The following is a 53,882-nucleotide window of genomic DNA, read 5'->3' as shown; positions in this document are numbered from 1 at the left end:
CGCGCAACACTGCGCAAGCAGATGTTAGGCAATTCTGTCCTCAGCCTAAAAAAATTCTTGCGAAGGCGTGTCAAAACGCTTATGTGCGCTCTTGCCCAATTTCGCACGTGCCTGTGGTCGTGTGTCAGTCGGTAGGTATCCGGACAAGAGGCCGGACAGCCGCCAAGGGGTGAAGAAGCCGAGGGGCTCTTCGGACGTGCAGAAGTCGAAGGACCGAAGGTCGCGAGATCTTGAAGTCTGAAGGCTGACAGCAAACCCGGAGCGTCCAGCATCTCTCTCAAAGAGATGCCTTGTCGAAGGTGACTTTGCTCTTTGCAACCGTGACTGGCAGCCGGAGGCGAACCGGCGCACCCCGCTCTCAACGGGGGACGCGACTTAAAGCAACGACGGATCGGGCTTTTTTGGTCTCTACCGGCATTCCACCGCCGGCGCGGGCTACTGAAAAGGCTTGTCCTTCATTGCCAGGTGAGCGGGCGGGAAACTCTCCCAACCAATCCACGGCAGCACAGTCTGGTTTGAGTCTTTTGGCTTCAGCGCGCCTCCATCGCGCGATGTGGCCGAAGCACTCTTATCCGACGTCACGTTGATGCGGATCCCGTCGCTGGGACCGTTGGAGAGTGCCATGACCGAACGTATCCAGGAGTTCCTGCGCAACCGCCGCAAGGAAGGTCTCGACACCGAGCCGTGCCTCGTCGTCGACCTCGAAGTCGTGCGCGACAATTATCAGAGCTTCGCCAAGGCGCTGCCCGACAGCCGCGTGTTCTACGCCGTCAAGGCGAACCCGGCGCCGGAAGTGCTCTCCCTGCTGGCCTCCATGGGCTCCTGCTTCGACACCGCGACCGTCGCCGAGATCGAGATGGCGCTGGCTGCCGGCGCGACGCCCGACCGCATTTCCTTCGGCAACACGATCAAGAAGGAGCGCGACATCGCGCGCGCCTTCGCGCTCGGCATTCGCCTGTTCGCGGTCGACTGCGTCGCCGAGGTCGAGAAGGTCGCCCGTGCCGCTCCCGGCGCCAAGGTGTTCTGCCGCATCCTCTATGACTGCGCCGGCGCCGAATGGCCGCTGTCGCGCAAGTTCGGCTGCGACCCGGAAATGGCCGTCGAGGTGCTCGACGTCGCCAAGCGTCTGGGCCTGGAGCCGTGCGGCATCTCCTTCCATGTCGGCTCGCAGCAGCGCAAGGTGAAAGCGTGGGACCGTGCGCTGGCGATGGCCTCGCAGGTGTTCCGCGACTGCGCCGAGCGCGGCATCAACCTGACCATGGTCAACATGGGCGGCGGCTTCCCGACCAAGTACCTGAAGGACGTGCCGCCGGTCGTGACCTACGGCCGCTCGATCTTCCGCGCGCTGCGCAAGCACTTCGGCAACCAGATTCCGGAGACCATCATCGAGCCGGGCCGCGGCATGGTGGGCAACGCCGGCATCATCGAATCCGAGGTCGTGCTCATCTCGAAGAAGAGCGACGAGGACGAGGTGCGCTGGGTGTACCTGGACATCGGCAAGTTCGGCGGTCTCGCCGAGACCATGGACGAGTCGATCCGCTACGCCATCCGCACCCCGCATGACGGCGCGGACATGACCCCGTGCGTGCTCGCAGGCCCGACCTGCGACAGCGCCGACGTGCTGTACGAGAAGAGCCCGTATCCGCTCCCCGTCACGCTCGAGATCGGCGACAAGCTGCTGATCGAAGGCACCGGGGCCTATACGTCGACCTACTCGGCGGTGGCATTCAACGGCATCCCGCCGCTGAAGACGTATCACATCTAAGCGCCTCTCTTCTCCGAGGCCTGACGAACCCGGGAGCCGGCTTGCCGGCTCCTCCCTGACATTTCGATCTGACGACGCCTTGAACAGGCGTGCCGCGCGCACGTCGATTCAAGCGGGGACTGACGCGCCATGACTGCTTTTCGGAAGCCACAGATCGCCCTCACCTCGAAAGCCGCTCCGTTCGCGATCCGAGCGGAGCGTGCTGCCGACGTCGCGATGCGTGAAGCGTTGCTGGATGCCTGTTTTGGCGAAAACCGCCATGACCGCACCTGCCAGCGCCTGCGCGACGGACGCGCACCTGCCGCCGGCCTCGCGCTGTCGGCTGTGCGCGAGGGGACACTCGTGGGAACCGTGCGGCTGTGGAACGTCAGCGCCGGAGGCAGGCCCGCGCTGGTCCTCGGACCGCTCGCAGTGGACCCTGCCTGCCGCGAGCTCGGGATCGGCGCCGCGCTGATGCAACAAGCGCTGGCCGCCGCCCGGGCGCGCGGGCATGACGCCGTGATCCTGCTCGGCGATGCGCCCTATTACGCCCGCTTCGGCTTCTCGGCCGAGAAGACCGGCGCGCTGCTGCTGCCCGGCCCGTTCGAGCGCGACCGCCTGCTGGCGATCGAATTCCAGGGAGGTAGCCTCGATGGCGCCGCCGGGATGATCGTTCCGACCGGCGCGGCCTTAGCCAAACGGAGGTCGGTTCGCGCCCTCCAGGCGCGCGCGGCCTAAGGGATAGCCATGATGGCGACGACGCAAGCCGCGCACCGCGGCCATGCCCGGCCGCGCCTGATCTGAGCTCGTTGCTTTGGGGTTGCGTGAGCCCCGGAAACGCCCTTTAAACCCACGAAATTCCCCTTTCAGTCGAGGCCGAACCCATGTCCCGCCGCCTGATTTCCACCGGCTCCCCCCTCGAGAAGAGCGTCGGCTACAGCCGCGCCGTGATCGACGGCGACTTCGCCTTCGTGGCGGGAACCACCGGCTACGACTACACCACGATGACGATGCCCGATGATGTCACGAGCCAGTCACGCAACTGCTTCAAGACCATCGAAGCCGCCCTGAAGGAGGGTGGATTCGAGATGGCCGACATCGTCCGTGCAACCTATTACGTCACCGACGCCAGCACCATCGATGCCCACTTCGCCGTCTGCGGCGAGGTTCTCGGTGACATCAGGCCGGCTGCGACGCTGCTCGTCGTCTCCGCCCTCGCCAAGCCCGAGATGAAGGTCGAGATCGAAGTCACCGCCAAGCGCCGCAGCACCTGAAAAGCGGCGCAGCACTTGAAAGGCGCCGCAGCGCCTGATCCACCCACCAATCGTCCGTCAGCACGTTCCGGAGAAACCATCCCATGAGCCCTCCCTCGCAGATCTACGCAAAGATCACTGGTCCCATCGTCATGGTCGGCTTCGGCTCCATCGGCAAAGGGACCTTGCCGCTGATCGAGCGGCATCTCGACTATGACAAGTCGCGCGTCACAGTGATCGATCCCAGGGACGAAGGCCGCAGGGCGCATTGCGAGAAGCACAATGTCCGCTTCATCCAGAAGGCCGTGACCCGGGACAATTACCGCGAACTGCTGACCCCGCTGCTCACCGAAGGCGGCGGCCAGGGCTTTTGCGTCAATCTCTCGGTCGATACCGGCTCGACCGACATCATGGAGCTCTGCAACGAGGTCGGCGCGCTCTATATCGACACCGTCAACGAGCCCTGGCTCGGCTTCTATTTCGACGCCTCGAAGGGCCCGGAAGCACGATCCAACTACGCGCTGCGCGAAGTGACGCTGGCCGCCAAGCGGGCGCGCCCGGCGGGCTCGACCACCGCCGTGTCGTGCTGCGGCGCCAATCCCGGCATGGTCTCCTTCTTCGTCAAGCAGGCGCTGCTCAACGTCGCCGCCGACCTGAAGCTCAATGCGCCCAAGCCGAAGACCAAGGCCGAATGGGCCGACCTGATGCGGCAGGCCGGCATCAAGGGCATTCATATCGCCGAGCGCGACACCCAGCGCGCCAAGAAGCCGAAGGAGCCCGACGTCTTCGTCAACACCTGGTCGGTGGAAGGTTTTCTGTCGGAAGGCATGCAGCCGTCGGAGCTCGGCTGGGGCACCCATGAGAAATGGATGCCCGAGAATGCGCATACCCATGAAGCCGGCTGCGGCGCGGCCATCTATCTGATGCAGCCCGGCGCCAACACGCGCGTACGCACCTGGTGCCCGACGCGCGGCGCGCAATACGGCTTCCTCGTCACCCACAACGAGTCGATCTCGATCGCCGATTATTTCACGGTGCGCGACGCCTCGGGCAAGGCGATCTACCGGCCGACCTGCCACTACGCCTATCATCCGGCCGACGACGCCGTGCTGTCGCTGCACGAGCTGTTCGGCCGCGCCGGCAAGATGCAGGAGAAGCACCACATCCTCGAAGAGGACGAGATCGTCGACGGCATCGATGAACTCGGCGTGCTGCTGTTCGGCCACGACAACAATGCCTACTGGTACGGCTCGCAGCTCTCGATCGAAGAGACCCGCGCGCTCGCGCCCTATCAGAATGCCACGGCCCTGCAGGTCACCTCCGCCGTGCTCGGCGGCATGGTGTGGGCGCTGGAGAACCCCAGGGAAGGCATCGTCGAGGCCGACGAGATGGACTTCGATCGCCTGCTGGAAATCCAGCTGCCCTATCTCGGCCCGGTGAAAGGTTTCTACACCGACTGGACGCCGCTCACCGATCGTCCCGGCCTGTTCCCGGAAGATATCGACACCAGCGATCCCTGGCAGTTCAAGAACATCTTGGTGCGGTGATTGCGCCCGACCACGGACCGACCAAAATGCCCGGCCTCAAGCCGGGCATTTTTGTTTCGCGAACCGCCTTTTGCGCCTTACTTCGCCAAATAGTCGAACGCGACGCTGCCGAGCCCGAGCGTCAGGTCGGCCTTGTAGTGCAGCGCCGAGATCACCTCGCGGACCGGCAGGCGGGCGACGTCACACAGCGCGTGGGGAAACAGGCCGAGCGCGGCGGGGCCGGTCCAGGCTTCCTTCAACGTGATGTCCTCGAGATGGAAGCGCACCAGCTCGCAGATCCGAGGGCTACCATCGACATGCGGGATGATCTTCAGGATGAAGTTCGGTGCCTTCATCGGCTGCAGCACCGCATCAAGGTCGACCTTGCGGTGCTTGTAGCCCATGGTCGCGGAGGCACAGAGCACCGAGCCATAATGCAGTGAGCCGACCAGCACGTCGCTCTCGACCTCGATCTTGGGCCGCGCCAGCTTCTTCGGAAAGCCCCACAGCTCGCGGCCGCCGGCGATCGGACCTTCGTCGTCGAGATACATCGCGTGAGTGTAGGCGCCGAGCTCACCCTTGAAGCGGACCGGGATTACCTGCCCGGTCTCGGTGTAATCGCCAAAACCGGTCGAGTCGGGCATGCGGATGAATTCGTATTTCACCACCGGCTCGGCCACCTCGAGCGGCTCCGGCACGATGGCGGCAAGGGCTTCGGGATCGGTCCTGTAGGTGATGATGAAATATTCGCGATTGAAGAAGCGATATGGTCCCGGCGGAAATGACGGGTTGGTGAGCGGCATCGAATAGGCGGTGCGGCGGACGTCTTCGATCTTCATGGAAGGCCCCATCTGTCCTAGGTCGGACAGATTATGGAGCGGGCCGCTGGCCGATGCGAGACGGTATAATCGGCACCTGCCGTCAAAAGCGCGTCACAATGAGCGGGTCCTCGGGCCTACTTTTCTTTGATCGGAGGCGCGACCTTCTCGGCCGGGGCCGGCGGCAATGCAGGCTTGGTCGCCGCGCCCTGCGTCTGCGGGTCGGGCCGCGCTGGCTCCGGGGCCGGCGTGGTCGGCCGGTCGCCGCCGGGTTTTGCCTCTGCGGGCGTCTTGTCCTGATCATTGGACGGCGTGCCCTGGAGGGGCTGGGTTGCCTGCGCTAATTCGGTCCTGCTCTCGGCACGGATTTGCGCCAGCGACATCACGGACACCACGACGCCTGCTGCGAACAGCGAACAGGCAATCATCAGGTCGAGCTTCAGGTTGCGCTTGTCGTTCTGGCCGGGCATGTCGATCACCGCCTTTATCCGGGGGATCAACGAAACTGGGGCGCGCCGGTTCCGGGGCCGAGCAGGCGGGAACCCGCGCCAGCCCAAACGCCGCGCTTACTCCGTCGTGCTGACTTCCCAGGTGGCGTGGCGGACACCGGGCAAATGCTGAAGATCGGTCGCGACCGCGTTCAGCTCGTTCGGATCCACCGCCGTCGCGACCAGCTTCGCGACGATCTCCAGCAGGTCGTCGTCGCCGATCTCGACCACCTCGATATCGGCCACCGAATATTTCGCGGCCTCGAGCTTGTCGACGAGGCGGTCGCGCATATCGGGGAGTGCGTCGGAGGTGACCGCGAGCTTGAAGTAATAGGTCGCCTCCAGCGCCTTCTCGTTCAGCGGAATGCGGTTGATGGCATTGACCAGCGGCCGCAGCATCGTGTTGCCGGCGATCACGAACACCGTGAGCGCCGCCGCCTGCGCGACCATATCGGCCCCGGCGCAGGAACCGACCGCGGCCGAGGACCACAGCGTCGCGGCGGTGTTGAGGCCTCGCACGTCCATGCCCTGCTTCATGATGACGCCGGCGCCCAGGAAGCCGATGCCGGAGACGACATAGGCAATCACCCTGACAGCGCCATCGGCGCCGTCCAGATGCATGGCGAGATCGACGAAGGCCGCAGCGCCGACCGCAACCAGCACGTTGGTACGGAGGCCGGCGGTGCGCTGGCGATATTGCCGCTCGGCGCCGATCAGCGTGCCCAGCACGAAGGCCGTGAACAGGCTGACCAGCGTGTCGAGAAAGTCAGCAAGCTGGAAGGTCGTGAGAAAGCGCATGAATGTCGGCCGCCGTAGGGTGGGCAAAGCGAAGCGTGCCCACGGCTTTTGTTAAAGGAGAAAGACCGTGGGCACGGCGCAAGAGCGCCTTTGCCCACCCTACGGCCTGACGGATGACCGTTTAAAGCTCCAGCAGCCCGCCGTCCCCATTTTCGTCGGCGAAGGCCAGCAGTGTGCCCTTGGCATTCCAGGCGAGCCCGGCGACCGGCGGCGTGCCATTGCGGCGGACCAGGATCTCCGCGCCGTCCTCCAGCCGCACCATCAGCACGGTGCCGTCGCTGTAGCCGCAGGCCAGAATGTCGTTCTTCGGGTGGCAGGCGACCACGGCGACGCGCGCCTGCAGCGGAGCCAGCATCGCGGGCTCCTTGCCCATCGGACCGTCCTTGCTGCCGAACGGCCAGATGATGACGGTGTCCGCGCCCGAGGTCGCCAGCCCCTTGCCGCCCGCGCTCCAGGACATCGAGCGGACGCGGCCAGGATAGCCGGTCATGCGCATGTGCCTGTTGTCGGCGAGACGCCAGCCATGCAGCGCCGCCTCATGCATGCTCGTGACCAGGAACTTGTTGTCCGGGCTGAAGGTGACGCCGAGATGGGAGCCGGCCCAAGGCAGGAATTCGGCCGAGCCTTCCATGTTGGGAAACCACAGCGTCGCGCCGTTGTAATGCGCGATCGCGAGCCGCAGGCCCTTCGGGGCGAACGCAAGGCCGCCGACGGTCGAGGGCACATCGAGCGACTTCTCCTCGTTCTTGCCGCTCTTGACGGTCGCGGTCTTGCCGGCCGACCAGGCGTAGGCGCCGTCGGGATGCAGCGCCACAGCATCGATCCAGCGTCGCTTCGGATCGGTGGCGAGCAGTGTCACCTCGCCATTGGCATCGAGCGCGACGACCTTGCCGTCGTCGCCGCCCATGATGAGGCGCTTGCCGTCGGAGGCGGTCGAGAGGATGCCGCCGCTGTGTACGGCGACCTTGCCGATCTCGCCCTTGGCGTCAACGAGCGCTACGTTCTCCTCGCCGCCGACGAAGGCGGCGCGAGGCCCGAGGAAATGCACCGAGGTCACGCCCATACCAATGGTCACAGGCTTGACGCGGTCGGTGACGGAGACGATCGAGGCGGAATCGGGAGGGGGCGTAAACTCTTTCATCACGAGACGATGCAGCTCTCAAAACCCTTGCGGATCGCCTCTTCGGGCAATTCGCGGCCGATGAAGACGAGGCGACTCTCGCGCTTCTCGCCGTCCTTCCACTTCCGCTGGTGGTCGCCCTCCAGCATCATGTGGACGCCCTGGAAGACGTAGCGGTCGTCGTCGTCGTGGAAGGCGAGGATGCCCTTGGAACGCAGGATCTTGCCGCCCTCGACCTGCACCAGGTTCTGCAGCCAGGGCATGAACACGTTTGGATCGAGCGGCTTGTCGGTCTTGAGCGACAGCGATTGCATGTCCTCGTCGTGATAGTGCTTCAGGCCGTGGCCGTGATCATGATGGTGATGATCGTGGTCGTGATGGTGGTGATGATCATGGTCGTGGTCGTGATCATCGGCCTCCAGGAACGAGGGCTCGATGTCGAGGATGCGGTCGAGGTCGAACGCGCCGCGGTCGAGCACGTCGGCCAGCGCCACCGAGCAGCGCTCGGTGCGATGCAGCTTCGCATAGGGGTTGATGCCGCGGATGCGGGCCTCGACCTCCGCCAATTCGCCCTTGGTGACGAGATCGGTCTTGTTCAGCACGATGACGTCGGCGAAAGCGATCTGGTTCTTGGCCTCGGGCGCGTCCTTGAGCCGGTCGGACAGCCATTTGGCGTCGGCGACCGTGACCACCGCATCGAGCCGGGCGTTCTTCTGCACGTCCTCGTCGACGAAGAAGGTCTGGGCGACAGGCGCCGGATCGGCAAGCCCTGTCGTCTCGACGATGATGGCGTCGAACTTGCCCTTGCGCTTCATCAACCCGTCCATGATGCGGACGAGGTCGCCGCGCACGGTGCAGCAGATGCAGCCATTGTTCATCTCGAACACTTCCTCATCGGCGCCGATGATGAGGTCGTTGTCGATCCCGATCTCGCCGAATTCGTTGACGATGACGGCGTATTTCTTGCCGTGGTTTTCCGACAGGATGCGGTTCAAAAGCGTGGTCTTGCCGGCCCCGAGATAGCCGGTCAGCACGGTCACGGGAATCTTCTGGGAGGTCGCTTCAGACATAACAACTCCGGACTATCGGGCTTTCGCGCGACGCCAGGCGGGGTGGCCCCTGCCTCATTGGTCAAGCGCGCTGGTCAGGGCCTTTATATTGTGCCTGACCATGTCAATGTAAGTGGGTGCAGGCCCCTTTTCGCCGGTCAAACTGTCCGAAATCAGGGTCCCGCCGACCTTGGCCCCTGTCTCGGCCGCGATCCGCCGGATCAGGCGATCGTCGCTGATATTTTCCAGGAAAACGGCGGGGATTTTCTGGGCCTTGATCTGGCCGATGATGGCAGCGATGTCCCGCGCGCTGGGCTCGGTCTCGGTGGAAACCCCAAGCGGCGCGATGAACTGGATGCCGTATTCGGCGCCGAAATAGCCGAAGGCGTCATGGGTGGAGATCACCTTGCGCCGCTCGGCCGGAATTTTGCCGATGGCCTCGCGGACCTCGCGGTCCAGCGCGTCGAGCTTGTCCAGATAGGCCTTTTCCTGGGTGCGGAAGAATTCCGCGTCGTCAGGGTCGGCGGCGGTGAGCGCTTTGGCGATGTCGGCGACGTAGATCCTGGCATTCGGCACCGACTGCCAGGCATGGGGATCGAGCGCCGCGCCCAGCTTCAACGGCGAGATACCTGCGCTTGCGGTGACCAGTTGCGCCTTGCTGCCGGAGGATTGAACGAGGCGCGGCAGCCAGCCCTCGAGGCCAAGCCCGTTAACGATGACGAGCCTCGCCTCGGCGATGCGCTTCGCATCGCCTGGCGCGGGCGTATAGACATGCACGTCGCTGTCGGGGCCGACCAGCGTAGTCAGGTTGATCCGGTCACCTCCGACGTTGCGGACGAAGTCGGCCAGGATCGAGAAGCTCGCGACGACGTTAAACCGTTCCGCGGCGTGCAGCGGCGAGACCATCAGAAGCGAGGCAAGGAGCAGCAGGAAGCGCACCGTCACGCCTCCAGATGCCGGCCGGGAAACATCTGCCTGACGACACCGCCGACGCGGCCGAACAGCACAGAGACGATGTAGAGCACCGTCGCCACCAGAATGATCGCAGGACCCGACGGCACGCGGGTCTGGAACGACAGCACGAGGCCGGCATAGCCTGCCACAGCCGCCGCGACGACCGCGATACAGATCATCGCGGTGAGATCGCGCGTCCAGAACCGCGCGATCCCCGCCGGCAGGATCATCAAACCGACCGCCAGCAACGTGCCGAGGGCCTGGAAGCCGTTGACGAGGTTGACGACGACGAGCGCGAGGAAGGCAAGATGCGCTGGCCCTCCGGCGCGGCTGACGGTGCGCAAAAACAGCGGATCGACGCTCTCGATCACCAGCGGGCGGTAGATCACGGCGAGCACGAGCAGCGTCACGGTGGCGTTGAAGGCGACCACCAGCAGCGTCTGGTCGTCCATCGCGAGGATGTTGCCGAACAAGACGTGCAGCAGGTCGATATTGGTGCCCTTGATCGAGACGATGGTGACGCCGAGCGCCAGCGAGGCCAGATAGAAGGTCGCGAGCGAAGCGTCCTCCTTCAGCCCGGTCGAGCGCGCGACGACGCCGGCGAGGATCGCGACCGCAAAACCCGCGATCAGGCCACCTGCCGTCATCGCGAACAGATTGAGGCCGGAAAGCAGGAAACCGATTGCGGCACCGGGCAGGATCGCATGCGCCATGGCATCGCCGACCAGACTCATCCGCCGCAGCATCAGGAACACGCCGATCGGCGCGCCCGCCAGCGACAGCGCGATCACGGCCGCGAGCGCCCGCCGCATGAACTCGAATTCGGTGAACGGACCGATCAGCGCGTCATAGACCATGTGCGATCACGCCGCTCGCGAACTGACGCCATCAGCCGCGCAGGCAGCGGCGGTGTCGTCGAAGGCCTCGCACATCCGCATCGCGACCATCAGGTTCTCGGGCGTCAGCACCTCCGCCGTCGGTCCCCACGCCACGGGGCCGCGCGCCAGAATCAGCGTCTCGCTGAAATGGGTGCGCACCATCTCCATGTCGTGGAGCGCGGCGAGCACGGTGCGGCCCTCGCCGTGCCAGTGTTTCACCAACGCGAGCAAATCGACCGTGGTCTTGCTGTCGATGGCGTTGAAGGGCTCGTCGAGCACGATCAGGCGCGCATCCTGAAGCAGCACGCGCGCGAACAGCACGCGCTGCATCTGCCCGCCGGAGAGCGTGCCGATGGGCCGGTTCTCGAATCCGTTGAGACCGACGGACGCAATCGCGCGCAGGATCTTCTCGCGCGCGGCCTTGCCGATGCCGCCGAACAGGGAGGTCGCCCGCCACAGGCCGGTTCCGACGAAATCGAACACCGAGATCGGGAAGGTGCGGTCGATGTCCGCGCTCTGCGGCAGATAGGCGATATCACGGGCGTCTAACCCGCCGAGATGGATGCTGCCGTCGAGCGGCTTGAGGATACCGACGATGCCGCGCAGCAAGGTCGACTTGCCAGCGCCGTTAGGGCCGATCACCGCGACCAGTGCGCCTGGCGCGACCTCGCCATTGAGATGGTGGACGGCCGGATGGCGGTCATAGCCGAGCGTGACGTTGCGGAACGCGAGCTGGGCCATGGTCACCTCATCGCCAGCCAGACGACGCCCCAGAGCGCGGCGCAGACCGCCGATGCGGCTGCGAGCCGGCCGGCCATGGTCATGCGCAGGATCGACCAGGGCGCGTCCTGGGCCGGATGCGGCGAGGCTGCGTCGTGGACATGGGCGTGAACGTGGTCGTGGCCGTGCGCATGCCCGTGGTCATGGGAGGGACCATGGGCGTGGTCGTGATGATGGGCGTGGGAGGCTGCGGGAACCATGCGGGGACGTTATAATATAACATTACGTCTGTCCACGCCGTGGGTCAGGGTTTGCCGATCACCATCGCGATGGCGGCCGCGACGAACGGGAATGGGACCGAAACGGCACAGCGGAACCAGACGAAACGGGCAGGCATGAATGGGATTTCCCACAAAATCACCCGTTGGAAGGCAAACAGAGCCCAGGCGACGACGTAGGCAACCACCTGAGGCACCCCGCCGCCCGACTTCAGCGCCACCGTGCCGATGGAAAAACCGATCACCGGCCCCCCAGGCGTGGCGGCGCCGGCGACCACGGCAGCCGCAACCCCGAGCCAGCCGCTGTCGGGGCCGAGCCAGCCTGATATGACCTCCTGCGGGATGATGGCGGCGATGTAGCCGGAGCCGATCACGCCGAGCGCAATGCGCGGCACGATGTTGATGAAATCCATCGTACCTTCGCGCAGCGAGGCCCTGAACACCGGCGGGCCGCGGCGAAAGGCGATCAGGCCGACGCCGAACACCGAGCCCCACAGCAGGATGTCGATGAGGAGCGCTGCGCTCAATTCTCGTCGTCCTTTGCGGGCGGCTTCGGATAGAGCCGGACATAGACAAAGCGGCCGAGCGCGCCTGCGAGCACCGGCAGCGGCAGTGAGATCACGATCCGCCACAGCGTGAAATCGGTGCCCATGATCGGGATCTCCCAGGCAACCGCGCGGCCGTAGCCGATCAGCGTCCAACTCACGACCATGGCGATGGTGGCGCCGAAATCGGCGCCGACCGCGAGCAGCGCGCTCGCCACCGGATAGGCGGTGAAGGGACCGCCGGGCAGGATCGCGCCGAAGGCGGTGCCGATCAGAAGGCCCATCAGGCCGGAGCTCGGCCCGAGCGAGCGGGAGACCTTTTCGTGCGGCAGGATCTCCGAAATGAAGGCCCCTAACAGGCAGCCCGCCAGCACGCGCGGCAGGATACCTCCGAACAACGAGAGATCGTGGGTGAGGATATCGAGGACGCCGTCGGTGCCGTCACGCCGCCAGACCAGAGCCACGCTCACGGCCACCAGTGCTGCGATGATGATGGTCGACCAGCCGATCGGCTTGCGCGCACGCCCCGGCCGCGGCTCGGAGTCCGCGTCTTCAGTGGGCACAGAACTTTTCGAAGGAGGCTCTGACAACGGGCAGGATCGACCGGATGGGATGCCCATCCTGATTAAGGGCGACGCTACGGCGATGCAAACGGAACGATGACAGACCCGTGCGCGCACCACGCAGAGCAATTCCGCACAGCAAAAAGGCGGCCGCGCGAGCGACCGCCTTCTCGGCATTCCGGGGCGCGCGAAGCGCGAACCCGGAGACCCTTACACCTTGTCGAACAGAGACTCGACGTATTCCCAGTTCACGAGGTTCTCGACGAACGCCTTGAGATAATCGGGACGGCGGTTGCGATAGTCGATGTAGTAGGAGTGCTCCCAGACGTCGACGCCGAGGATCGGGGTGGCACCGTGCACCAGCGGATTCTCGCCGTTCGGGGTCTTGGAGATCTCGAGCTTGCCGTTCTTGACCTGGAGCCAGGCCCAGCCCGAGCCGAACTGGCCGACGCCAGCCGCCTGGAAGTCGGTCTTGAACTTCTCGAAGCCGCCGAGGTCCTCGTTGATCTTCTTCTCGAGCTTGCCGGGCAGCTTGGTGCCGCCGCCATTGGGCTTCATCCAGCTCCAGAAGTGGATGTGGTTGTAGTGCTGGCCGGCGTTGTTGAACACGGCCGGATTCTTGCCGAACGAGCCCTTGACGATCTCCTCAAGGGACTTGCCTTCCCATTCGGTGCCCTTGAGCGCGTTGTTGCCGTTGGTGACGTAAGCCTGATGATGCTTGTCGTGGTGGAATTCCAGCGTCTCCTTCGACATGAACTGGCCGAGGGCGTCATAGGCGTAAGGGAGTGGGGGCAGCGTGAATGTCATGGGTTCTTGTCCGCAACTGGTGGGGAACGTGTTGTAACGATCACCCCTTATAGAAGGTTCCGGCGCCGTTAAATACCTCTGAATTTGCGAAAACGCGTGATGCGACCGATTGGCCGGATTGCACAAAATCGACGCGAGCGACCGTAAAATATCATTGCCTTTGAGGCGCTTATGGCAGAACGAACGCACCACGACGCGGAGATGCAGAAGAGAGGACGATGAGCATCGAGATCGACATTTTGAACGGCGACGCCGCGTGGAAGATCGCTGAACCGCTGCATCAGGCGGTCTGGGGTCCGCAACAGGTCGCGGACAAGCCCTGGAGAGACGTCAAATGGGCCAATGCCGATTTGCGCGTGCTGATCGAGGCGCCCGAGGACGGCCTCGTCTGCCATGTCGGCATCTACTTCCGCACCATCACCTGGAACGGACAGAAGGTACATGTCGGCGGCATCGGCGGCGTCTGCACGCGTGCGGATCGCCGTAACAGGGGCTATGCGACGATGGCGATCGACGCGGCGGTGCATACCATGCGTGCCAACGAGGCGGTTCGTTTTGCGCTGCTGTTCTGCGAGCCGCACAATGTCGCGTTCTACCAGGCCCGCAGCTGGCTGCCCTTCGAGGGCGAGGTCTATTGCGAGCAGCCGGAGGGACGAATCCGCTTCGACTACATGGCGCCCTATGTCTTCAACATCGTCCGCGCACCGACCCTCGGCACCATCGATCTTTGCGGCCTGCCCTGGTGAGAATTTCGCCGGGGCAAATGAGCGCAGGAATTTGCTGCCATCAGGCGTTGCACGATCCTGATTTGCTGCTATGGAGACGCCTCCATTTTCGAGGTTCCGCCCATGTCTCGCAGCTTTGCCGTTCTCACCGTCCTCCTGGCTGCCCTGTCGGGCGCGACGAGCGCGCAGGCGCAGAGCGCCGAGGTGGGCGGGACCTGGCTCACCCAGGCGGGGGACGCCCGCGTGAAGGTCAGCAAATGCGGCGGCGGCATCTGCGGCGTCATCGTCTGGCTGAAGGAGCCCTACGATACCGCAACGGGCAAGCCGGCGACCGACAGCAAGAATCCCAATCCCGCGCTCGCCAAGAGATCGATGATCGGATTGCCGCTGTTCTCCGGCATGCAGCCATCGGGGCCGAACAAATGGTCGGGCCAGATCTACAATGCCGACGACGGCAACACCTATGCGAGCAGCGTCACCGTGGCAGGCCCAGAGACGTTGCGGGTAGAAGGCTGCGTCGGTGCGCTCTGCGGCGGCGAGACCTGGACGCGGGCAGGCCGCTAACTCGCGGCCGCTGCCATCGCCTTCAACGCCGTTGCCGCCGAGGCGTAGCCGCCCCGTGCGCCATCGATGAAGTGCACGTGGTCGCTGCGCAGCGCCGAAGGCGTGAAGCAGGTCATCATCGCGGCATCCTGCGGATAAAGGCCGTAGCGCACGACGCCGTCGCGCGCGGCGCCGGCAAGACGATCGCTCAGGGTGCGCTCGAGCTCCGGTGTACAGTCGAGGATCATGCGCAGGCCGTCATCATATTTGCGGAAGTCGGAATTCTCGACCACTTGGCGCTTGTAGACTTTCGGCAGGAAGCCGCCGACCTCGATGTCGAAACGCATGAGCACATAGGCGAAAAACGTGAAAGCGAGCAGGCTGGCGCGGCGCTTGAGCAAGGAGCCGCCACGGATCGCCCGCGCCTCGTAGTCTAATCCCTGCGGCGGCCATTTCAGCGGCGGCCCCTGCGGCGGCACCGGACGGCCCGAATCCGGGCTGCGCTCGACCAGATGGATGATGTCCTCGATCACCTTGCGGAACGCGAACGGATCGGCGCCAGTAGCCGGTATCACCAGCACCGACAGGATCAGCCCGCGCGAGGCCGGCATCACCTCGAAACGGCACGACAGCCCGGAAAGATCGGGCTGCGTTCCTGCGGGCGCTTCCGCAATCGCGAACTCCCCACGCTTCATCGCGGCATCGGCGAAGGCGAGCCCGCCGCCGGAGAACATCGCATAGGACAGATTGGCCGACGGACCGAAGCGCGCCACCCGCACGTCGAGACCCTGGGCACGGATCGCGCGCAGCGGCACCAGCGCGATGCGCATTTTCAGATCGAGATCTTCCCGGACCCAGGTCGCCGTCGCGGCCAAGGCTTCGCGCGCCGCTTCGAGATCACCGGGCGCGACCGCAAAGCTCGCGCCATCGCCGCCGAACACGAAGGGAAATTCGCGCCCCTCCAGCGCATTCGTCACCGCCGCGATCACGGCGGCCCCGGCCATGTTGACCGCCTTGTAGCGCTGCGCGGCGATGGCCTTGGTGGAATCGACGATGTCGGCGACGCCGATGCACCAGTCGTCGGGCAGCGGCGAATACAGCGCAGGATCCATCAGGCTGGTGAAGCCGCGGAAGACGGGGATGCTCCCGTAAAAGGATTCGCCTGAGATCATCGCCTGGTGCCGGATGGTTGGAAAGCGCGTCCGAACGAGATACGTGGCAGGATCGACCGGGGTTCGTCTGATCGTCTCCCGTCCGGATTCGATCATTGGCCGAAATGGCGCCGGACAACAAGATCGCGCCGTGCCGCAATGCCGCAGGTCGTCATTGATCAGCATCAAACAGCCGGCCGGCCATCGCGCCTACGCTTCGACGACCTCAAAGCGGCACGGGATATCAGGGGTGTCTGACTTCGGCAGCAAGGATTCCGACCGTCCGGTTCGTCGACGTACCGGCCTTGACATCATCAGTGCCGTCAAGATGCCGGAGGGGCTGACTGCGGCCGTGGACGCCTGGGCCGAGGCCCGGCAACTATCGCGCGCGGATGCGATCTGCAAGCTGGTCGAGTTCGGTCTCAAGATCGCTCCGGCGGCGCCCGTGTCGCCGCACGTTGCGGTCTCATCGGACGCCGCCAGGATCGAAGAAATTGCCGTGCACGAGATCGAGGGGCTGCTCGATCCCGCCCTCCCCGAGGACGAACGCGAACGCCGCATTCGCCGCCTGACCGAGGGACCGCCGGAATTCTCGCACGAGCGGATTGATCTGCCGAAACCCCAGACCTAGGCATCAACGCGCGCTAATGCAGCTTCTCGTCCTGGCGCTTGCGCAAGGCGGGTGATGGCGCATCGTGACAGCCGATCAGCCGCACGAATTGCTGCGGATACATTTCGTGGCCGTGGCTGCCCGAGTTTTGGTGCGACATCGGCAGGCAACGGACATCGTTCAGTTTTGCGGGCGAAGGCTCCGCAGCTGTCCGGCCGTGACTCGCGACGGTCATGTGAGGATTGGCCATAGACTGCTCCTTATCGTTTAGGGCAGTTCGATTGACGTAACTCAATCGATGATAGACCATCTTACGACCAAATCCGGCTCGATGTCATTGTGGCGGATCAATCCGATTGCGGCGGCAGAGTTCTGCTTTAAGCCGTGTTCCCCGCGTCAACGGTAAACACGGTGCCGGTGACATTGCGGCCGCCCTCGCCGAGCAGATATTCCACCATGCGCGCGACGTCGTCGGTCTCCGGCAAGCGGCGCAGCGCGCTGCGCCCGGCGATGCGTTTGCGGCCGTCCTCGGAGAGATTATGCGTCAGCTCGGTATCGATGAAGCCGGGCGCGATCGCGTTCACGGTGATCCCGAGCTTGCCAACCTCGCGCGCCAGCGAGCGGGTGAAGCCGGTGGCGGCGGCCTTGGTCGCGCCATAAACCGAGAGGCCGTTATAGCCCGTGGTCGCGATGATCGAGGAGATGTTGATGATGCGGCCGGCGCCGTCAGCCATCATCTGGCGCGCGACATATTTGGTGAGGATGATCGGCGACAGCACGTTGAGCTGCACCAGCGCCTCGATCTCGGAATTGTGCATGGTGGCGAGCAGGCCTTCGGTGCCGAGGCCTGCATTGTTGACGAGACCATAGATCGGGCCAAACTCGTCGCGCACGAGCTTTGCGAAAGCCGGGATCGCATCGATCGCGGCGAGGTCGCAGGAGCGGAAATGCAGGCGCCCCTCGGCCTCGGCGATCGCGGCCTTGAGCTCGTCGCTCTCGCGCCGCGCCGCTGCAATCACGTTGTAGCCGGTGCCGACGAGACGCTTGCCGATCGCAAGGCCAATGCCCCGACTGCCGCCGGTGACGAGAATATTATGCATCGGTGCGCGCCAGTTTTCCGGCTGGGGTGACGTCGAGCGCCTCGACGAAGCGGATCACCGCCGGCACCTTGTGCGAAGCGAGCTGCGCGCGGCACTGATCCAGGATCTGGTCGCGGATCTCTTTCGCCCGCGCCGGGTCCGTGCCCTCGGCGAGGATCACGTCGGCGACGACGATGCCGCCGGTGATCGGGCTGCGCCGCGACTTCGCCCGCGACATCCGCACCGCGGGGTGACGGTTGATCGCCGCTTCGATCTCCTCGGGATGAACCTTCAGCCCGCCAATGTTGATGATGCCGCCGCGGCGGCCGACGAAATAGTAACGGTCGCCGCGCAATTCGACGATGTCGCCGCTGTCAACGAAGCCATCGCCATCGGTGAGCGCTGCCGCATTGCGGCCGATATAGGCGTGCGCGGTGCGGGTCGAGCGGATGCGCAGCGAGCCGTCGACGACCTTCATCTCGACGCCATTGCGGTTGCCGAGATAGTTGGCCGGGAAACCTTCAAGCCCGTCATTGACGGCGAAGCCGACGCCGGCCTCGGTCGAGGCGTAGGCATGGCCGACGGAGGAATTGGGGAATGCCGCCTTCAGGCCATCGAGCACGGCCTGATCGGCGATCTCGCCGGAGAGGCGGACATAGCGTGGGGCGAACTGCGCAGCCGAACCGCTCATCAGAAGCTTGCGCCAATGCGAGGGCGTGCCGGAGATGTGGGAGACACCGCGTGCGTTCAGCCGCGCCACGTGGTCGGCAAGCGCCTCGTGCGGGTCCGACAAAACCATCGAACCGCCGGAAAGGATGGCGCGGAGGAAGATCTGCAAGCCGCCATAGCGGCGGATGTCATAGAACGTGGCCCAGACCGGCACGGGTCCCTTGGCAGGGCCTTCGGCGACGATCGCGCCGGTGAGCGCTTCCAGCGTATGTCCAACGATCTTCGGCACGCCGGATGTGCCCGAGGTCAGCATCAGCCATTCGGTGGCGCGTTCGGTACTGGCCGGCGTGGTGGCTTGAAGCGGCAATTGAGCGGCGACGACGAGCGGCACGCCGGAGTCAGCCCAACCATCGGGCTCGTCGGTGACGATGGCATCGATCCCGGCATCAGCGATCAGCGCGTCCAGATGCGCCGGGTTCAGGTCCGGCGGGCACAGCAGCATACGGCGGGCGATGCCGTCGAGCTCGATCATCGCAAGCCCGGACCGGAGTTGATCCGACAGCTTCAGCAAGACGGCGCAGCCGGACAGCTCGCGCAGGCGGCCGCCCAGCACGGTCTGCGACAGGATGTCGGTCAGCGACACCACATGGCGCGCATCCGACAGCGTGCGGCCTCTCAGCTCCGCGCCGAGATGGTCGCGAAGCGCAAAGATCTCACGCGGGGACATTTTCGTAGGCCCGCACGAAATCGCCCACGGTGGCGGGAAACGCTGCGTCCTCGGAAATGGTGAAGGGGTCGACGCCGGTCTCGTCCTCGAGGCGCGCGACCAGGATCGCGAAGGCCAGCGAGTCGAAACCCGTCTCATGCAGGGACAGATCGTCCGAGAGCGCGGGAAGCGTGACGTGCTGCTCCTTGGCGATCTGCTGAATCGCCTCGATGACCTTGGATCTTACCGACATGGCTGTTCGCCTCTTGCTTAGTTAATCGATCGTGTTCGTTGCGGCGGCTCTTGATGACCGCCTCCCCGTACCCGTATGTTTACCGGACAGAAGTAAATGGCCTCTTGGACAATTCAGATAAAATTGCACCTATCTGCCGATTTCGCTGCGGCTACAGCCTGATCGTACCGTCCACGATTTGCGCAAAATTTTCGGAATCGAGCGCAACATAGGCCCCGGATTTCGGATCGAGCAGAAACATCGGATCCGTCACCGCGCCCGGGTCAAAACCTTCGCGTGCCAGTTCGCCCTTCTTCTGCTTGAAGGTCTCGGTCGCATCGAGCTCGCGCGAGATTCGGATGAAGACGGGGCGGGCGTAGGCCGGCAGGCGCTGTGCCAGATGCGCGGGCAAAGCCCCGATCTCGAAGCCCTCGTTCACGACGATCGCGCTCATGCCGGCGCGGCCGTCGGCCCCCGGGATGCTGACGCCATAGGTGGTGGCATCGACCACGCCGGTGAAATCGCGCACGGCGTCGTTGACCTCTGACGTCGCGACGTTCTCGCCCTTCCAGCGGAAGGTGTCGCCGATGCGGTCGACGAAATGGAAGAAGCCCTTGTCGTCGAGGCGCATCAGATCGCCGGTGCGGAACCAGGCATCGCCCTTGGCGAAGACGTCGCGCAGGATCTTCTTCTCGGTCTCGCCGGCGTCGGTATAACCCTCGAAGCGGCCGCCGCCGTCATCCGCCTTGCCGATGCGCCCGATGGCTTCGCCTGCCTCGCCGCGGGCGCAGGCAATGCAAAAGCCCTCGTCGTTGCGCAGCGGCGCGCCGCTGTCGGGATCGAGCTTGACGAGGCCGGCCGGAAAGCGATGCGCCAGCAGCGGCGGAACGCGACCGATTGCCCCCGGTTGCCCCTCGACGTTGAACAGCGAGAAATTGCCTTCGGTCGCGGCATAGAATTCGAGGATGCGGGGAATGGCGAAGCGGCCCTGGAAATCCTCCCAGATGTCGCCGCGCAGGCCATTGCCGCAGGCGAGCCGCAGGTGATGGCGGTTTTCATATTCCGACGGCGGTGCCTTGAGCAGATAGCGGCAAAGCTCGCCGATATACTGGAACAGCGTGCAATCGTGGCGCACGATGTCGGACCAGAAGTTCGAGGCCGAGAATTTTTCCGCGATCACCACCGCCCCGCCGGCGGCGAGCATGCTGCACGGCGCGACGACGCCGCCGACCGAGTGAAACAGCGGCAGGCAGTCATAGAGCCGGTCCTGCGGCGTCGCACCGGTGAGGCCGGCGAACCAGAATCCCCAGTTGAGGATGCGGCGGTGGCTGATGCTGGCGGCCTTCGGCAGCCCTGTCGTGCCCGAGGTGTAGATCAGCAGGGCGCGGTCGTCGATGGTGACGTCGCCGTGCTCCTCCGGCGATAACGGCTCATCATCAAGCGCGGCGAGCGCAACATCGATCGCGCGCTCGCTGCAGGCATCGCCATGAATCCAGACCCTGGCCTCGGTCTTCAGATGCGCCGTTGCGCTCTCCAGCGTTTCCGCCAGCTCATGCGCAACGATGATATGCGAGGGCCTGGCGACGTCGATGCAATGTGCGAGGGACTTCCCGACAAGCCTGGTGTTGATCAGCGCCGCCACGCCGCCGACGCGGCTGATGCCGAGCCAGGCTGCGACATAATCGACGCCGTTCGGCATGATCAGGCCGACGGTATCGCCCTTCGCGACGCCGACCGAAAGCGCCCAGCGCGCGTAGCGATTGATGCGTTTCGACAGGCCGTCATAGTCGAGCGTCGTGTCGTCCGTGACCAGCGCGACGCGGTCGGGCTGGCGCCGCGCCCAATCGTCGACCACGTCGGCGAACAGCCGGCCCGGCAACGTCTCGATCCGCGCGGTCAGCTCGATCGCCTTCAACCAGATCTTCGAGGCCGAGGGGGCGCGCGCGGCTTTGGAGTGCTCGATGACGCCGGTGGTCATGCCGTTTCTTCTTTCGGGCGGTATCTGCTTATTGCGGCAGCTTAACCTGCGTGCCCTGCCCAGGTGTTAAGAGACAAGGTAAAACTCGGTTAGCTCGCGGTTAACTGCAATCATCCTTTACCAAGCCGATCGGAACGAGGTGCGGCCTCGCATGATTCTTGCGATAGCAGTTCCAGTCATTCGAGCGCGCTAGACGAGTCCTCTCGCTCCTCGAGCGATGAACTGGAGGCCACGATGATCACCAGGCGACATTTGCTTCAGACCGTTGCATGCGCCGGAGCCACGCTGGCGGCGCCGCGCGCCTTCGCGGTCGGCAATCCGTCCTATCCGTCGCGCAGCGTGAAATGGGTGGTACCCTACGCACCGGGCGGGGCCACCGACGTACTGTCGCGGCTGATCTGCCAGCGCCTGTCAGAACGCCTCGGGCAGAGCTTCGTGGTCGAGAACAAGCCCGGCGCCGGCAGCAATATCGGCACCCAGGCCGTGATCGCCTCTGCACCTGACGGTTACACGCTGCTGCTGACCTCGACCGCGAATGCGATCAACGCTTCCTTCGATCCGGCACTGCCATACGACTTCGCCAAGGGCATCACACCGGTTGCCGGCGTCGCACGCATTCCGCTGGTGCTGGTGATCAACAACGATCTGCCGGTGAAGAGCGTCGCGGACTTCATCGCTTACGCCAAGGCCAGTTCCGGCAAGATGTCGATCGCCTCCTCCGGTATCGGCACCTCGCTGCATCTCTCCGGCGAGCTGTTCAAGTCGATGGCCGGCGTGCAATTCACCCATGTGCCATATCGCGGCTCGGCGCCGGGCCTGACCGACGTGATGAGCGGCCAGATCCACGGCATGTTCGACAACGTCACCTCGTCCTTCGAACTGGTGCGTGCCGGCAAGCTGCGCGCGCTCGGCGTCACCACGCGCGAGCGATCGGAGATCCTGCCCGACGTCCCGCCGATCGCGGAGACACTGCCCGGCTACGAGACGTCCTCCTTCTACGGCGTCGGGGCGCCCTACGACACACCGCGCGAGATCGTCGATCTGCTCAATCGCGAGATCGACACGGCGCTGTCCGATCCCGCGATCAAGGCTCGCATCGCCGAGCTCGGCGCGATCCCGCTGCACGGCAATGCAGACGAATTCGGCCGCATGCTCACCGCCGAGACCGAACGCTGGCGCAAGGTGGTCGAGCTGTCGGGCATCAAGAAGGAATAGCGGCTCGCTCGTGCCTGCAAAGCCGGGCATTGCCCGACGCTAGCGATTTTGGCCGTGGCGCAAGCGCCGCGTTGCGCTGGCAACGTAGTATGGATTGGGATCGCAGCTCGCAGCCTGGCCGGCAGCGGTCGCGCGGCACTGCGGCAGCGACGTGAAGGAGCAGTCATACCAGTCGCCGCCACCGCCGCTCGCGCCGGAATAGACGTGCATGCAGACGGGAAAACTGGGATCGAAGGTCTGGGCCTGCGACGGCGCCGCCGCAAGCCATGCACCGACCGTCATGACGCAGCCAAGCGAGCGGCGCATCCCGATGTTGTCCGCCGCAAGCCTCATCGCAGCCTCAGTACACCCTCTTGTGACGCTTGCGCGGCGGGGGCGGCGGCTCGTCGAAAGCGAAGTAGGGATTGACGTCGCAGCTGGCGGCGAGGCCCGACGCCGAGGCACGGCATTGCGGCAGCGAGGTGAAGGAGCAGTCGAAATAATCGCCGCCACCGCCCCGGCCGCCGGTCGTGAACACGTGCATGCACACCGGGTAGCGCGGATCATAGGTCTGCGCGCTGGCATCTGCCGCCATGAACATCGTGGCAATAGCGGTGAGGGTCAGGAGAGACAGGCGCATCGGAGATTTCCTCAAATCGGTGGCGTCGGCGGATCAGGCGCCGACGGCCTCCTATGACACAACACCTCGCCGGAGGCGACTGTTCCTGGGGACAATGACGGCAAGGTGAGCGCGGCCTGCGCGCTACCCGCCGAGCCCCTGCAGCACCAGCCGGTTCAGCCTTGCCGCGAACGCAGCCGGATCCTCCGGCAGCTCGCCATCCAGGATCTGCGCCTGTTCAAGCAAGAGAAGGCTGAGATCGTCGACGGTCTTCGAGCCGGCCTGCGCTTTGGTGATCGCGGTCACCATCGGGTGGCGGAGATTGATCTCCAGGATCGGCTTGGTGCGCATGCCGCGGTTCTGCTGCGCCAGGATGCGCTCGAGCTCGCGGCTCGGGCCCTGGCTGTCGGCAACGAGGCAGGATGCCGAGCTGGTCAGCCGGGTCGAGGCCTTGACGTCGCTGACGCGCTCGCCGAGCGCCGCCTTGATCACGGCGATGGTGGCGGCCTCGTCCGCCGAGGGCTCGTCCTTCTTCGCCTCGTCCTTGTCGTCGACGCGCGGAATCAGGTCGAGATTGAGGTCGCCCTGGCTCAGCGACTTCAGCGGCTTGCCCTCGAACTCCGTCGGCATCGAGGTCCAGAACGCATCGACCGGATCGGACAGCAGCAACACCTCGATGCCGCGTGCGGTCGCCGCTTCCAGCCGCGGACTGGATTTCAGCCGTTCGATGCTATCGCCGACGAGATAGTAGATCTCGGTCTGGTTCGGCTTGAAATCGGCGACGACATCCTTGAGCGCGCGCTTCTCGCCTGACGTGGTGGTGAAGCGCGACAGCGCGAGCAGCTTTTCGCGACGCTCGAAATCCTCGTAGATGCCCTCTTTCAGCACCGCGCCGAAGCCGTCCCAGATCTTTGCAAAGTTGTCCGCGTCCTTCTCGGCGAGGCTCTCGAGCTCGTTGACGACGCGGGTCGCCACCGCCTTGCGGATCTGCGCCAGCTGCGGATTGTTCTGGAGCATCTCGCGGGAGATGTTGAGCGGAAGATCCTCGCTGTCGACGACACCGCGGATGAAGCGCAGGTACCCCGGCAGCAGGTCGGCATCATCAGTGATGAAGACGCGGCGAACGTAGAGCTTGACGCGGCCCTTGCGGTTCGGCTCGAACAGGTCGAACGGCTTGGTCGAGGGCGCAAACAGCAGCACCGCGTAGGAGTAACGCCCCTCGGCGCGGTAGTGCAACGTCATCGCGGGATCGTCGAAGGCGGACGCGATCTGCTGATAGGCCTTCTTGTAGTCTTCCGTCGTCAGCTCGGATTTCGGGCGCTGCCACAGCGCGCTCGCCGAGTTGATCTGGCGCGGCTCGCCTTGTTCCGGCACCAGCTCGATGGGAAACAGGATGTTGTCGGAATAGGCGCTGACGATGCGCTCGATCTCGTATGTTTCGAGATATTTCTTCGCGTCGTCCTTCAGGTGCAGGACGATCTCGGTGCCGCGCTGAACCCGCGACGCCTCCTCGTCGCTGGCGCGCGCGATCTCGAAGCCGGAGCCGCCCGACGACGTCCAGGTCCAGACGTCGCTTTCGCCGGCGCGGCGGCTGATGACGACGATCTTCTCGGCGACCATGAAGGCGGAATAGAAGCCGACGCCGAACTGGCCGATCAGGCCGAGACCGTCCTTGGCCTCTTTCAGCTTCGACACGAAGGCCTTGGTGCCGGAGCGGGCGATGGTGCCGAGATGGTCGATCAGCTCCTGCCGCTCCATGCCGATGCCGTTGTCGGCGATCGTGAGCGTCGTGGCGGTCTTGTTCGGGATGATGCGGATCTTGAGCGCGTCCCCCTCGCCCAGCAGGCCCGGATTGGCGATCGCCTCATAGCGCAGCTTGTCGCAGGCATCCGAGGCGTTGGAGACGAGCTCGCGCAGGAAAATGTCGGTCTCCGAATAGACGGAATGCACCATCAGGTGCAGCAGCTCGGAAACCTCGGCCTGGAAAGGCTGCGTATGCGTAGCCGTATCGGACGTCGTCATGCGTTTACCCGGTCAATCAGAGATGGAGAAAGCCCGGATATAGCGCGGTGGGATTTGGGATCAAGTGGACGCGCAAGGCCGCCCTCCGAGAGGAGGACGTTTTTGCGTGAGGGCGGGGTCGATCAGGTCACGCAGCGGCCCGGCTGCAGCAGTTTGGCGACCTCGGTCAGGGAGCTGACCATCGCCTCGCAAGCGATGGTCGGCTTGCGGCCGGGCTTCAACATCGTGGGCACCGGCTTGGCGTTGCCGGTCTCGATCACCGCGGGGACTCTCAACAGAACGGACGTATCGGGCAGGTCGTTCAGCCGCATCGAGACGGTGCGGGTGGGAACCGCCGCCGGTTTCAAGTCGGCAAGCCGGTCGGACTTGCCAGTGCGGTTGACATTATGGCTGATAGGGTTGCGACCCGAGATCTGGCCCGGCTGGTCAACCACCGCCTCCCAGCGGTCCGCCAGATCGTGCCCGGAAGCCAGCTGCACGGCGCCGACCTGCACGGCACCTAGTGTCGCGGCGATGGCGACGGCACCAAGAAATACCTTTTGAATATGTGGCATGGCTGTCGATCCCTCGCCCCATGGCGATCGCGGGAACAACGCGAGGGAAGGACGGGAGTTTCCGACATGTTAAGATCACTTAACCGTGTGCGAAAACGTAGCCTGGCCACCGAAATATTTTGCAATCGGCTGGAACGACTCTGGCGCCCGGGAGTCGTCTCAACAGCCGGCTATTCCCCCCTGCCCCATAAGCCGGCGACGTAGGGCGCGACTGTGGTGATGCCAGTCGCGCCTTACTTTTGTCTGGGGTTCACTTCCCGCAAGACTATTTCGGCTTCCCCGCCAGCCAGGCACGCCCCTCGCCATAGAGCTTCTCGACCTCGGGGCCGGTCAGGCCGGGCATGTCACGCTTGACCTTGTAGCCGATCAGCTCCTGCATGTAGGCGAGATGGCGGTAGCCTTCGGGGAGCGCGGCGAGCGCCTGCTGGTCGAGGCGAAGCGTGGCGGCGGGATCGACCGGGTCGATCCGGTCCTTCTCGTAGATCGGCTGGCGGCGGACGATGCCCCATTGGCCCCTCCGCTTCTCCAGGAAATCGTAGAAGCGGCCGGTGCAGACGACGTCGCAGAGCACGTCGTGCACCAGGGCCCGCTGCGAGATCGTCATCTTGGTCTGCGCGATCGCCCGCTCACCTGAAAGGTCGATGCTCGTGCCACCGAGGAAATGCAGGATGCGTACGCCCCTGGCAAAGCCTTCCTGGCTGACGCGCATGAACTCCCGCGCCGGCCCCTGAAACCAGGTGGCCGACATCCAGCCCTCTTCGTGCCAGACGGTGGCAAACCGCTCCCAGTCACCGGCGTCGCGCCACACCGCCCAGTTCTCGACGAGATCGCGGATGGCGAGGCGGTCGAGCAGCTGCTGGTCCATGCGAAGTCTCCGGGGGGGTTGAAGCGACGATGGATAGATGTCATCGCGGCGAAATATCAACGAGGCAATGAGGTTGCCGTCAAGCACGTCATGGCCTCACGGTCATTCGACTTGCGCACAACGGCAGGAGCGCAAAACGAGCATCGATCCTTGTAATCAACCGTGCCGCGATTATTATCCTTACCAATGCAAATGAGATTCTTCTTTTTGGCCGCGCTTGGATTGCTGGTGGCTTATCCCACGCATGCAGAGCCTGATACGCTAGACCGGCAAGCGAACTCCGTTGAAATATGGAAGAGGCGGCTTAGTCTCCAATTGGCAAGCAAAAAGACCTTTCCTAGCAACGCGCCGGCCGAGGGCGGTACGGCTAGGGTGGTATTCGTGCTCGACCGGACCGGCAATCTCGTTTCCAGTGCGCTGGTTGAAAGTACAGGCTCTAGCGAGCTCGATGCTGCCGCCTTGGCAATGGTCGAAGCCGCCGCTCCATTTCCGGAGCCGCCCGCTGATATTGAAGAGGACAACCTTCGATTCACGGTCCCGGTGATCTTCCATGCAAAAAGGGAAATGCCCTGGAGGAACCCGCTTCCCGCAGAAGCGGCTGCCGATGAGGCCAAAGTCAATGCCAAGCTTCACAGCATCTGCCGTGGCTGTTGAGATCTCCTCACCGATGCGCGCGAAGCAACGCATGCGAATGAAACTCCTCTTGTCAGTCGTCCTTCTCGGATTGTTGGCAGGTCGCCCCACGCTCGCGCAAACAGACTTGCAGATCGAACGCGCGATCGCTTGGAAGGCTGCGTTGGCGAAGCACATTGCCGGTAACAAGCTGCTTCCAGTCGAAGCCCGGGAGCAGTCTGGCAACGCCAAGATGTCGTTCGTCATCAACAGATCCGGCAAGCTGATGTCGCGGACACTGATTGCGAGCACCGGATCTAGGCAGTTGGATGCTGCTTTGCTGGCAGTCTTCGATCGTGCCCAACCCTTTCCGGAGCCGCCGTCAGAACTAACGGAGGACGAGTTCTCTTTTATTGCGCCGCTTGTCTTCAGCGGCCGCCATTTCGATCTCGTGCCTTACGGGTTGGCGGCAAGCGTGCCGACGCCCGCCTTCGCGGTCTCTGACGCCATGGACGCATGGCGCAAGGCAGTTACCGAGCATGTCTGGCGCAACAGATCGTTTCCGCCCGAGGCCATGGGTCAAAGGGCCGATGCCGGTGTCACATTCGTAGTTGACCGCTCCGGAAAACTGGTCTCGACCGCATTGGTTGAAAGCACCGGCTTTGCGCCGCTGGACGCCGCAGCCCTCGCCATGGTCGAGCGTTCCGTGCCGTTCCCGAAGCCACCCGCCGAGGCGAAGGACGACCTGCAGAGCGTGACGGTCCTTATGACTTTTGACGGGACACGGTTGAATCTGGGACCGTCGCCGGAGCGGGAAAAACTGCTCCAATCCTGGATCGAGGACCAGGCCAAGCTGAACGCGAAATCGTCTGGGCCGAGCGACGCCAAGCTCAATTCCATGCTTCGCAGCATCTGCCGCGGCTGCTGAATTTAATGTTGGCAGCAAAACGGCGCGCCCTGCGACGCGCCGTCTCCTTATTGACGAAAGCTCCTTAAGCCGCCGGCGCCTTCGGCGTGCGGTTGCGCGAGTTGCGCTGGAAGAACAGGGCCTGGCTCGCCACCGCCGAGACCATCGCGGGCTGGAACGGTTTTGAGATCAGGAAGGCCGGCTCCGGGCGCTCGCCGGTGAGGAAGCGCTCGGGATAGGCGGTGATGAACACCACCGGGACCTCGAAGGTGCGGAGCAGCTCGTTGACCGCATCCAGGCCCGACGAGCCGTCGGCGAGCTGGATGTCGGCGAGGATGAGGCCCGGCCGCTTGTTCTTGGCCAGCGCCACCGCATCGGCATGGGTGCGCGCCACGCCCACGACATTGTGGCCGAGATTCTTCACCAGGCTTTCGAGGTCCATGGCGATGAAGGTCTCGTCCTCGATGATCAGGACGTCGGTTGCGATCTCCGCCGCCATCTCGCGGCCGGCGGTATCGGCCAGCCGCCGCGTCTCGGCGACGTCGGTCGAGAGGATATAGGCGACTTCCTCTTCCGAGAACCCTTCGAGCGAGAGCAGCAGGAAGGCCTGCCGCGGCAGCGGCGTGATGTTGGACAACCGCCGCTCCGGCGGCATCGGCAGCGTCGCCACCTCGGAATCGTCATTCACGGAGACGGAATTCCAGATCTGGGTGAACAGCCGAAACAAGCCGGCCCGCGGTCCATGGCTCTCGTCGAGCACACTGGGATCCCCGAGCATGGCTTCCAACATGGCTGCGACATAGGCGTCGCCGGAGGCCTGGCTGCCCGTCAGGGCGCGCGCGTACCGGCGCAACAACGGCAAGTGTTCAGCTACAAGCTGTGAACGGGACATCCCCACTCCATCGATCTTCGGGCCGGCCTAGCAAACGCGGGGGGCCCGGGTTCCCCTGCTGGGCTGTTTACGCCTCAGGCCAACAAAAGTTCCGCTAGCGGCGGAACTTTTTATCGAACCTGGAATTGTGCCTATCCAGGGAACGGCTCCCGGTTGAGAAAATTTCTCTATTTTGCAGTCACTTAACTCGGGGAAACGTGGAACAGGTCATGAAAGATCTCAAGTCTCAAGCCAGCAAAAGCACGACCCCCGGCAAGGGAGGCCTGACTCCGGAGATTCAGTCCCGGATAGGGCATCAGCTGCGCGCCATGTACGACGACGTCGTGCGGCAAGGGGTTCCGGACCGGTTCGCGGAGCTCATCAAAAAGCTTGATGCGCCGGGAGGTGGATCTCAGAACGAGAATGGGGCTGGGGGCTCCAACGACAACAATGGGAGGGATTAATGCCTCTCACAAATTCCCTGCGTGACGACATCCTTGCGGCTGTGCCGAGCCTTCGCGCGTTTGCGATATCGCTCAGCGGCAATGCGGACCGCGCCGACGATTTGGTGCAAGAAACGCTGCTCCGTGCCCTCGCCAACATCGACTCGTTCCAGCCCGGCTCCAATCTGCCGGCATGGCTGTTCACGATCCTTCGCAACCTGTTCCGCTCCGACTATCGCAAGCGGCGGCGCGAGGTCGAGGACGCCGAGGGCAACTATGCCAAGACGCTGAAGACGCAGCCCTCGCAGAACGCCCATCTCGAATTCGAGGAATTCCGCACCGCGCTCGACAAGCTTCCGCAGGACCAGCGCGAAGCCTTGATCCTGGTCGGTGCCTCCGGCTTCTCCTATGAGGACGCGGCCTCGATCTGCGGCTGTGCGGTCGGCACCATCAAGAGCCGCGTCAACCGCGCACGCTCGAAGCTCGCCGCGCTGCTCTATGTCGACGGCGCCGAGGACTTCGGGCCCGACGAGACCGTGCGCGCCGTGATCGGCGGCAGCGGCGGCTAGCGCGTCAATCGACCCCGAACGATGTGAAGGCGGCCGTTCGCGCGGCCGCCATTTCACGTGCGCTATTTCTCCACGAACGTCACGGTATCAGCGACTGATGCGCGCGAGGTTCGGTAGCTGTTGACCTTGTGCGCGGCGTCGGCATAGCCGAACGAGATACCGCAGACGACACGGCGATCGTCAGGCAAGTTGAAGTGGCGCCGGATCAGGCCGGAATGGCGCGCCAGCGCGGCCTGCGGGATCGTGCCGAGCCCGAGCGCCTGGGCGGCCAGCATGAAATTCGAGACGTAAGCACCGCAATCGATCGCACCATAGATGCCGAGCGGCTCATGGGTGTGAATGATCGCAACATGCGGCGCGCCGAAGAAATTATAGTTCTCCAGGGCCTGCTTGGCGTAGGCGGCCTTGTCGCCGCGGGCAATACCGAGCGTGTTGTAGAGCTGGAAGCCGCTCTCGCGGCGGCGTTCGAGATAGACCCCGACATATTCGCGCGGCGGCGTGAAATCATAGTCGTCACCGAGGCCGCCCGAGGCCTCCTTGTAGATCAGCTGGCGGAAACGCTCCTTGGCCTCGCCGCTGGCGATAATGACCTGCCAGGGCTGGCTGTTGCACCAGGACGCTGTGCGCTGCGCCGTGGTCAGCACATGCTCGATGGAGGCACGGTCGACCTCCTTCGGTAGGAAGGCGCGGACGGAATAGCGCTCGTTGAGCAGCTCTTCGAGCACGCCGATGCGATTGGCTTGGTTGACTTGTGCGTCCATGAACTCGCTCACCCTTCGTAGGGTGGGTTAGCCGAAGGCGTAACCCACCACTTTCTGCCTCCGCGGAAGCTAAAGAGGTGGGTTACGCTAACCCACCCGACGATTCCGCGGTTGAAGTCGTCACCGCCCCTTGGTCGGGATCTTGTTGTACGGCACGTCCTTGTCGACCCTGATGTCGCCCGGCAATCCCAGCACGCGTTCGGCGATGATGTTACGCAGAATCTCGTCGGTGCCGCCAGCGATGCGCATCGAGGGTGACGACAGCAGCATCTGCTGGAACTGGCCGTGCACCGTCTCCTCGTCGCTGCCTGTGAGGACGCCGGCTGCGCCCTGGAGATCCATGGCGTAGGTCGCGATGTCCTGGAGCATCATGCCCGAGACCAGCTTGCCGATCGAATTCTCCGGTCCCGGCCGCTCCCCCTTCGACAGCGCCGAGATCGCGCGGTAGCTGGTGTATTTCAGTCCGCTCGACTTCACGGCCCAGCTCGCAAGTTTCGAGCGCACCGCGGGATCGTCGATGGCGAGCCCGTCCTCCAGCATCAGGTTCGAGCAGAACTCGAACATTTCAGGGACGCCGGTCGCGAGCCGCGCGCCGATCGACATGCGCTCGTTCATCAGCGTCGTCAGCGACACGCTCCAGCCCTCGCCGACGGCACCGAGCCGCTGGCTGTCGGGGATCACGACGTCAGTGAAATAGACCTCGTTGAACTCCTGCATGCCATTGGCCTGCTTGATCGGCCGCACCTCGACGCCTGGGCTCTTCATGTCCAGGAAGAACATGGTGAGACCCTTGTGCTTGGGCACATTTGGATCGGTCCGCGCGATCAACAGGCCATAGTCGGAATAATGCGCGCCCGACGTCCAGATCTTCTGGCCGTTGACGACCCAGGCGTCGCCCTTCTTCTCCGCGCGCGTGCGCAGGCCCGCGACGTCGGAGCCGGCCGACGGCTCGGAGAACAGCTGACACCAGATCTCTTCGCCCGCTGCGAGCTTCGGCAAATAGCGACGTTTCGCATCTTCGCTGCCCCAGGCCATCACGGTCGGGCCGCACATGCCCTCGCCGATCTGGAACGGCTGCGTCAGCTTGCCGTAGACGCCCTCTTCCTGCTGCCAGATCACGCGCTCGATCGGCGTGGCGCCGCGACCGCCATATTCCTTCGGCCAGTGCAGGCAGGCCCAGTTGCCCTCGAACTTCTTCTTCTGCCAAGCCTTGCCGACATCGACCATGTCGTGCTTCGCAAGCCTGATGCGGCCGAGCGAGGATTTCGACAGCTCCTGCTCGAATTCCTTCGGCGCATTGGCGGCGATCCATTTGCGCGCGGTGTCGCGGAATGCGGCTTCCTGCGGGGTGTCGTCGAAATTCATGGCCGGACCTCTCAATCCTTGCGCGATGCGTAGGGTGGGCAAAGCGAAGCGTGCCCACCACTTTCCCTCGATAGAATTCGTGGGCACGGCGCGTACCGCGCCTTTGCCCACCCTACGATTCTAACCTCTTCCCCTGGTCGGGATCTTGTTGAACGGCACGTCCTTGTCGACCCTGATGTCGCCGGGCAGGCCCAGCACCCGCTCGGCGATGATGTTGCGCATGATCTCGTCGGTGCCGCCTTCGACCCGGGTGCCGGGCGCACGCAGCAGCATGGCCTGGAAACGGCCAGCGAGCTCGGCATCCTCGCCACTCACCACGCCAGTCGCGCCCTGCAAGTCCAGCGCGTAGGTGGCGACATCCTGGATCATCGAGCCCGCCACCAGCTTGCCGATGGAGTTTTCCGGTCCCGGCCGCTCACCCCTCGACAACGCCGAGATCGCGCGCATGCTGGTGTATTTCAACCCGCTCGCCTTCACGGCCCAGTTGGCCAGCTTCGAGCGCACCGCGCGATCCTCGATCGCCGGACCATCATCGAGCATCAGACCGGAGCAATATTCGAACAGCTCCGGAAATCCGGTCGAGACGGCCGCGCCGATGGCGCTGCGCTCGTTCATCAGCGTGGTCAGCGAGACGTTCCAGCCGTCGCCGACTTCGCCGAGACGCTGATGGTCGGGAATGCGGACATTGGTGAAATAGACCTCGTTGAAGTCGGAGGCACCGCTTGCCTGCTTGATCGGCCGCACCTCGACGCCCTCGCTCTTCATGTCCAGGAAGAACATGGTGAGGCCCTTGTGCTTGGGCACGGTTGGATCGGTGCGGGTCAGCAAGATGCCGTAGTCCGAATAATGCGCGCCCGAGGTCCAGATCTTCTGGCCGTTGATCACCCAATCATCGCCATCCTTCTCCGCGCGCGTGCGCAAGCCTGCAACGTCGGAGCCGCCCGCAGGCTCGGAGAAGAGCTGGCACCAGACTTTCTCGCCGGACGCGAGCGGCGGCAGATAGCTGCGCTTATGCTCCTCGCGCGCGAACGCCATCATGGTCGGCCCGCACATGCCGTGGCCGATGATGAACACGCGGGAGAGCTGGCCGAACGGCCCCTCCTCCTGCTGCCAGATCACGCGCTCGATCGGCGAGGCGCCGCGCCCGCCATATTCCTTCGGCCAGTGCAGGCAGGCCCAGCCGGCATCGGCCTTCTTCTTCTGCCAGGCTTTTGCGACCTCGAGAATGTCAGCGTTCTTGAGCACGGTGCGGCCCAGCGAGGATTTGCGCAGCTCGTCCTCGTACTGTTTCGGCGCGTTCGCAGCGATCCAGGCGCGCGCGGCGGCACGGAATTCGGCCTCTTGCGGGGTGTCGTCGAAGTTCATGATCGTGCCCTCGCTCACGCCGCGTTCTTCTTGCGCATGCGGTCGATCAGCTGGTCTTCCCAATAGGTGAGGCTGCCGAGCCCGAGCGCCATGGCGTTGGCGCGGCGATAGTACATGTGGCAGTCGAACTCCCAGGTGAAACCCATGCCGCCGTGAACCTGGATGTTGTTCTTGGCGCAGTGCTGGAACGCCTGCGTCGCGCTGATGCGGGCGGCGGCGGCGGCTTCCGGCAGCTCGGCGGCGTTGGTCGAGAGCGCCCAGGCGCCGTAATAGCTGTTGGAGCGCGCCAGCGTCGCCGAGACATACATGTCGGCCAGCATGTGCTTGATCGCCTGGAACGAGCCGATCTGGCGGCCGAAGGCGATGCGGTCGAGCGCGTAGTCGCGGCCCATCTCCAGCGCGCGGTCGGCGCCGCCGACCTGCTCAAAGGCACACAGTACCGCGGCGCGGTCGAGCACCTGAGTGAGGATGCTCCAGCCTTCGCCGGCAGCACCGAGCGGCTCCGCCTTGCAATCTTTGAACGTGATCTCGGCCTGCCCACGGGTCGGATCGAGGTTGGTGAGGCCCTTCACCTCGACGCCGCCTGCCTTGAGATCAACCAGGAACAGCGAGATGTCGCCGTCGCGTCCGCTCGATCCGGTGCGCGCCGCGACCACCGCGAAGTCTGCGATCGCGCCGTCGGCGACCGGCTTCTTCGCACCGTTGAGGACACCGTTCGCAGCCGTCAGCTTGACGTTCTTCGGCGCAGGATTTCCCTTGCCCTCGAACAGCGCCAACGTGCCGATCGCATCGCCCGACGCAATCGCGGGCAGCCACTTCTTCTTTTGCGCCTCGCTGCCCGCGATCAGCAATGCTTCGGCGGCCAGGTATACGGTCGAGGAGAACGGCACCGGTGCAATGGCGCGCCCCATCTCCTCCGCAATCACGCAGAGCTCGAGATGACCCGCGCCCGCACCACCGAATTCCTCGGGGATCGCAACGCCGAGAAATCCCATCTCGGCGAGGCCTTTCCAGAGCTCCTTGTCGTAGGGCGCCTTGCCGTCAAGCACGATTCGCACCGCCTTGGGCGAGCATTTTTCTGCGAGGAATTTGCGCGCCTGGTCGCGAAGCTGTTTCTGGTCGTCAGAGAAATCGAAGTTCATGCCGCGTACCCGTGTTGATGATGTCGATTACTTCAGAACGATGACGTCTTGATCCGGCTTGTCCGCATAGAGCCGCTCGACCAGCACTGCGCGGCGCTCCAGGCCGGCGCGCTGGTTGATGTAGCCCTTGTCGGTGAGCTCGTTGCCGTCGATCGAGGGCGGCTCGGCCATCAGCATGGCCCGCGCGATGATGCGGCTGCTGGCGCCTTCACATTCCCTATTATGCGTCTCAAGCCCGCGCCTGAAACAGGCGATCACCTCGGGATGCTTCACCGCATCATCGAAGCTCAGATCAGAATTGCCGACGAGCTGGCGGCAGGCATGCAGGTTCGGCCAGGCGAGCAGGCCGATGAAGGCGCGATCCTGCCCCGCAACCAGCGCATCATGCACGACCGGCGTCGCCGCCGCGATGGCATCGGTCCGGAGTGAACCGACATGGACGAAAGTGCCGGTGGTGAGCTTGAAATCCTCGACGACACGCCCGGCGAAGATGATGCCCTTCACCGGATCGGCGTCGTCGACGAAGATGCCGGCATCGCCGATGCAGTAGAAACCTTCCTCGTCGAACATCTTCTTCGTCAGCTCGGGCTGGCCAAAATAGCCGGGCGTGACGTTGACACCGCGCAGGCGCAGTTCGTATTTCGAGCCGCACGGCACCATCTTCAATTCGACGCCGGGGAACGGCAGGCCGATCAGGCCGACGCGCTCGGTGTCCCAATAGGTGCCAGTCGAGGTCGGCGCGGTCTCGGTCGAACCCCAGCCGGTGTAGAAGACGATGCGCTCGCCGGTGGTCTTCACGGCGAGGGTTTGCATGCGTTCGTAGAGATCATCCGGCAACCGCGCCCCGCCATAGGCCATGATCGAGAGGTTCTTGAAGAAGGAGCGGCACAGTGCGTCGTCCTTCTCCATGGCCGCCGCGAGCGCGGCATAGCCGGCCGGAACGTTGGCATAATAGGTCGGCGAGATCTCGCGCAGATTCTTGATGGTCTCGTCGAGCTGGCCCGGCATCGGCCGACCGTCGTCGATATAGAGCGTGCCGCCCTCGACCAGGACCGGATGGAATGCAGCATTGCCGCCCATGGTGTGGTTCCAGGGCATCCAGTCCAGCACCACCGGCAGCGGGCCGCCGGGCGTGCGCGGCCGCACCTGCATCATCATCGCCGCATTGGCGCACATCATGCGTTGCGTGTTGATCACCGCCTTGGGCATGCCGGTCGAGCCCGAGGTGAACAACAGCTTGCCGACAGTGTCGGGCGTGATTGTTGCAATCGACGCCTCGACATCGGCCGTCACCGGCGTTGCCGCCAACTCGGCGAAGCTGACGCTCTTGACGCCCTCGCAGGGCCGCAGAACATGAACCACGGTGACACCGGTGAGATCGAGCGCTTTCAACGCCTTCTCGAAGGTCGGGCCGTCCTGCACCATCACCACAGCCGGCTTGATCAGATCGAACAAATATTTCAGCTTGACGTGATCGTGGCTCATCAACGAGTAGGCCGGCGACACCGGCGCGGCAGGAACGCGCGCCTGCATCGCGGCCTGCGTCATCAACGCGTGCTCGATCGAATTGCCGGAGAGGATCGCGACGGGACGCCCCTCGAGCTTCAGATTCAATAACGCCTGCGTCAGCGCATCCACGGCGCGTTTGGCTTCACCATAGGAGACCTTGCGCCATTCGCGGTTTGGTCCGCCGCGCTGCGCGAGCCAGATGCGCTCGGACGCTTCCTTCGCCCACCTCGCCAGCGACGCCGGAAGATGCTTCTCGTAAGGCTGCAGCGGAATGCGCGACTTCAGCACCACCGTGCCGTCGGCGCGGCGCTCGACGTCGATGTCTCGCTTCAGCCACTCGACCTTGCGAAAGGCGGGCTTTGACATCACCGCCGCCGCGCTTCCACTCATTTTGCGTCTCCCGGAATTATCGTCCTTGGCGGATCTTCGTTCTCAGCGCTTGATATAGACAGGCTTTCGCTTCTCAAGGAAGGCCCTGATGCCTTCCGAAAATTCCTCGGAGCGGCTGCACAGGACCTGGTTGCGATCCTCCATCGCGATCGCGGCTTCCAGCGATCCCGCATCGACGCTCATGTTGAGACATTCCTTTGATAGGCGCAGCCCGACCGGCGAAGCCGTCATCATCGCGTCGACGTAAGGCTCGGCGGCCTCATCGAGCTTGTCCTCGTCGACGACCTCGGAGACGAGTCCCACCGCCAGCGCACGCTCGGCACCGATGAAACGTCCAGTCAGAATTAACTCTGACGCCACCGAGACACCAACGAGCCGCGGCAGAAAGTAACTGGTGCCGATGTCGCAGCCGCCGAGCCCGAGCTTGATGAAAGCGCAGTTCATCCGCGCCGACTTCGTCGCGATGCGAATGTCGGAAGCCAACGCCAGCGCAAAACCACCGCCGGCCGCTGCGCCCTGCACCAGCGAGATGATCGGCTGCGGACAGCGCCGCATCAGCATCACGATGTCGGCGATGCGCCGTTGCGAATCCAGCGACGCCGTGACATCAGGCGGCTCCTGCTGCCCGGCGCGGCGCGCCATCGCGGCCTTGAGATCGAGGCCTGCGCAGAAATTCTTGCCGGCGCCGCGCAGCACGACGACCCGCGTGTCGCGGTTGCGTTGCAGGCCCTGGAAGTAGACGTTGAGCGCATCGATCAGCGCGGGATCGAGCGCGTTGAGGCTATCAGGCCGATTGAGCGTCACCCGATCGACGCCGTCATCATGCTCGATCAGCAGCGGTTGGGACATGCGCGACTTTCCTTCATCCGCAACGATGGTGCCGATTGCTGTGCCCTCTCCCCTTGTGGGAGAGGGCATGAACGCGCTAACCGCGCATTCGCTCGGGTGAGGGGTCTGCCTCTGCAGATGAAATCGCGGAAAGAACCCCTATCCGGCGCTTCGCGCCACCTTCTCCCACAAGGGGAGAAGGGAAGAGAACCACTACCGCGGCGCCATGCGGATGGCACCGTCGAGGCGGATGGTTTCGCCATTCAGCATCGCGTTCTCGACGATGTGCACGGCGAGTGCGCCATATTCCTTGGCATCGCCGAGGCGCGAGGGATGCGGCACCTGCGCCCCCAGGCTCTTGCGGGCTTCCTCGTTGAGGCCCATCAGCAGCGGCGTGAAGAACAGGCCGGGCGCGATGGTGTTGACGCGGATCTTCTGGCTGGCGAGGTCGCGCGCCGCAGGCAAGGTCAAACCGACAACACCGCCCTTCGACGCCGAATAGGCGATCTGGCCGATCTGACCCTCGTAAGCCGCCACCGAAGCGGTGTTGATGATGACGCCGCGCTCTTCACCGACAGGCTCGATGGTGACGAGGTGCTCGGCGAACAGGCGCAGGCAGTTGAAGGTGCCGATCAGATTGACGTTGATGATGCGGGAGAACTTTTCCAGCGGATAGACGCCGTCGCGGCCGACGATGCGCTGCGAGCCGCCGATGCCGGCGCAGTTCATCAGCACGCGTGCAACGCCATGCGCGGCTTCGGCCTTGGCGATCGCGGCCTTGATCTGCTCCTCGCTGGTGACGTCGGCGTGAAGCGCGATGCCTTTCACCTCGGCGGCGACCTTTTCGGCGTTGTCCTTGTTCTGGTCGATGACGCCGATCTTGGCGCCCTTGGCGGCCATGGCTCGCGCGGTCGCTTCACCAAGCCCCGAGCCACCACCGGTGATGAGAACGGCTACGTCTTTCAATTCCATGACAGGCTACCTTTCCTTGGGCGTTTCTTCTCTAGACTTGTGAGTCCTGGCCGGATTATCCGGCCGCGGCAGCTTCCCCGGCTTGCGTGAGGATGCCGCCGCAGATCAGCGTTTCCATGTGCTTGATGTATTGCCGGCAGACGTCGTCGGTGACCGGGCCGACGCCGGTCGCGCGAGACATCGCGTGCCGGCCGAAGAACAGATGATCGCAGGCGCCGATCAGGCTGGTGTAAAACAGCACCGGATCGGTCTGGCGGAACTCGCCGCGGCTGACGCCTTCCTCGAGCAGCCGGCGATGAAAGTCGAACAGCGGCGCGACGAAGAATTTTGAGACTTCGTCGGCGGACTCAGCCACGCTCTCGTGCAGCAGATAGTGGATCAGCCGGTTCATGTAGGGGAACCGGTGATAGGCGCGGATGATGCCGGCGATGTGCAGCTTCAGCTTCGCCGTCGCCGTGATCGGCTGCGCCAAGAGATATTCGAGATTGGACATCTCGGTCGCGGCATCGCGCGCGAGCAGCGCCAGCAGCAGGCCGTCCTTGTTGCCGAAATGATATTTGACCAGCGCGGCATTGGCGCCCGACTTCTGCGCGATGTCCGAGAGCGAGATCTCGATCGAGGAGCGTTCGATCATCAGCTCGCTGGCGGCCACGAGCAATTTCTCTGCCGTGGAATTTTTCCCGCTGGGGAGCCGGCTCGGTACGCTGGTATTCACGGAGATCCCTTGCTCTCGCCGCTTGAGGCGGGCCGCAGATAAGCCCAAGCAGCGCCTTCCCACAAGAGTTAATTGATCGATTGACTAAACGATAGTCTGCCCCTTAAAACAGCGACAACTCAATTCAGAACAATCATGGGAGAGACCGAAATGGCCGAGGCTTACATCGTCGCCGCAGCGCGTACCGCCGGCGGGCGCAAGGGGGGCCGCCTCGCCGGCTGGCATCCGGCCGATCTCGCCGCGAAAGTGCTGGACGAGCTGGTCGACCGCACCAAGGTCGATCCCGCCCTGGTCGAGGACGTGATCATGGGCTGCGTGATGCAGGTCGGGGAGCAGTCCAACAACGTCGCGCGCAACGCGATCATGGCCTCGAAACTGCCGGAGAGCGTGCCGGGCACCTCGATCGACCGGCAGTGCGGTTCCTCGCAGCAGGCGCTGCACTTCGCGGCGCAAGCCGTGATGTCCGGCACCATGGACGTGGTGATCGCCGCCGGCGTGGAATCGATGACGCGCGTGCCGATGGGCCTGTCGTCGCAGTTGCCGGCCAAGAACGGCTTTGGCAATTACAAGAGCCCGGGCATCGAGAAGAAGTATCCGAACATCGTGTTCAGCCAGTTCACCGGCGCCGAGATGATGGCCGAGAAGTACGGCCTGTCGAAGGACGACCTCGACGAATATTCTTTCCAGAGCCATCAGCGCGCGATCGCAGCGACGCAAGCTGGTCACTTCAAGAAGGAAATCGTGCCGCTGGAGATCACCCGCGCGGATGGCTCTAAGGACACCCATCACATCGACGAGGGCATCCGCTTCGATGTCACCCTCGACGGCATCAAGGGCGTCAAGCTGATCGCCGAGAACGGCAAGCTCACCGCGGCCAGCGCCAGCCAGATCTGCGACGGCGCCTCGGGCGTCATGGTGGTGAGCGAGCGCGGCCTGAAACAGCTCGGCGCCACGCCGCTGGCGCGCATTCATCATATGACCATGACCGGCGGCGATCCGGTCATCATGCTTGACGCGCCCTTGCACGCCACGAAGAAGGCGCTGGAAAAGGCCGGCATGACGATCGACGATATCGACCTGTTCGAGGTCAACGAGGCCTTCGCCTCGGTGCCAGCAGGCTGGCTGAAGACCACCGGTGCTGATCCCGCCCGCCTGAACGTCAATGGCGGTGCCATTGCGCTCGGCCATCCGCTCGGCGGCTCCGGCACCAAGCTGATGACGACGTTGGTCCACGCCCTGCACCAGCGCGGCAAGCGCTACGGCCTTCAGACCATGTGCGAAGGCGGCGGCATGGCCAACGTGACGATTGTGGAGCGGTTGTAAGGCCGAGACTTCGCCACACGAACGATGTCGTCCCGGCGGAGGCCGGGACCCATAACCACTGGACTTCGTGGTTAGGGCGAACTGGAGCGCCATCGCGTTTCAACAATCTGCATCGGTGGTTATGGATCCCGGCCTTTGCCGGGATGACACCGTTTCTGTTGCGAGATTTCCGACATGTCTCACCCCTCCATCCACGCCCGCACCACGCCCGACAAGATCGCCTACCAGATGGCCGGCACCGGTAAGGCGATCACCTATCGCGAGCTAGACGAACTCTCGAACCAGGGCGCGCAACTCTTTCGCTCGCTGGGGCTGAAGGCCGGCGACCACATCGCACTGCTGATGGAAAACCGCCTCGCCTTCATGGAGATCTGCTGGGCGGCGCAACGCAGCGGGCTCTATTACACCGCGATCAGCCGCTATCTGAAGCAGGACGAGATCGACTACATCATCGCCGATTGCGGCGCCAAGGTCGTGATCACCACGCCGAAATGCGCCGACCAGGTCAAGGGCCTGATCGAGGGTACGCCGGGCGAGCCGATCTTCTACATGATGGACGAGCCGCTACCCGGCTTCCGCTCTTACGACAAGGAAGCAGCCGCGCAACCGATCACGCCGATCGCAGACGAGGTCGCCGGCTACGACATGCTGTATTCGTCCGGCACGACCGGACGGCCGAAAGGCGTCAAGAAGGCGTTTGAAGGCAAGGCGATCGACACGCCGAATCCGCTGCTGAAGGTGCTCTGCGCCGACATGTGCGGCATGAATGCCGAAAGCATCTATCTCTCGCCCGCGCCGCTCTATCACGCGGCTCCCTTGCGCTTCAACATGATGGCGATCGTGCTCGGCGGCACCTCCATCATCATGGAGCATTTCGACGCCGAGGATTTTCTCGGGCTGGTCGAGAGATACAAGGTCACGCAATCCCAGCTCGTGCCGACCATGTTCGTGCGTATGCTGAAGCTGCCAGACGATGTCCGCGCAAAGTACAACGTCTCGACGCTGAAGGGCGCGATCCACGCCGCGGCGCCCTGCCCGATCGACGTCAAGGCCAGGATGATCGAATGGTGGGGGCCGATCCTGATCGAGTATTACGCGGGTTCGGAAGGTAACGGCGTCACCGTGTGCAGCTCGCAGCAATGGCTGGAGCATCGCGGCAGCGTCGGCCGCGCCGTGGTCGGCAAGATCAAAATTCTGGACGAGAACGACGAGGAGCAGCCGACAGGCGAGATCGGCACGGTCTACTTTGCCGACGCGCCCGCTTTCACCTATCACAACGACCCTGAGAAGACGAAGAAGGCCTACAACGCCAGGGGCTGGTCGACGCTCGGCGACGTCGGCTATCTCGACAAGGATGGCTTCCTCTATCTCACCGACCGCAAGTCCTACATGATCATCTCCGGCGGCGTGAACATCTATCCGCAGGAGACCGAGGACTTGCTGATCACTCACCCCGAGGTCGCCGACGTCGCGGTGTTCGGCGTGCCGAACGAGGAGATGGGCGAAGAGGTCAAGGCCGTGGTGCAGCCGCACGACATGACGCGCGCTGGCAAGGCGCTGGAGGCCGAGCTGATCGCCTATTGCAAGACACGTCTGTCGGCCATCAAGTGCCCGCGCTCAATCGATTTCGAAGCCGAGCTGCCGCGTACGCCGACGGGCAAGCTGGTGAAGCGGCATCTGCGCGACAGATATTGGCCGAAAACGACGGCAAAGATTTGAGCCTCAATCGAACAAGCTCGGCGTGTGGTTCACCAGCGCGCCTTCGATCTCCAGCATCTTCAGCTTGGTCACCACGCCGCCATTGGCCGAGAAGCCGCCGGGCTTGTTGCCGGCCGCGAGCACGCGATGGCAGGGCACGACGATCGGGCACGGGTTGCGGCCGAGGGCCTGGCCGACATCGCGCGACAGCTGAACGCCGCCGAGCTGCTTGGCGATGTCGCCGTAGGTGATGGTCTTGCCAGGCGGGATCGCACGGGCAATCCCGTAGACGCCGCGGTTGAACTCGGGCACGCCGTCGAGATCGAGCGCGATGTCGGTGAGGTCATCAGGCTCGCCCGCGAGCAGCTTGGTCATGCGGTCGATCGCGTGCTGCACCTCAGGCGTCGGCTCGGCCTCGGTGGCGTCGGCATGGCGCTGGCTGATGCGGGTGCGGATCTTCTGCTCGCCGCCCATCGGGAGCTGCGTGCCGTTGATGCCGCGCGGGCCCCAGGCGATCGCGCAGAGGCCGATCCTGGTGTCGAACAGGGCAAAATGCTGGTCGGTCATGGCGTGGTTCCTGAGCTTGCGTCCTTCTCGCATGCCCCCATTGTGCTCTCGGCCTAAATCTAGGCTTGGAAATAGTTGCGATCCACCCGGTTTCCGGGAATCTTGCACAGGAGTTCCGCCCGCTAGCGAGTCCAGAATGCAAAGCCTCTACGTCTTTGGTTATGACATGCCCTATCTCGACGTGGGCGATGACAGAGACAGGCCACCGCTGGTCTGCGTGCACGGCTCGCTCTCGGATTTCCGTGTCTGGGGCTGCGTGCTCGGGCCGCTGACGCAGCGGCACCGGATGATCGTCCCCTCCTTGCGGCACTTCTTCCCGGCGAAGTGGGACGGCGTTGGCGATACCTATTCGATCGCGCAGCATGTCAGTGACGTCATCGCCTTTGTCGAGAAGCTGGACCTCGGCCCCGTCGACCTGATGGGCCATTCCCGCGGCGGGCACATCTGCTTTCGCGTGGCGCAGCAGCGGCCCGATCTGTTGCGCCGGCTGGTGCTGGCCGAGCCCGGGGGCGAGCTCGATGCGAGCCTCGATCCGGACTATGTCGGCGGCCCCTCGCCGCTGCTGGCGCGATTTACGGCTTCGGCAGAAAAGATCGCGGCGGGCGATGTTGACGGCGGCCTTGCCGTGTTCGTCGACACGCTGGAAGGCGCCGGCACCTGGCCGCGGCTGCCGGCGATGGTGAAGCAGAATTTGCGTGACAACGCCTATACCCTCATTGGCCAGGTTCGCGACAATCGCCCGCCGTTCTCGAAGGCGGATGCGGAACAGATCAAGATGCCGACGCTGTTCATCCTGGGCGCGCGCACCAAGGGCCTCTTGCCGAAGGTGCTGCACGCGCTCGCCGCGCATGTGCCTTATTCCAAGACGGCGATCATCCCGAACGCGACGCATCCGATGTTCGAGCAGGCGCCGCAGAAATATTCCGAAGTGGTGCTGGATTTTCTGGCGAGCTGATCATGCAGAGCTTTCGCGTCAACGGTTACGACATGGCTTATCTCGACGTCGGCGAGGGCCGGCCGCTGGTCTGCGTGCACGGCACGCTAGGTGATTTCCGTACCTGGTATCCGGTGCTCGGCCCGCTGTCGAAGAACCATCGGGTGATCGCGATCAGCCTGCGGCATTTCTTTCCCGAGCATTGGGATGCTGTCGGCGACGATTACAAGATGGCGCAGCATGTCGCCGATACCATCGCCTTCATCGAGCAGGTCGAGCCCGGCCCCGTCGACCTGATGGGCCATTCGCGCGGCGGGCACATCGCCTTTCGCATCGCGCAGGCGCGGCCGGATCTGCTGCACAAGCTGGTGCTGGCCGAGCCCGGCGGCGACCTCGATGCCAGCCTGCCGGTGCCGGAGGGCACGCCGGCGCATCCGCCGCTGGCGGCGAAGACGATCCGCTCGGTCGAGATGATCCGCGCCGGCGACATCGAGGGCGCGCTGCAGAATTTCTATGACGGCATCGAAGGCGACGGCGCGTGGCGGCGCGTGCCAGCGGCGGCCAAGCAGCAACTGCGCGACAACACGCTGACCTTGCTCGGCCAGATCAACGAGCAGCGCCGGCCCTACACGCTCGGCGATGCGCAGGCGATCAAGACGCCGACATTGCTGATCGGCGGCGGCGCGACCACCGGCAGCTTGTCGGTGATGTGGCGCGTGCTGGCCGCGCACATCGCCGGCAGCAAGACCGCGGTGATCGACAATGCCGGCCACTGGATGTTCGAGCAGGCGCCGCTTGAGTTCGGCGAGGTGGTGAGCCGCTTCCTGGCGGAGTAGGTGCCGCCGCACGTTTTCGAAAACAACCCCATGCACAGTAGGGCGGTCCAACAAGATCAATGGGTTGGAGCGCCATGACGCGGTGGCGTTGACGGCCGCCCCCTCCTGAGCTAACTTCGAATACGGAATTCCGTATTCCATCTCGATCTGGAGCTACAGGCGTGATCCCGCTCGACCCGCTCCCCAACCTGATCGACCAGGTCTATGCCCGGATCCTGGAGGCGATCTCTGACCGCACGCTTGAGCCCGGCCAGCGGATTCGCCAGAACGAGCTCGCCGACAAGCTCGGCGTGTCGCGCCAGCCGGTGTCGCATGCGCTGCATCTGTTGCACCGGCAGGGGCTCGTCGCCGAAAGCGGCAAGCGCGGCTTTGAAGTCACCCAGCTCGATCCCGCGCGCATCCGGCAGCTCTACGAGGTGCGCGGCGCGATCGATGCACTCGCGGCACGGCTTGCGGCCGAGCGGTCGGCGACCGACGCGGCGGGCCGGGCGCGGCTGGAGGCGGCGCTCGCCGCCGGTCGCCGCATCGATCGCAAGACTGATCTGGCCGAGCTGATCGCGCTCGATGTCGAATTTCATCGCGCCATCTATCAGCTCGCCGGCAACCCCGTGATCGAGGAGACGATCACGCCGCAATGGCCGCATATGCGCCGCTCGATGGCGACCGTGCTGTCGGAGCTCGACTATCGCGGCAGCGCATGGGCCGAACATGCCGACATCGCAAAGCACATTTTCGCGGGCGACGCTGACGCGGCCGAAGGCGCCGCGCTGGCGCATGCACAGACGGCGGGACGGATGACCGAGGAGAGATTGAGAGCGACGGACGAGGTGGCGGCGTAACACGCCGTCATGCCCGGCCTTGTGCCGGGCATCCACGTTCTTCTTAACGTGGAAGCAAAGACGTGGATGGCCGGGTCAAGTCCGGCCATGACGGTGGAGCGAACAACAAACAAAACGACAAGCAGGAGGACGACCCCATGAAACTGTCCCGAGAGCAATTGGAGTTCTTCCACCGCGAGGGCTGGCTGTTCCTGCCCGAGCTGTTTGCCCAGGAGGAGGTCGATCTGCTCGCGCGCGAGGCGATCGGCATCTATGACGCCAACCGGCCCGAGGTCTGGCGCGAGAAGAGCGGCGCGCCGCGCACCGCCTTTGCCGCGCATCTCTACAATGAGGCGTTCGGCATTTTGGGCGCGCATCCGCGCATGATCGAGCCGGTCGAGCAGGTGTTCGGCGAGCCCGTCTACATGCACCAGTTCAAGATCAACGCGAAATCGGCCTTCACCGGCGACGTCTGGCAGTGGCACCAGGATTACGGCACCTGGAAGCGCGACGACGGCATGCCGGAGCCGCGCGCGATGAACATCGCGATCTTCCTCGACGAGGTGATGCCGATCAACGGCCCCCTGATGCTGGTGCCGCGCAGCCAGAACGCCGGCGACCTGCAGGCCTCGCACGATCTTTCGACCACCTCGTACCCGCTGTGGACGCTGGACGAGGACACCGTGACGCGCCTGGTCAAGCAGGGCGGCATCGTGGCCCCGACTGGCAAGCCCGGCGGCATGCTGATGTTCCACGGCAATCTCGTGCATGGATCAAGCGGCAACATCACGCCCTACCCGCGCAAGATCGTCTACCTGACGCTGAATGCGGTTTCGAACTACATTCGCACACCGACGCGGCCGGAGTACATCGCGCATCGCGATTTCACGCCGATCAAGACGGTGGACGATGACGCGCTGCTGCGGCTGGCACGTGCGCCGCGCCAGGCGGCAGAGTGAACTCACTTGCGAAACATCCCTGGTTGTCATGCCCGGGCTTGTCCCGGGCATCCACGTTCCAGCCGCGACCAAAGACGTGGATGGCCGGGTCAAGCCCGGCCATGACGAGTTGAGAGAGACGCGCGTCTCACGAAATTCTGCATCACCGGAAAAAGCCCCATGAACCTCTTCCGCCTCCTTCAGGCCCGCGCATCTGCCGGCAAGCCCGTCCGGGTCGCGTTGATCGGCGCCGGCAAATTCGGCTCGATGTTTCTGGCGCAGGTGCCGCATACGCCGGGGCTTGAAGTTCCCATCATCGTCGACATCGACCGCGACCGGGCGCGCGAGGCCTGCCGGACTGTCGGCTGGAGCGCGGAGCGGATCGCGGCGACCGTCTTCACCGATGACGGGGTGCGCGCCATCGCCGGCGGCGCGATGGATGTGGTGGTCGAGGCGACCGGCAATCCCGCCGTCGGCATCCGCCACGCGCGCGCAGCCATCGCGGCAGGCAAGCACATCGTGATGGTGAACGTCGAGGCCGACGTGCTGGCGGGTCCGCTGCTCGCCGAGGAAGCGCGGAAAGCGGGCGTGGTCTACTCGCTCGCCTATGGCGACCAGCCGGCGCTGACGGCGGAGATGGTCGATTGGGCCCGCGCCACAGGCTTTCGTGTCGTCGCCGCCGGCAAAGGGACAAAATATCTGCCCGCTTATCACGACGTGACGCCCGACGGCGTCTGGCAGCATTACGGCCTGACCGCGAGCGAAGCGCAATCGGCCGGCATGAATCCGCAGATGTTCAACTCGTTCCTCGACGGCACCAAATCGGCGATCGAGATGGCGGCGATTGCCAATGCCTGCGGGCTCGACGTGCCGGCGGGCGGGCTGTTGTTTCCGCCCTGTGGCGTCGACGATCTGCCGCACATCATGCGTCCACGGTCGCGCGGCGGCGTGCTGGAGCGGTCGGGCGTGGTGGAGGTCGTCTCGTCGCTGGAGCGCGACGGACGGCCGGTGTTTCGTGATTTGCGCTGGGGCGTCTATGTGGTGCTGGAAGCGCCAAACGACTACGCCGCCGACTGCTTCAAGCAATACGGCCTGAAGACCGATTCCAGCGGCCGCTTCGCGGCGATGTACAAGCCCTATCATTTGATCGGGCTCGAGCTGAACATCTCGGTGCTGTCGGCCGCGCTGCGCGGCGAGCCGACCGGGCAGCCCTTCGGCTTCCGCGGCGACGTCGCTTCCGTCACCAAACGAAACTTGCGCGCCGGCGAGATGCTGGACGGCGAAGGCGGCTACACGGTGTGGGGCAGACTGGTGCCGGCGGCCGCGAGCCTCAAGGCCGGCGCCCTGCCAATCGGGCTCGCGCATCGCCTCAAGCTGAAGCACGACGTCGCCCATGGCGAGATCGTGCGCTGGAGCGATGTGGAGTTCGACGCTGGCAATGAGACGATCAAGACGAGGAAGGCGATGGAAGTGGCGTTCGCGAAGGAAGGGATAGGTCCATGACGAGTTTTGGAAGCAATCGTCCGGCGATCGAACCGGACGGCACCACACCGCAGTCTTCTGCGCCCATCCGTCGATAGAAGGGTGCGGCGTCCGGATCGGCCTCGATCACGAGCTTGTCGGCGCCGAGACTTGCCACTTTGGCGGCGGCCCAAGCCAAGAGAGCCCTGCCGACACCGCCGCTCAGTGCGGACGGCTCGACGAAGAGCTTAAGCAAGTCGGCTTCCTTTCCCACGACCTTGACCTGCGCGACGCCGACGATTTTCCCATGCTCTTCCGCAACGACGATCGAAGTCGATCGCAATTCAAGCGCATCAAACGAGAGCTCACGACGACACATCTCCATGAAGTCGTCGTCGTAACCCCATATTGCCTTCGACCGAAAACATAGCGCCGAAAGCGCAGGCAGCTCTTCGAGAGCCGGAGTTCGCATCAGATACGGCATGCCAATGCCCGGGCTGCGTTTGGCTGGAAGTATACGTCGAATGGCTGGCTTCGCCTCGGGTCGAAAACTGCCGACCCAAAGGCCATCAACGACGTGGCCCTTCGAAAGCCAGAGGTCCATCCTCTCCACGAGTGTCGGCCGTACCGCTGGTCGATCCCGCCTGAACATTCTGGCCACGTTTGCTTCCTCCACATGGCATATCCCACCCCGTCCGCTTAGACCGGCGTCAAATCATCGCTGCAGGCGCACGCCAATCCGAGGCCGTTTCGCGTCTTGACGGAGATAGCCGACGAGAATGTCGCGGCTGGATTCGAGGCAGGCAATGCGTTCTTCGATGCCGCCGATCTCGCGGTTCAGGGTCGCTCGAACCTCATTGCAGAGCTCGAGCTCGGGACGGTCGTTCAGCACACACGGCAACAGCGTGCGGATTGCGTGGAGCTTCAAGCCGGCATCGCTGAACACGCGGATACGCCGCACGAGCTGCTCTTCGGCCGGGCCATAGTCGCGGTAGCCGGAGTCCCGCCGCGAGGGCTGCAGCAATCCTTCTTCTTCATAGTAGCGCAGCATGCGCACGCTGACGCCCGTCCGACGCGACAATTCTCCGATCTGCATCCTCGATCTCCTTGACCCTGACAGCGCTGTGAGACTGTAGCCTGCTGCAGGACTCATTTGAAGAGGTCGGGAGTTTTGGAATGCCTGTCGTTCAAGTTGGCGATGCAAGGGTTGCCTATCAAATTGAAGGATCGGGGCCGGGGTTGGTGCTCGTGCACGGCACCGGCGGCAATTCGCAAACCAATTGGAGCCAGATGGTCGGGCGTCTGGCGGAAAGCCGGACGGTCGTTCGGCCGGATTACTCAGGATCCGGCGCGACGATCGACAAAGGGGGGCCGCTGACGGTCGCGCTGCTTGCCGCCCAGGTGGTCGCCGCTGTGAAGGACGCCGCGGCCGCACCTTTCGATCTCGTCGGCTTCTCCCTTGGCGCGGCGGTCGCGACCTACATCGCGGCCGAATACCCGGATCTGGTCCGGTCGGTCGTCCTGCTCGCCGGCTTCGCGTCGAGCGCCGACGCCCGTCAGACGATGCAGTTCGAGCTATGGCGCGACCTGGTCCGCACGGATCATCGGGCGATGGCGCGCTTCATCCTGATCACCGGCTTCAGCCCGGATTTCCTGTCGAGCCTGGACGATGCTGCGATCAGCGCTGCGGTCGACGAGATCGTCACCAACACCAATTGGGAGGGGATGGCGCGGCAGATCGAACTGGACCTGACCATCGACGTCCGTGACCGGGCGCCGCGCATCGCCAAGCCTGCGCTGGTGATCGGCTGCATCCACGACCACATGGTTCCTCCCGCCCATGCGCGAGAACTCGCGGCCCTCATACCCGGCAGCCGGTATGTGGACATGGCCACAGGCCATCTCGCGCCGCTGGAACAGCCGGACAAATTCGCCGATCTCGTGCTGGATTTCCTGCGGGGCGATCTTGCCTGATGCTGCGCAGAATCTGCTTCCCCGATTGCTGACCGGGGACAACAGGACCGATTTACTGCGCCTGAGCGACCTTCGCTCCGGACGGCAGCATCTGCGCGTTGGCTGCGGTGGGGCGCTTCGAAGGCGATGCGGGGTCCGGCAATCGCGAGGCGGCGTCGGGCGTTGTGGCCTGTGACGGTGCATGGGCCGCGGTTGCCGGAAGCACGATCACCTTCGCTCCGACTTTCACCCGATCGTAGAGATCCTGGACGTCCTCGTTGGTCAGCCGGATGCAGCCGGACGACACCCGCTTGCCGATCGTGTCGGGCTTGTTGGTGCCGTGAATGCGATATTCGGTCTCGCCGAGATACATCGCCCGGGCGCCGAGCGGATTGCCGGGACCGCCCGCCATGAACCGCGGCAAATAGGGCTGACGCGAAATCATCTCTGCCGGCGGACGCCAATCCGGCCATTCCGTCTTGCGGGCCACGGTCTGCTCGCCGGACCAGGTGAATCCCTCGCGGCCGACGCCGATGCCGTAACGCAACGCCTGCCCGTCGTTCAGGACGAGATAGAGGAACGTGTTTCCAGTATCGATGATGATGGTGCCCGGCGCCTGATGGCTGGCATAGTCGACGACCTGCCGCGCGAATTTTCCGGGACCGTCGGCGGCTTTTGGCGGCTCGACCAGAGGAGCCGGGGACGGCGTCGGAGCCGGAGCCTGGGTTGGCGCCGAGACATGGGCCGGGGTCGACACGTAAACCGGGGTCGAGGACGCCGCGGCTTCATGAACGGACGGCTTGCGCATCGGCAGGACGCTGGTCGAGTTGGACCACACGACATACCCGCCTGCGGCAACGGCCGCGGCGCCGATCGCGACGCGTGCGGCCATCGGGAGCGCGAGCGTCTTTGCCTTTCCACGTTTTGCCCGCTTGCCCATGTCTCTCTCCGGATCGCTGCCTCGAAGGGGTAGCCGGCAAGTTTTAATAAACTTCGAAACGCCGTCCGCTCCGGCTGGAACCGTTAAGCGTCGTTAACGCCGGCTTTTGCTCGGCGAAGCGGAGCAGGAAGACATCTGCTCGTGGCGGGAGCGAGGCTGGTCAACAGGAGCAACTGCAAGAGCAGCCGGGGGTCATGAGCCCCTCTCATTTGCTCCCGTGACGCGCATCACAGTCACCCCGAACGGCCTGCGATACAGCTACGACCACGACATGAGAGGGGATGGCACCCTCCTTCAACAGCGGGAGATACACATGACTGAGCATGGCAATCGGAAGCATCAAGAGTTGGACGAGCGTGAACTCGAGACCGTGTGCGGTGGCTTCTATAACGACGGCGGCTGCATCGGTCCGTGGATCGTCGACGGAAAGATCACGACGCATCAGCCTCTCGGCCCGAACCCCTGGCTGCCGGGTGGCATCTTCCACCGCTGAACACCTGACGTCTCAACATTTCTGACACTCACAATCTGAACAGGAGCGACGACAATGCTGAACTCGGAACACGTGAAATCCGGAATGATCGAACTGACTGACGCGGAGTTAGAGGCCGTCGTCGGCGGCAACTGGCTCGGCGATGCCTTCCGCGCCATCGGCGGCGCCATCAAGGACGCCGTCACCTGGGTCGGCGGCCTGATCTTCGGTGGCCTGCAGGGCCCGGGCAACCAGCGCGGTCCGTTCGGACCGGGGTCGGGACCCGGCCAGCCGCCCTTCTGATATCGTCTTTGCCGACTTGCTCGCGAGAGAGAGGTCGCCCCCGTGGGCGGCCTCTCTGCTGTCCGGCCAGGTCATCACGGCCCCACTTGGTCGACATGATTTGGGCCTGACGTCATGGCTGACCGATCAGTAGCCACCGGCTAAGATACCGCGGTGAAACACCCCAATCCAAGACGACAACGATTGATTCGGCGCCTCCAGTGGAGTCCGGACCGTGCGGGCATCGCATGGATGCTGGTGCCGGCGATCATCGCGATCACCATTTTCGCGGCCGTCGTTATCTATCACCCATTCTTGCCACAGCAGAACGCCGGTGCGGGTTTTGGACCCGACTGGGAGTGCACACCGCAGCCTGCCGGCGAACCCACGTGCATCAAGAAGATCGGCCGATGAGAGCCCATACGCCACGCAGACTTCTGCGTGGGGGCCGGGAGCCGAAACGCCCTAGCCGTGAAGTTGCGCGTTGAGGCCCTCCCAGTTTGGCGTGCGCCTGGTGGCCTCGAGAGCGCCGCTCTGGGAGTTGCGACGAAACAGAAGGCCCTTCTGGCCCGAGAGCTCCTTTGCTTTCAGGACCCGGCCATCCTCCAGCAGGATGCGCGCGCCCGCTGTGATGTAGCAGCCTGCCTCGACGATACAATCATCGCCCAATGAAATGCCGATGCCGGCATTGGCTCCGATCAGGCAGCGCTCGCCAACCGTAATTCTCTCTTTGCCGCCGCCTGACAGCGTGCCCATGATCGACGCTCCGCCGCCGACATCGCTGCCGCGTCCCACCACGACGCCGGCGCTGATCCGGCCTTCGACCATGCAGGGTCCGAGCGTGCCGGCATTGAAGTTGCAGAAGCCCTCATGCATCACCGTCGTGCCCGGCGCCAGATGGGCTCCCAGCCTGACGCGGTCCGCATCAGCAATGCGCACGTCCGCAGGCGTCACGTAGTCGGTCATGCGCGGAAACTTGTCGACGCCAGTCACCTCGAACGCGAGGCCGCGCTTGCGCGCAGCCATTTGCGCCTGCGGCACGCGAACGCCTTCGCACGGACCGAAGCTGGTCCAGGCGACGTTGGGCAGCAGGCCGAAAATCCCGTCGAGGTTCAGGCAATTCGGCCGGACCAGCCGATGGCTGAGCAGATGCAGGCGAAGATAGGCATCGTGCACGTCAACAGGCGCGGATGCGAGGGAGCCAATGTCGGTACGGATGGCAACGATGTCGACATTGCGGATGTCGTCGTGCCGCGCATAACCGTCCGCCGCTTCTCCCAACGACCTGGAGATTTCGTCCGGCGTCAGCCGTGTCGTTGCCGCCTTGTCGGCCTCCGCAACCAGACGCAGCTGAAGAAACCAGGAATCCAGCACGCGACCGTCAGCGGCGATCGTCGCAAAACCCTCGCCTGTCGCGCCCCTCAGCTCCATCGCCATCTCGATTTCCCGCATTGCGATCCCGGACGTCATGCATACGCGAGTTCTCCCGGAATTGGCAACGTCTGGCCGCTCCGGCGCGGCAAGCGGCGCAGACGAGCAGTGGGCGGAGCAGGACACCTCCCGCCAGCCCATGCGGGCGAGCCCGCCGCTCTCGCTGTGCTGCGGCATAGGCGCCGGACGGCGGCATCAGGCTTGATTATCGCGGCGCAGGCGATCATCCTCGCGTGCGGAACCGCAACGATCGGAATTCCGGCAAGAAGAGCCCCGAGAGGGGGCCGTCTCGGAAGCGCTCACTTTTCTCAATCAACAATTGCGAGCTCGACGAGGAAGAAACGACCGCAAGATCGTCCCTGGTCGAAGCATCGGCATCACGGAGGGTACGCATGAAACGTCGTGAATTCCTGAAGGTGACGGGCGCCAGCCTGGCCGCGAGCACCGCGGTCGCCGCGCCCGCGATCGCGCAATCCTCGCCCGAGGTCAAATGGCGCTACGCCACCAGCTGGCCGAAGGCGCTCGATACGCTCTATGGCGGCTGCGAATATTTCTGCAAGAAGGTCGCCGACATCACCGACAACAAATTCCAGATCCAGCCGTTTGCGGCCGGAGAGATCGTTCCGGGCCTGCAGGTGCTCGATGCCGTCTCCAACGGCACCGTCGAGATCGGCAATACCGCGCTCTATTATTATTGGGGCAAGAATCCCGCCTTCACCTTCGCAACTGCGCTGCCGTTCGGACTGAACACGCGTCAGCAGATCTCGTGGCTGCTGTGGGGCGGCGGACAGGATCTCGTCAACGACCTATTGAAGGAGCATAACGTCTACGGCATTCCGACCGGCTCGACCGGCGCGCAGATGGGCGGCTGGTTCAGGAAGGAGATCAAGACCGTCGACGATCTCAAGGGCCTGAAGATGCGCATCGGCGGCTTCGCCGGCACCATCCTCGCCAAGCTCGGCTGCGTGCCGCAACAACTCGCCGGCGGCGACATCTATCCGGCGCTGGAGAAGGGCACGATCGACGCGGCCGAGTGGGTCGGCCCCTATGACGACGAGAAGCTCGGCTTCGCCAAGGTCGCGAAGTACTACTACTATCCCGGCTGGTGGGAAGGCACGAGCCAGGGCCACAACATCATCAACATCGACAAGTGGAACGCCCTGCCCAAGAACTATCAGGCCGCGGTCGACTCGGCCTCGCGCGACACCTTCACCTGGATCACCGGCAAGTACGACGCGCTGAACGCGCCGGCCTTGAAGCGGCTGATCGTCAATGGCGCGATCCTCAAGGGC

General features: G+C 64.2%; 62 protein-coding genes (1 of these 62 running past the window's edge). 24 read left to right on the top strand and 38 right to left on the bottom strand.

The window, feature by feature from the left end; translation table 11 throughout:
- Positions 1 to 435: 435 nt before the first annotated feature.
- Positions 436 to 624: a hypothetical protein gene (locus tag G8O24_RS13950; protein WP_164935684.1), complete on the bottom strand. Its 189-nt coding sequence runs from the start codon at positions 622 to 624 to the stop codon at positions 436 to 438.
- Here G8O24_RS13950 and G8O24_RS13945 point away from each other — a divergent pair.
- The 4 genes from G8O24_RS13945 (at position 623) to G8O24_RS13930 (ending at position 4,544) form a co-directional block, all read left to right on the top strand.
- A complete protein-coding gene (locus tag G8O24_RS13945; RefSeq protein WP_188100089.1) occupies positions 623 to 1,765 on the top strand; it encodes a type III PLP-dependent enzyme in 1,143 nt (380 codons plus the stop codon). The genes G8O24_RS13950 and G8O24_RS13945 overlap by 2 nt on opposite strands.
- A 129-nt stretch (positions 1,766 to 1,894) precedes the next feature.
- Complete coding sequence (locus G8O24_RS13940; protein WP_188100088.1) at positions 1,895 to 2,482, top strand: GNAT family N-acetyltransferase; 588 nt, start codon at positions 1,895 to 1,897, stop codon at positions 2,480 to 2,482.
- A 146-nt stretch (positions 2,483 to 2,628) separates the two neighbouring features.
- Positions 2,629 to 3,018, top strand: coding sequence for a RidA family protein (locus G8O24_RS13935; RefSeq protein ID WP_188100086.1), 390 nt, complete (start codon positions 2,629 to 2,631; stop codon positions 3,016 to 3,018).
- Between the two features lie 83 nt (positions 3,019 to 3,101).
- Entirely contained in the window at positions 3,102 to 4,544 is a 1,443-nt protein-coding gene (locus tag G8O24_RS13930; RefSeq protein WP_188100084.1) for a homospermidine synthase, read from the top strand.
- A gap of 77 nt (positions 4,545 to 4,621) precedes the next feature.
- Here G8O24_RS13930 and G8O24_RS13925 read toward each other — a convergent pair whose 3' ends face one another.
- The 12 genes from G8O24_RS13925 to G8O24_RS13870 all read right to left on the bottom strand — a co-directional run bounded on the left by G8O24_RS13925 (position 4,622) and on the right by G8O24_RS13870 (position 13,541).
- Entirely contained in the window at positions 4,622 to 5,362 is a 741-nt protein-coding gene (locus G8O24_RS13925; protein ID WP_188100082.1) for an acetoacetate decarboxylase, read from the bottom strand.
- Positions 5,363 to 5,478: 116 nt separating this feature from the next.
- Positions 5,479 to 5,811: a hypothetical protein gene (locus G8O24_RS13920; RefSeq protein WP_188100129.1), complete on the bottom strand. Its 333-nt coding sequence runs from the start codon at positions 5,809 to 5,811 to the stop codon at positions 5,479 to 5,481.
- A 96-nt stretch (positions 5,812 to 5,907) separates the two neighbouring features.
- On the bottom strand, positions 5,908 to 6,627 hold the full coding sequence (locus G8O24_RS13915) for an MgtC/SapB family protein (RefSeq protein ID WP_188100080.1): 720 nt from the start codon (positions 6,625 to 6,627) through the stop codon (positions 5,908 to 5,910).
- Positions 6,628 to 6,748: 121 nt separating this feature from the next.
- Positions 6,749 to 7,768 (bottom strand): WD40 repeat domain-containing protein, encoded by a 1,020-nt coding sequence (locus G8O24_RS13910; RefSeq protein ID WP_188100078.1) that lies wholly within the window; start codon positions 7,766 to 7,768, stop codon positions 6,749 to 6,751.
- Positions 7,768 to 8,817 (bottom strand): CobW family GTP-binding protein, encoded by a 1,050-nt coding sequence (locus G8O24_RS13905; protein WP_188100076.1) that lies wholly within the window; start codon positions 8,815 to 8,817, stop codon positions 7,768 to 7,770. The genes G8O24_RS13910 and G8O24_RS13905 overlap by 1 nt, the downstream gene beginning before the upstream one ends.
- A 54-nt stretch (positions 8,818 to 8,871) precedes the next feature.
- Positions 8,872 to 9,735 (bottom strand): metal ABC transporter substrate-binding protein, encoded by an 864-nt coding sequence (locus G8O24_RS13900; protein ID WP_188100074.1) that lies wholly within the window; start codon positions 9,733 to 9,735, stop codon positions 8,872 to 8,874.
- A gap of 2 nt (positions 9,736 to 9,737) precedes the next feature.
- A complete protein-coding gene (locus G8O24_RS13895; RefSeq protein ID WP_188100073.1) occupies positions 9,738 to 10,607 on the bottom strand; it encodes a metal ABC transporter permease in 870 nt (289 codons plus the stop codon).
- A gap of 6 nt (positions 10,608 to 10,613) precedes the next feature.
- Positions 10,614 to 11,369 (bottom strand): metal ABC transporter ATP-binding protein, encoded by a 756-nt coding sequence (locus tag G8O24_RS13890; protein WP_188100071.1) that lies wholly within the window; start codon positions 11,367 to 11,369, stop codon positions 10,614 to 10,616.
- Between the two features lie 2 nt (positions 11,370 to 11,371).
- Entirely contained in the window at positions 11,372 to 11,608 is a 237-nt protein-coding gene (locus G8O24_RS13885) for a hypothetical protein (RefSeq protein ID WP_188100069.1), read from the bottom strand.
- Between the two features lie 44 nt (positions 11,609 to 11,652).
- Entirely contained in the window at positions 11,653 to 12,153 is a 501-nt protein-coding gene (locus G8O24_RS13880) for a hypothetical protein (RefSeq protein ID WP_188100067.1), read from the bottom strand.
- Positions 12,150 to 12,791, bottom strand: a complete 642-nt coding sequence (locus tag G8O24_RS13875; protein ID WP_376708094.1) for a permease — start codon at positions 12,789 to 12,791, stop codon at positions 12,150 to 12,152. The genes G8O24_RS13880 and G8O24_RS13875 overlap by 4 nt, the downstream gene beginning before the upstream one ends.
- 153 nt (positions 12,792 to 12,944) lie before the next feature.
- Complete coding sequence (locus G8O24_RS13870; protein WP_188100064.1) at positions 12,945 to 13,541, bottom strand: superoxide dismutase; 597 nt, start codon at positions 13,539 to 13,541, stop codon at positions 12,945 to 12,947.
- A 218-nt stretch (positions 13,542 to 13,759) separates the two neighbouring features.
- On the opposite strand from G8O24_RS13870, the gene G8O24_RS13865 reads away from it, so the two are divergent.
- Both G8O24_RS13865 and G8O24_RS13860 read left to right on the top strand, forming a co-directional pair.
- Positions 13,760 to 14,287 carry a GNAT family N-acetyltransferase gene (locus tag G8O24_RS13865; RefSeq protein WP_188100062.1) on the top strand — a complete coding sequence of 176 codons (528 nt, stop codon included), beginning with the start codon at positions 13,760 to 13,762 and terminating at the stop codon, positions 14,285 to 14,287.
- Between the two features lie 102 nt (positions 14,288 to 14,389).
- On the top strand, positions 14,390 to 14,830 hold the full coding sequence (locus tag G8O24_RS13860) for a DUF2147 domain-containing protein (protein ID WP_188100061.1): 441 nt from the start codon (positions 14,390 to 14,392) through the stop codon (positions 14,828 to 14,830).
- On the opposite strand, the gene G8O24_RS13855 is transcribed toward G8O24_RS13860, so the two are convergent.
- A complete protein-coding gene (locus G8O24_RS13855) occupies positions 14,827 to 15,981 on the bottom strand; it encodes a DUF3095 domain-containing protein (RefSeq protein WP_188100059.1) in 1,155 nt (384 codons plus the stop codon). The two genes, G8O24_RS13860 and G8O24_RS13855, sit on opposite strands and share 4 nt — an antisense overlap.
- Positions 15,982 to 16,201: 220 nt before the next feature.
- On the opposite strand from G8O24_RS13855, the gene G8O24_RS13850 reads away from it, so the two are divergent.
- Positions 16,202 to 16,591 (top strand): hypothetical protein, encoded by a 390-nt coding sequence (locus G8O24_RS13850; RefSeq protein ID WP_188100127.1) that lies wholly within the window; start codon positions 16,202 to 16,204, stop codon positions 16,589 to 16,591.
- Positions 16,592 to 16,604: 13 nt separating this feature from the next.
- Here the strand turns inward: G8O24_RS13850 and G8O24_RS13845 are convergent, their stop codons facing one another.
- The 5 genes from G8O24_RS13845 to G8O24_RS13825 form a co-directional block, all read right to left on the bottom strand.
- The gene (locus G8O24_RS13845) at positions 16,605 to 16,820 is read right to left on the bottom strand and encodes a hypothetical protein (RefSeq protein WP_188100057.1); all 216 of its coding nucleotides are present in this window, start codon (positions 16,818 to 16,820) and stop codon (positions 16,605 to 16,607) included.
- 127 nt (positions 16,821 to 16,947) lie between these two features.
- Positions 16,948 to 17,670 carry an SDR family NAD(P)-dependent oxidoreductase gene (locus G8O24_RS13840; protein ID WP_188100056.1) on the bottom strand — a complete coding sequence of 241 codons (723 nt, stop codon included), beginning with the start codon at positions 17,668 to 17,670 and terminating at the stop codon, positions 16,948 to 16,950.
- Positions 17,663 to 19,045, bottom strand: coding sequence for a class I adenylate-forming enzyme family protein (locus G8O24_RS13835; RefSeq protein ID WP_188100054.1), 1,383 nt, complete (start codon positions 19,043 to 19,045; stop codon positions 17,663 to 17,665). The genes G8O24_RS13840 and G8O24_RS13835 overlap by 8 nt, the downstream gene beginning before the upstream one ends.
- Positions 19,032 to 19,277, bottom strand: a complete 246-nt coding sequence (locus G8O24_RS13830) for an acyl carrier protein (protein WP_015688794.1) — start codon at positions 19,275 to 19,277, stop codon at positions 19,032 to 19,034. The genes G8O24_RS13835 and G8O24_RS13830 overlap by 14 nt, the downstream gene beginning before the upstream one ends.
- Positions 19,278 to 19,428: 151 nt before the next feature.
- On the bottom strand, positions 19,429 to 21,234 hold the full coding sequence (locus G8O24_RS13825; RefSeq protein WP_188100053.1) for a long-chain-acyl-CoA synthetase: 1,806 nt from the start codon (positions 21,232 to 21,234) through the stop codon (positions 19,429 to 19,431).
- Positions 21,235 to 21,468: 234 nt separating this feature from the next.
- Between G8O24_RS13825 and G8O24_RS13820 the strand changes: the two genes are divergently transcribed.
- Positions 21,469 to 22,449, top strand: coding sequence for a Bug family tripartite tricarboxylate transporter substrate binding protein (locus G8O24_RS13820; protein ID WP_188100050.1), 981 nt, complete (start codon positions 21,469 to 21,471; stop codon positions 22,447 to 22,449).
- Between the two features lie 39 nt (positions 22,450 to 22,488).
- Here the strand turns inward: G8O24_RS13820 and G8O24_RS13815 are convergent, their stop codons facing one another.
- From G8O24_RS13815 to G8O24_RS13795, 5 genes are all read right to left on the bottom strand, one after another.
- Positions 22,489 to 22,755, bottom strand: coding sequence for a DUF3551 domain-containing protein (locus G8O24_RS13815; protein ID WP_188100125.1), 267 nt, complete (start codon positions 22,753 to 22,755; stop codon positions 22,489 to 22,491).
- A gap of 34 nt (positions 22,756 to 22,789) precedes the next feature.
- Entirely contained in the window at positions 22,790 to 23,068 is a 279-nt protein-coding gene (locus tag G8O24_RS13810) for a DUF3551 domain-containing protein (RefSeq protein ID WP_188100048.1), read from the bottom strand.
- Between the two features lie 123 nt (positions 23,069 to 23,191).
- Entirely contained in the window at positions 23,192 to 25,069 is a 1,878-nt protein-coding gene (gene htpG / locus G8O24_RS13805) for a molecular chaperone HtpG (protein WP_188100046.1), read from the bottom strand.
- 122 nt (positions 25,070 to 25,191) lie between these two features.
- On the bottom strand, positions 25,192 to 25,623 hold the full coding sequence (locus tag G8O24_RS13800) for a hypothetical protein (RefSeq protein WP_188100045.1): 432 nt from the start codon (positions 25,621 to 25,623) through the stop codon (positions 25,192 to 25,194).
- Positions 25,624 to 25,888: 265 nt separating this feature from the next.
- Positions 25,889 to 26,488, bottom strand: coding sequence for a nuclear transport factor 2 family protein (locus G8O24_RS13795; protein WP_188100043.1), 600 nt, complete (start codon positions 26,486 to 26,488; stop codon positions 25,889 to 25,891).
- Between the two features lie 192 nt (positions 26,489 to 26,680).
- On the opposite strand from G8O24_RS13795, the gene G8O24_RS13790 reads away from it, so the two are divergent.
- Both G8O24_RS13790 and G8O24_RS13785 read left to right on the top strand, forming a co-directional pair.
- Positions 26,681 to 27,142, top strand: coding sequence for a TonB family protein (locus tag G8O24_RS13790; protein ID WP_188100042.1), 462 nt, complete (start codon positions 26,681 to 26,683; stop codon positions 27,140 to 27,142).
- Positions 27,132 to 28,028 carry an energy transducer TonB family protein gene (locus G8O24_RS13785; RefSeq protein ID WP_311972289.1) on the top strand — a complete coding sequence of 299 codons (897 nt, stop codon included), beginning with the start codon at positions 27,132 to 27,134 and terminating at the stop codon, positions 28,026 to 28,028. Before G8O24_RS13790 ends, G8O24_RS13785 begins: the two co-directional genes overlap by 11 nt.
- Positions 28,029 to 28,092: 64 nt before the next feature.
- Here G8O24_RS13785 and G8O24_RS13780 read toward each other — a convergent pair whose 3' ends face one another.
- Positions 28,093 to 28,899, bottom strand: coding sequence for a response regulator (locus G8O24_RS13780; protein ID WP_188100040.1), 807 nt, complete (start codon positions 28,897 to 28,899; stop codon positions 28,093 to 28,095).
- 209 nt (positions 28,900 to 29,108) lie between these two features.
- Between G8O24_RS13780 and G8O24_RS13775 the strand changes: the two genes are divergently transcribed.
- Complete coding sequence (locus G8O24_RS13775; RefSeq protein WP_045004093.1) at positions 29,109 to 29,342, top strand: NepR family anti-sigma factor; 234 nt, start codon at positions 29,109 to 29,111, stop codon at positions 29,340 to 29,342.
- On the top strand, positions 29,342 to 29,890 hold the full coding sequence (locus G8O24_RS13770; RefSeq protein ID WP_092288831.1) for a sigma-70 family RNA polymerase sigma factor: 549 nt from the start codon (positions 29,342 to 29,344) through the stop codon (positions 29,888 to 29,890). The genes G8O24_RS13775 and G8O24_RS13770 overlap by 1 nt, the downstream gene beginning before the upstream one ends.
- A 62-nt stretch (positions 29,891 to 29,952) precedes the next feature.
- On the opposite strand, the gene G8O24_RS13765 is transcribed toward G8O24_RS13770, so the two are convergent.
- The 8 genes from G8O24_RS13765 to G8O24_RS13730 form a co-directional block, all read right to left on the bottom strand.
- Positions 29,953 to 30,651: a nitroreductase gene (locus G8O24_RS13765; RefSeq protein ID WP_188100038.1), complete on the bottom strand. Its 699-nt coding sequence runs from the start codon at positions 30,649 to 30,651 to the stop codon at positions 29,953 to 29,955.
- Positions 30,652 to 30,771: 120 nt separating this feature from the next.
- The gene (locus G8O24_RS13760) at positions 30,772 to 32,016 is read right to left on the bottom strand and encodes an acyl-CoA dehydrogenase (RefSeq protein WP_188100036.1); all 1,245 of its coding nucleotides are present in this window, start codon (positions 32,014 to 32,016) and stop codon (positions 30,772 to 30,774) included.
- A 120-nt stretch (positions 32,017 to 32,136) separates the two neighbouring features.
- Positions 32,137 to 33,381, bottom strand: a complete 1,245-nt coding sequence (locus G8O24_RS13755) for an acyl-CoA dehydrogenase (protein ID WP_188100121.1) — start codon at positions 33,379 to 33,381, stop codon at positions 32,137 to 32,139.
- A gap of 14 nt (positions 33,382 to 33,395) precedes the next feature.
- Positions 33,396 to 34,523, bottom strand: coding sequence for an acyl-CoA dehydrogenase family protein (locus G8O24_RS13750; RefSeq protein WP_188100034.1), 1,128 nt, complete (start codon positions 34,521 to 34,523; stop codon positions 33,396 to 33,398).
- Between the two features lie 27 nt (positions 34,524 to 34,550).
- The gene (locus G8O24_RS13745; RefSeq protein WP_188100032.1) at positions 34,551 to 36,422 is read right to left on the bottom strand and encodes an AMP-binding protein; all 1,872 of its coding nucleotides are present in this window, start codon (positions 36,420 to 36,422) and stop codon (positions 34,551 to 34,553) included.
- Positions 36,423 to 36,464: 42 nt separating this feature from the next.
- On the bottom strand, positions 36,465 to 37,271 hold the full coding sequence (locus G8O24_RS13740) for an enoyl-CoA hydratase/isomerase family protein (RefSeq protein WP_188100030.1): 807 nt from the start codon (positions 37,269 to 37,271) through the stop codon (positions 36,465 to 36,467).
- A gap of 192 nt (positions 37,272 to 37,463) precedes the next feature.
- A complete protein-coding gene (locus tag G8O24_RS13735) occupies positions 37,464 to 38,222 on the bottom strand; it encodes an SDR family NAD(P)-dependent oxidoreductase (RefSeq protein WP_188100028.1) in 759 nt (252 codons plus the stop codon).
- Positions 38,223 to 38,277: 55 nt separating this feature from the next.
- The gene (locus G8O24_RS13730) at positions 38,278 to 38,880 is read right to left on the bottom strand and encodes a TetR family transcriptional regulator (RefSeq protein WP_244645842.1); all 603 of its coding nucleotides are present in this window, start codon (positions 38,878 to 38,880) and stop codon (positions 38,278 to 38,280) included.
- 207 nt (positions 38,881 to 39,087) lie between these two features.
- On the opposite strand from G8O24_RS13730, the gene G8O24_RS13725 reads away from it, so the two are divergent.
- The gene (locus G8O24_RS13725; RefSeq protein WP_188100024.1) at positions 39,088 to 40,260 is read left to right on the top strand and encodes an acetyl-CoA C-acetyltransferase; all 1,173 of its coding nucleotides are present in this window, start codon (positions 39,088 to 39,090) and stop codon (positions 40,258 to 40,260) included.
- A 174-nt stretch (positions 40,261 to 40,434) separates the two neighbouring features.
- Positions 40,435 to 41,979, top strand: coding sequence for an acyl-CoA synthetase (locus G8O24_RS13720; protein WP_188100022.1), 1,545 nt, complete (start codon positions 40,435 to 40,437; stop codon positions 41,977 to 41,979).
- Between the two features lie 3 nt (positions 41,980 to 41,982).
- Here the strand turns inward: G8O24_RS13720 and G8O24_RS13715 are convergent, their stop codons facing one another.
- On the bottom strand, positions 41,983 to 42,525 hold the full coding sequence (locus G8O24_RS13715; protein ID WP_188100020.1) for a methylated-DNA--[protein]-cysteine S-methyltransferase: 543 nt from the start codon (positions 42,523 to 42,525) through the stop codon (positions 41,983 to 41,985).
- Positions 42,526 to 42,661: 136 nt separating this feature from the next.
- On the opposite strand from G8O24_RS13715, the gene G8O24_RS13710 reads away from it, so the two are divergent.
- The 5 genes from G8O24_RS13710 to G8O24_RS13690 all read left to right on the top strand — a co-directional run bounded on the left by G8O24_RS13710 (position 42,662) and on the right by G8O24_RS13690 (position 47,554).
- Positions 42,662 to 43,480 carry an alpha/beta fold hydrolase gene (locus G8O24_RS13710; protein WP_188100019.1) on the top strand — a complete coding sequence of 273 codons (819 nt, stop codon included), beginning with the start codon at positions 42,662 to 42,664 and terminating at the stop codon, positions 43,478 to 43,480.
- Positions 43,481 to 43,482: 2 nt separating this feature from the next.
- Positions 43,483 to 44,295, top strand: a complete 813-nt coding sequence (locus tag G8O24_RS13705; protein WP_188100017.1) for an alpha/beta fold hydrolase — start codon at positions 43,483 to 43,485, stop codon at positions 44,293 to 44,295.
- Between the two features lie 161 nt (positions 44,296 to 44,456).
- On the top strand, positions 44,457 to 45,134 hold the full coding sequence (locus G8O24_RS13700; protein ID WP_188100015.1) for a GntR family transcriptional regulator: 678 nt from the start codon (positions 44,457 to 44,459) through the stop codon (positions 45,132 to 45,134).
- A gap of 137 nt (positions 45,135 to 45,271) precedes the next feature.
- On the top strand, positions 45,272 to 46,072 hold the full coding sequence (locus G8O24_RS13695) for a phytanoyl-CoA dioxygenase family protein (RefSeq protein WP_188100013.1): 801 nt from the start codon (positions 45,272 to 45,274) through the stop codon (positions 46,070 to 46,072).
- A gap of 159 nt (positions 46,073 to 46,231) precedes the next feature.
- The gene (locus G8O24_RS13690) at positions 46,232 to 47,554 is read left to right on the top strand and encodes an NAD(P)H-dependent oxidoreductase (RefSeq protein ID WP_188100011.1); all 1,323 of its coding nucleotides are present in this window, start codon (positions 46,232 to 46,234) and stop codon (positions 47,552 to 47,554) included.
- Here the strand turns inward: G8O24_RS13690 and G8O24_RS13685 are convergent.
- Together G8O24_RS13685 and G8O24_RS13680 are read right to left on the bottom strand one after the other, a co-directional pair.
- A complete protein-coding gene (locus G8O24_RS13685) occupies positions 47,499 to 48,116 on the bottom strand; it encodes a GNAT family N-acetyltransferase (RefSeq protein WP_188100009.1) in 618 nt (205 codons plus the stop codon). The genes G8O24_RS13690 and G8O24_RS13685 overlap by 56 nt on opposite strands.
- A 111-nt stretch (positions 48,117 to 48,227) precedes the next feature.
- A complete protein-coding gene (locus tag G8O24_RS13680) occupies positions 48,228 to 48,608 on the bottom strand; it encodes a MerR family transcriptional regulator (protein ID WP_188100007.1) in 381 nt (126 codons plus the stop codon).
- Between the two features lie 146 nt (positions 48,609 to 48,754).
- Here G8O24_RS13680 and G8O24_RS13675 point away from each other — a divergent pair, with 146 nt between their 5' ends.
- A complete protein-coding gene (locus G8O24_RS13675) occupies positions 48,755 to 49,486 on the top strand; it encodes an alpha/beta fold hydrolase (RefSeq protein ID WP_311972292.1) in 732 nt (243 codons plus the stop codon).
- Between the two features lie 52 nt (positions 49,487 to 49,538).
- On the opposite strand, the gene G8O24_RS13670 is transcribed toward G8O24_RS13675, so the two are convergent.
- Positions 49,539 to 50,405, bottom strand: a complete 867-nt coding sequence (locus G8O24_RS13670) for a L,D-transpeptidase (protein ID WP_188100003.1) — start codon at positions 50,403 to 50,405, stop codon at positions 49,539 to 49,541.
- A gap of 313 nt (positions 50,406 to 50,718) precedes the next feature.
- Here G8O24_RS13670 and G8O24_RS13665 point away from each other — a divergent pair, with 313 nt between their 5' ends.
- The 3 genes from G8O24_RS13665 to G8O24_RS13655 all read left to right on the top strand — a co-directional run bounded on the left by G8O24_RS13665 (position 50,719) and on the right by G8O24_RS13655 (position 51,573).
- Positions 50,719 to 50,898: a hypothetical protein gene (locus G8O24_RS13665; RefSeq protein WP_188100001.1), complete on the top strand. Its 180-nt coding sequence runs from the start codon at positions 50,719 to 50,721 to the stop codon at positions 50,896 to 50,898.
- 84 nt (positions 50,899 to 50,982) lie between these two features.
- Positions 50,983 to 51,180: a hypothetical protein gene (locus tag G8O24_RS13660; protein WP_210324906.1), complete on the top strand. Its 198-nt coding sequence runs from the start codon at positions 50,983 to 50,985 to the stop codon at positions 51,178 to 51,180.
- A gap of 153 nt (positions 51,181 to 51,333) precedes the next feature.
- Positions 51,334 to 51,573 (top strand): hypothetical protein, encoded by a 240-nt coding sequence (locus tag G8O24_RS13655; protein ID WP_188099997.1) that lies wholly within the window; start codon positions 51,334 to 51,336, stop codon positions 51,571 to 51,573.
- A 51-nt stretch (positions 51,574 to 51,624) separates the two neighbouring features.
- Here the strand turns inward: G8O24_RS13655 and dapD are convergent, their stop codons facing one another.
- Entirely contained in the window at positions 51,625 to 52,629 is a 1,005-nt protein-coding gene (gene dapD / locus G8O24_RS13650; protein ID WP_249778721.1) for a 2,3,4,5-tetrahydropyridine-2,6-dicarboxylate N-succinyltransferase, read from the bottom strand.
- 353 nt (positions 52,630 to 52,982) lie between these two features.
- Here dapD and G8O24_RS13645 point away from each other — a divergent pair, with 353 nt between their 5' ends.
- Positions 52,983 to 53,882 carry the 5' portion of a TRAP transporter substrate-binding protein gene (locus G8O24_RS13645; RefSeq protein ID WP_188099996.1) on the top strand. It continues 192 nt past the right edge of the window, so only the first 900 of its 1,092 coding nucleotides appear in the window; it begins with the start codon at positions 52,983 to 52,985; the stop codon falls past the right edge of the window.

It is taken from the genome of Bradyrhizobium campsiandrae (assembly GCF_014529705.1).
Lineage (GTDB): Bacteria > Pseudomonadota > Alphaproteobacteria > Rhizobiales > Xanthobacteraceae > Bradyrhizobium > Bradyrhizobium campsiandrae.
This window is presented reverse-complemented; position numbering and strand designations above follow the sequence as displayed.

Excerpts from the sequence above, each read along its gene's own strand:
- G8O24_RS13945 (WP_188100089.1), top strand. The coding sequence starts at position 623 with ATGACCGAACGTATCCAGGAGTTCCTGCGCAACCGCCGCAAGGAAGGT.
- G8O24_RS13950 (WP_164935684.1), bottom strand. The coding sequence starts at position 624 with ATGGCACTCTCCAACGGTCCCAGCGACGGGATCCGCATCAACGTGACG.
- G8O24_RS13940 (WP_188100088.1), top strand. The coding sequence starts at position 1,895 with ATGACTGCTTTTCGGAAGCCACAGATCGCCCTCACCTCGAAAGCCGCT.
- G8O24_RS13935 (WP_188100086.1), top strand. The coding sequence starts at position 2,629 with ATGTCCCGCCGCCTGATTTCCACCGGCTCCCCCCTCGAGAAGAGCGTC.
- G8O24_RS13930 (WP_188100084.1), top strand. The coding sequence starts at position 3,102 with ATGAGCCCTCCCTCGCAGATCTACGCAAAGATCACTGGTCCCATCGTC.
- G8O24_RS13925 (WP_188100082.1), bottom strand. The coding sequence starts at position 5,362 with ATGAAGATCGAAGACGTCCGCCGCACCGCCTATTCGATGCCGCTCACC.
- G8O24_RS13920 (WP_188100129.1), bottom strand. The coding sequence starts at position 5,811 with ATGCCCGGCCAGAACGACAAGCGCAACCTGAAGCTCGACCTGATGATT.
- G8O24_RS13915 (WP_188100080.1), bottom strand. The coding sequence starts at position 6,627 with ATGCGCTTTCTCACGACCTTCCAGCTTGCTGACTTTCTCGACACGCTG.
- G8O24_RS13910 (WP_188100078.1), bottom strand. The coding sequence starts at position 7,768 with ATGAAAGAGTTTACGCCCCCTCCCGATTCCGCCTCGATCGTCTCCGTC.
- G8O24_RS13905 (WP_188100076.1), bottom strand. The coding sequence starts at position 8,817 with ATGTCTGAAGCGACCTCCCAGAAGATTCCCGTGACCGTGCTGACCGGC.
- G8O24_RS13895 (WP_188100073.1), bottom strand. The coding sequence starts at position 10,607 with ATGGTCTATGACGCGCTGATCGGTCCGTTCACCGAATTCGAGTTCATG.
- G8O24_RS13890 (WP_188100071.1), bottom strand. The coding sequence starts at position 11,369 with ATGGCCCAGCTCGCGTTCCGCAACGTCACGCTCGGCTATGACCGCCAT.
- G8O24_RS13885 (WP_188100069.1), bottom strand. The coding sequence starts at position 11,608 with ATGGTTCCCGCAGCCTCCCACGCCCATCATCACGACCACGCCCATGGT.
- G8O24_RS13875 (WP_376708094.1), bottom strand. The coding sequence starts at position 12,791 with ATGGGCATCCCATCCGGTCGATCCTGCCCGTTGTCAGAGCCTCCTTCG.
- G8O24_RS13870 (WP_188100064.1), bottom strand. The coding sequence starts at position 13,541 with ATGACATTCACGCTGCCCCCACTCCCTTACGCCTATGACGCCCTCGGC.
- G8O24_RS13865 (WP_188100062.1), top strand. The coding sequence starts at position 13,760 with ATGAGCATCGAGATCGACATTTTGAACGGCGACGCCGCGTGGAAGATC.
- G8O24_RS13860 (WP_188100061.1), top strand. The coding sequence starts at position 14,390 with ATGTCTCGCAGCTTTGCCGTTCTCACCGTCCTCCTGGCTGCCCTGTCG.
- G8O24_RS13855 (WP_188100059.1), bottom strand. The coding sequence starts at position 15,981 with ATGATCTCAGGCGAATCCTTTTACGGGAGCATCCCCGTCTTCCGCGGC.
- G8O24_RS13845 (WP_188100057.1), bottom strand. The coding sequence starts at position 16,820 with ATGGCCAATCCTCACATGACCGTCGCGAGTCACGGCCGGACAGCTGCG.
- G8O24_RS13840 (WP_188100056.1), bottom strand. The coding sequence starts at position 17,670 with ATGCATAATATTCTCGTCACCGGCGGCAGTCGGGGCATTGGCCTTGCG.
- G8O24_RS13835 (WP_188100054.1), bottom strand. The coding sequence starts at position 19,045 with ATGTCCCCGCGTGAGATCTTTGCGCTTCGCGACCATCTCGGCGCGGAG.
- G8O24_RS13830 (WP_015688794.1), bottom strand. The coding sequence starts at position 19,277 with ATGTCGGTAAGATCCAAGGTCATCGAGGCGATTCAGCAGATCGCCAAG.
- G8O24_RS13825 (WP_188100053.1), bottom strand. The coding sequence starts at position 21,234 with ATGACCACCGGCGTCATCGAGCACTCCAAAGCCGCGCGCGCCCCCTCG.
- G8O24_RS13820 (WP_188100050.1), top strand. The coding sequence starts at position 21,469 with ATGATCACCAGGCGACATTTGCTTCAGACCGTTGCATGCGCCGGAGCC.
- G8O24_RS13815 (WP_188100125.1), bottom strand. The coding sequence starts at position 22,755 with ATGCGCCGCTCGCTTGGCTGCGTCATGACGGTCGGTGCATGGCTTGCG.
- G8O24_RS13810 (WP_188100048.1), bottom strand. The coding sequence starts at position 23,068 with ATGCGCCTGTCTCTCCTGACCCTCACCGCTATTGCCACGATGTTCATG.
- htpG (WP_188100046.1), bottom strand. The coding sequence starts at position 25,069 with ATGACGACGTCCGATACGGCTACGCATACGCAGCCTTTCCAGGCCGAG.
- G8O24_RS13800 (WP_188100045.1), bottom strand. The coding sequence starts at position 25,623 with ATGCCACATATTCAAAAGGTATTTCTTGGTGCCGTCGCCATCGCCGCG.
- G8O24_RS13795 (WP_188100043.1), bottom strand. The coding sequence starts at position 26,488 with ATGGACCAGCAGCTGCTCGACCGCCTCGCCATCCGCGATCTCGTCGAG.
- G8O24_RS13790 (WP_188100042.1), top strand. The coding sequence starts at position 26,681 with ATGAGATTCTTCTTTTTGGCCGCGCTTGGATTGCTGGTGGCTTATCCC.
- G8O24_RS13780 (WP_188100040.1), bottom strand. The coding sequence starts at position 28,899 with ATGTCCCGTTCACAGCTTGTAGCTGAACACTTGCCGTTGTTGCGCCGG.
- G8O24_RS13775 (WP_045004093.1), top strand. The coding sequence starts at position 29,109 with ATGAAAGATCTCAAGTCTCAAGCCAGCAAAAGCACGACCCCCGGCAAG.
- G8O24_RS13770 (WP_092288831.1), top strand. The coding sequence starts at position 29,342 with ATGCCTCTCACAAATTCCCTGCGTGACGACATCCTTGCGGCTGTGCCG.
- G8O24_RS13765 (WP_188100038.1), bottom strand. The coding sequence starts at position 30,651 with ATGGACGCACAAGTCAACCAAGCCAATCGCATCGGCGTGCTCGAAGAG.
- G8O24_RS13760 (WP_188100036.1), bottom strand. The coding sequence starts at position 32,016 with ATGAATTTCGACGACACCCCGCAGGAAGCCGCATTCCGCGACACCGCG.
- G8O24_RS13755 (WP_188100121.1), bottom strand. The coding sequence starts at position 33,381 with ATGAACTTCGACGACACCCCGCAAGAGGCCGAATTCCGTGCCGCCGCG.
- G8O24_RS13750 (WP_188100034.1), bottom strand. The coding sequence starts at position 34,523 with ATGAACTTCGATTTCTCTGACGACCAGAAACAGCTTCGCGACCAGGCG.
- G8O24_RS13745 (WP_188100032.1), bottom strand. The coding sequence starts at position 36,422 with ATGAGTGGAAGCGCGGCGGCGGTGATGTCAAAGCCCGCCTTTCGCAAG.
- G8O24_RS13740 (WP_188100030.1), bottom strand. The coding sequence starts at position 37,271 with ATGTCCCAACCGCTGCTGATCGAGCATGATGACGGCGTCGATCGGGTG.
- G8O24_RS13735 (WP_188100028.1), bottom strand. The coding sequence starts at position 38,222 with ATGGAATTGAAAGACGTAGCCGTTCTCATCACCGGTGGTGGCTCGGGG.
- G8O24_RS13725 (WP_188100024.1), top strand. The coding sequence starts at position 39,088 with ATGGCCGAGGCTTACATCGTCGCCGCAGCGCGTACCGCCGGCGGGCGC.
- G8O24_RS13720 (WP_188100022.1), top strand. The coding sequence starts at position 40,435 with ATGTCTCACCCCTCCATCCACGCCCGCACCACGCCCGACAAGATCGCC.
- G8O24_RS13715 (WP_188100020.1), bottom strand. The coding sequence starts at position 42,525 with ATGACCGACCAGCATTTTGCCCTGTTCGACACCAGGATCGGCCTCTGC.
- G8O24_RS13710 (WP_188100019.1), top strand. The coding sequence starts at position 42,662 with ATGCAAAGCCTCTACGTCTTTGGTTATGACATGCCCTATCTCGACGTG.
- G8O24_RS13705 (WP_188100017.1), top strand. The coding sequence starts at position 43,483 with ATGCAGAGCTTTCGCGTCAACGGTTACGACATGGCTTATCTCGACGTC.
- G8O24_RS13695 (WP_188100013.1), top strand. The coding sequence starts at position 45,272 with ATGAAACTGTCCCGAGAGCAATTGGAGTTCTTCCACCGCGAGGGCTGG.
- G8O24_RS13690 (WP_188100011.1), top strand. The coding sequence starts at position 46,232 with ATGAACCTCTTCCGCCTCCTTCAGGCCCGCGCATCTGCCGGCAAGCCC.
- G8O24_RS13685 (WP_188100009.1), bottom strand. The coding sequence starts at position 48,116 with ATGGACCTCTGGCTTTCGAAGGGCCACGTCGTTGATGGCCTTTGGGTC.
- G8O24_RS13680 (WP_188100007.1), bottom strand. The coding sequence starts at position 48,608 with ATGCAGATCGGAGAATTGTCGCGTCGGACGGGCGTCAGCGTGCGCATG.
- G8O24_RS13670 (WP_188100003.1), bottom strand. The coding sequence starts at position 50,405 with ATGGGCAAGCGGGCAAAACGTGGAAAGGCAAAGACGCTCGCGCTCCCG.
- G8O24_RS13665 (WP_188100001.1), top strand. The coding sequence starts at position 50,719 with ATGACTGAGCATGGCAATCGGAAGCATCAAGAGTTGGACGAGCGTGAA.
- G8O24_RS13660 (WP_210324906.1), top strand. The coding sequence starts at position 50,983 with ATGATCGAACTGACTGACGCGGAGTTAGAGGCCGTCGTCGGCGGCAAC.
- dapD (WP_249778721.1), bottom strand. The coding sequence starts at position 52,629 with ATGACGTCCGGGATCGCAATGCGGGAAATCGAGATGGCGATGGAGCTG.